The sequence below is a fragment of the uncultured Tenacibaculum sp. genome, from assembly GCF_947494125.1.
GTDB lineage: Bacteria > Bacteroidota > Bacteroidia > Flavobacteriales > Flavobacteriaceae > Polaribacter.
This window is the reverse complement of the sequence record NZ_CANLTU010000002.1, coordinates 115,344-173,014: the sequence shown is the minus strand read 5'-3', so window position 1 is coordinate 173,014 and position 57,671 is coordinate 115,344. Positions and strand designations below refer to the sequence as shown.

Sequence of the window (57,671 nt, the reverse complement as noted above, 5' to 3'; positions counted from 1 at the left end):
ATTTCTTCTGGTGCTAGTTTAGGAGTTGCCTTACTTATTTTAGGCTCTGGATTATTTGGTAGTTTTTTTACTACAATAGCTTTTTCTAATTGGGGAGCAGCAATTGCTGCTAGCTTAGGTTCTTTTTTAATTTTAACTGCTGTGATTATTGCTGCTAATAAAGTTAGAAATACAATGTCTATTTTAATAATTGGTTTAATGTTTGGTTCATTAACGTCTGCAGTAATAAGTGTATTATCCTATTTTAGTGAAGCAGAGCAAATTCAACAATATATGTTTTGGAGTTTTGGAAGTTTAGGTAATTTATCTTGGACAGAGCTTATGGTTTTTGGTATTATTTACAGTATTGGAATCCTTGGAACATTTACTATAATAAAGCCTTTAAATAGCTTTTTACTAGGTGAAAACTATGCTAAAAGTTTAGGAATAAACATAAAAAAAAGTAGAACTATAATTCTAGTAATTACAAGTTTATTAACTGGTGTTATAACTGCATTTTCTGGACCTATAGCTTTTATTGGATTAGCTGTACCTCATATTGCTAAAATAGTATTCTCTACTTCCAATCATAAAACACTATTGCCAGCATCAGCCTTTATAGGAGCAATTATATTATTAATTTGTGATAGCATTGCTCAGTTACCAACAAGTGAATTTACATTACCAATTAATGCTATTACTTCCCTATTTGGTGCTCCAGTAGTAATTTGGCTTTTAATAAGAAAAAAGAAAATATACGTTTAAGTTTGACTACCCAAAAAAAACATATCGTTCTTAAAACTGAAAACCTTTCTATAGGTTATCAAACTAAAAAGAAGCAAACTATTATAGCTTCTAATATTAACCTTTCAGTTAATAAAGGAAAGTTTATTGCTTTATTAGGTAAAAATGGTATTGGTAAATCTACTTTACTACGTACGCTATCAAAAGTTCAAAAACCACTTAGTGGAACTATAGAAATAAATCAAAAAAATATTGTTGATTTTTCTTATCAAGAACTAGCAACCTCTTTAAGTTTAGTTTTAACTGAACGTTTACCTCAGAGTCAATTAACTGTTTTTGAATTAATCGCCTTAGGGAGGCAACCTTATACTAATTGGATAGACAAACTTGCCAAAAATGATTTAAAAAAAATTCTTTGGGCTATTGAACAAACAGAAATAAATCATTTAAAAGATAAACTCTTTCATGAATTAAGTGATGGTCAATTACAGCGAGTACTTATAGCTAGAGCTTTAGCTCAAGATACAGAAATCATTATTTTAGATGAACCAACTGCACATTTAGACATTCATCATACTTTTAAAGTGTTTTCTTTATTAAAAAAATTAGTTAAAAACACGGAGAAAACAATTGTTATATCTACCCATGAAGTAAACTTAGCAATTCAATTAGCTGATGAATTTATTTTACTATCTGAACAACAACTTTACAACGGAACATCGCAAGAGTTAATCAATCAAAATGCTTTTGAACAATTGTTTCCTAAAGAACTAATAAGTTTTAACAAAACATTAGAACAATTCGTTATAAAGAAAAGTTAAATTTGACTGAATGTAACATTTTGTTATTTTTGAAAAAACTAATCAACCAAAAATTTTAATTAAATATTAATGAGAAAAATACTTTATATCGCAAGTGCTGTAGCTCTTGTAGCTTGTGGAGCTAGTAAAGATACTACAAGCGTAGATAGTGATCTAAATATAGATTATTCTGAAAAATTTGCACAAACAATTACAGCAAAAGACTTAGGTAAGCATTTATTTATATATGCTTCTGATGAATTTGAAGGTCGTAATACAGGAGAACCTGGGCAAAAGAAAGCTGTAAAATATTTAAAAGATTTTTATAAAAGTCAAAGTATTGTTTCTCCTTTAGGTGGTGATGATTATTTTCAAGAAGTACCTTCTGAATACTTAAGCAACAACCGTCGTGGAATGAAATTAAAAGATTCAGAAAACGTAGTTGCTTTTATTAAAGGAAGTGAAAAGCCTGATGAAATTGTAGTAATTTCTGCACATTTAGATCACGAAGGTATTAAAAATGGGGAGATTTATAATGGAGCTGATGATGACGGTTCTGGTACTGTTGCTATTTTAGAAATTGCTGAGGCTTTTAAAAAAGCAACTGATGCAGGCAAAGGACCAAAACGTTCTATTTTATTTTTACATGTAACAGGTGAAGAAAAAGGATTATTAGGTTCTAAATATTATACTGAAAACCCTATTTTCCCTTTAGCAAATACAGTTACCAATTTAAATATAGACATGGTTGGTAGAGTTGATGAGCGTCACAAAGGAAACCCTAATTATGTCTATTTAATTGGAGCTGATAAATTAAGTAGTGAATTACACAACATATCTGAAGCAATGAATAAAAAATATACAAACATTGATTTAGATTATAAATACAACGATGAAAACGACCCTAATCGTTTTTACTATCGTTCTGACCATTATAACTTTGCAAAACACAACATTCCTATTATATTTTATTTTAATGGGACGCATGCCGATTATCACCAACCAACGGATACCCCTGACAAAATTAATTATGAAATGTTAGAGAACAGAGCTCGTTTAGTTTTCCATACTGCTTGGGAAGTTGCGAACCGTGAGAACCGTATTGTTGTTGACAAAGCTGAAGCAACAAAATAATTAATTTTATTATTTATATAAAAAAGGCTTACCAATTGGTGAGTCTTTTTTATATAAATAACTATTCAACTTTAACAATCCCTTTTAACATTCCTTGGTTTTTCTTTTTGGTATATTTGTTAGCAATCAAAAAACAAAATCATGAAGAAAATCTTCTTAGCAATAGTAACTATTACTACATTATTAACTTCTTGTAAGCAAGAAAAAAAAGAAGTAATAAAAAAAACTATATCTGAAAATATTGAATTTAACCAACTTCTAAAAGATTATAATGAAGGGAAGTTAATGTTAAACCCCATTAATGCAACCTTTGCTGGAGACAATCGTTTTAACGATCAATTTCCAAATACATTATCAAATGAGTATCAAGTAAAAAACAATGCATTTTACAATACTTATAAAACTAAACTTAACAATTTTAACGATGCTGATTTAACTAAAAGTCAGCAAATGAGTAAAGCTGTTCTAGCTTGGGATTGCGATATGGCACTAGCTCAAAATAGTTTTAAAAATGATTTATTAATGCCAATTAACCAAATGTGGACAGTTAATTTAACTATGGGAACATTAGGTAGTGGTAGTGGAGCACAACCTTTTAAAACAGTTAAAGATTACCAAAATTGGCTAAGTAGATTAAATCAATATAATACTTGGTTAAATTCTGCTGAAGAAAGAATGAAACAAGGAATTAAAGAAGGGTATGTATTACCAGCTTCTTTAATAAAAAAAGTAATTCCTCAGTTTAAGATATTAGCAAATACTTCATTTGAAAATCATCTATTCAATACTCCTTTTAAAAATTTACCTAAGGATTTTGAACCTGTAGATGTTAAAATTATTTCAGCACAAGCTTATAATATTTTAGAAAGCAAGTTGATCCCATCATTTAAGTCAATATATAATTTCTTAAAAACAGATTATTTAGAAGCTGGAAGAGAAAGTAGCGGTATATCTGCTATTCCTAATGGAAAAGCTTATTATGATCATTCAATTAAAAACTACACAACTACCAATATGACTGCTGATGAAATTCATGAGTTAGGATTAAAAGAAGTTGCCCGTATTTTAACTGAAATGGAGAAAGTTAAAGAACAAGTTGGTTTTAAAGGTACTTTAAAAGAATTTTTCAATTTTGTTCGTGAAAATAAAGAGTTAATGCCATATACAACTCCAAAGCAAATTATTGATAATTTTAATGCTATTCATGAAAAAATGAAACCTCAATTAGAGAAATTATTTGGTAACAAACCAAAAACTCCATTTGTGGTAAAGCAAACAGAAAAATTTAGAGAAGCTTCAGCTAGTGCTGAATACAATCCAGGTTCTTTAGATGGTACACGTCCAGGTGTTTTTTATACACCAATTCCTGATGCAACTAAATATAATGTGTTTTCAGATGAAGCTTTATTTTTACATGAAGCAATCCCTGGGCATCATTATCAAATTTCATTAACTCAAGAAAATAAAGATTTACCGGATTTTAGAAAAACATTATGGTATAGTGCTTATGGTGAAGGTTGGGCTTTATATACTGAAAACTTAGGTAAAGAATTAGGTTTATATACAGATCCATATCAATATTTTGGAATGTTAGGAATGGAAATGCATCGTGCTATTCGTTTAGTTGTTGATACAGGAATGCACGCTAAAGGATGGTCTCGTGAAAAAGCTATTCAATATTCTTTAGATAATGAAGCAGAAGGTGAAGCTAGCATTATCTCTGAAATTGAACGTTATATGGCTAATCCAGGACAAGCTTTATCTTATAAAATTGGTCAATTAAAAATTAGAGAGTTACGTGCTAAAGCTAAAAAAGAATTAGGTGATAAATTTGATATTAGAGAATTCCACAATCAAGTTTTAGAAACTGGTTGTATTCCTTTAGCTTTATTAGAAGATAAAATTGATAATTGGATTGCTTCTGAAAAGTAAAACAAGTACTTAAAAATATTCTTCACAAAATCCAGAGTTTAAAAATTCTGGATTTTGTATTTTTAGAATTCTAATTTTATATAAAATGAAAAAGCTATTCGTATCACTTTTTATTACAACTTTTACTTTTGCACAAACCAACACAGAAATTCATTTATTTGATATAAAATCTGAGAATGGTAAATGGGTCGTGTTCAATGGTAAAAACATTTCTAATAACGATGGGTATGACAGTCAGCCTAATTTTTATGATGAGAATACTATTTTATTTGCTTCTAACAAAAATGGACAAACTGACATCTTAAAATACACGATTGATTCTGATCAAAAGAACTTTATAAACAATACCCCTAACGGAAGTGAATATTCTCCACAGCGTATTCCAAATTCTAAAAATGTTTCAGCAGTAAGGTTAGATAAAAATGGTTTACAACGTTTTTATCAATACGATTTTAAATCTGGAAAACACGAAGAGCTTATAAAAGATTTAGTAGTCGCTTACCCTGTGTGGTATAATGAAAATACAATCATTTCTTCAGTTATTGTAAATGATAGTCTTCAGCTTTTTATTAGTGACTTAAAAAAGAAAACAAACACTCCTATAGTAAAACAGACTGGTCGTTCATTTCATAAAATCCCTAACAGTAAGCTTGTTAGTTTTATGAAAAAGAACGGTGAGATTTGGGAAGTTTGGTCATTAGATCCGATAACTCAGATAACCAAAAAAATTTTCAATACAGGTGCTAATCAAGACATGTGTTGGTTACCCAACGGAACAATGTTAGTTTCTTATAAAAACATGATTTTAAAACTTGATCCAAAAACAGATAAAAAGTGGTCAATTTTTCACACATTTAAAGATGAAAACATAAATAATATTTCAAGAATAATAATCAATAAAAATGGCACAAAATTAGCCTTAGTTACTGAAGTTTCTCCAAGAGTCTTAGCCCAAGAACAATTAGATGGTTATAATAAAAGAGATATTGAGGCCTTTTTAAAACCTTATGCTAAAAACGTAAAAGTATATACATACCCTAATAAATTAAACTATGAAGGTATAGATGAAATGAGAAAACGGTATGCTCCAGTGTTTGTAAAAACAAAAGACTTACACTGTAAAATTCTTAACAGAATTGTAAAAGGCAACGTTGTTATTGACGAAGAACTGGTAACTGCAAATGGCAATAAATTTAAGGCAGTTGCTATATATGAAATTACTAATGGTAAAATTAGTACCGTTAAGTTTGTTAGATAATTATAAATTTAAATTTTTTGTAAAATGATTTTTAAGATAATGAATCTGTACAAAAATCATTATCGTAAAAAAGAAACTTGCATATAGCATTGTATTTGACACAGTAATTCCATCAAATAAATTTGAAATTTGAATTTTAGAAAAATACCCATCTAAATTTAATTTAGGCATTTTAACCCAAGTTAAAGATGTACCTCTTGATACATATAAAATACTTGTTACTAAGATTCCAATAAGAATAAACCATCCTTTTTTAGATATTAAAGGAGTTGCTTTATATATTTCACTTTTCTCTTCTTTTAATAATACATCCATTAAATTAGCTGTAAAATCTACCGAAGGAGTTTCTTCGCTAATTTCTTTTATATACTTTTTTGCAAAAGCATCTAATACTTCTATGTGTTTATTTTCTCCCATAATGATTAATTAATTCGGGTTCTACTTTTTTTTCTACAATAGTTAACAATCTTTTTCTGGCTCTATGCAATTTTACTTTAACATTAGCTTCAGAAAATTCTGTTAACTCAATAATCTCTTTTAAACTTAACTCCTCAAAATAAAACATCCATAAGATAGCACGCTCATCTTCTGGCAAACTCAACATACAAGTATTAATAACTTCTGCTCGTTCTTTTCTTTCTATTCCATCTAAAATACCTTCAGTAGATTTTATTTTATTTATTGTTATTTCGTCTATAGTATCTGTATTATATTTTTCTTTATTCTTTTTTAAGCTATCTAAACAAGTCCTATATCCTATTTTGTACAACCAAGTAGAAAACTTTGAATCTCCTTTAAACTTATTTAAGTTCTTAAATGCTTTGATAAAAGTATCTTGAGAAATTTCTTCAGCCTCTTCTCTACTCTTTACCATTTTTAAAGCCAAAGTAAATACCATAGTCTTATACTTTTCTACCAAAATAGAAAACGCATTAGTATCTCCTTTTAATACTTTATCAATATATGTTTGGTCGTTTTTAGTAGTCATTTTATTCTTTGACTGTTTATTCTTTTAAAAGGTTACAATAAATTCAAAAAAAGTTTTTTATTTTTTTTGTAACCTTTTTTTAAACATATATGTCATACTTGCAAACACATTAAAAATAATCATTTAAAATTAAAAATATGGAAGTAGCAATTGTATTTATGTTCTTATTCGCAGTAATATTCGGAGTTTTTTATTTATTTTATTCAACTCGAAACAAAGAACGTTTGGCCTTAATTGAAAAAGGAGTAGATGCAAAAATATTTATGCAAGGAGAAAGAAAAAAATCAACTTTAACTGGTAGAATTATAATCTTAAACTTAGCATTGTTAGCAATGGGAATTGGAGTTGGTGTCTTATTAGGAGCCATATTAAGTTCTATATTTGGCTATAGTGGTGATTGGGCAAATAGACCAAGTAACGCTATAGATTCTGAAGTTTTCTTTACTTCTGCAATTTTTCTTTGTGCTGGTGCTGCTTTATTTATTGGTTTTAATCTTACCAAAAAAATAGACAATGAATAATATTTACTATTAATAGTAAATAATACTAAAAACCACTTCTAATAGAAGTGGTTTTTTTGTTTTTAAAAAGTCAGTATCTTTAAACGAAATAAAAATTACATATGAGTAACGATTACAAAAACAAAAGCTTTAAACAATTATTAGACAAATTACAACAAGAGAGTTGGCAATTAGAACTTATTATTTCTGGTTTTGCCATTTTTGGTTTGTTTACTGCTTTTCCTCAAGTAAAAGTAGCTTTAGAGGTAGCCCAAAATGACAAACATATATATGCTTTTGTAATACTTCTTGTTGCATTAGTAGCTTGTTATATTCTTATTTTTAATTTATTAGTTCATGTAATATTACGTGGTTTATGGATTGGTGCTTTAGGCTTACGGTACATATCTGGAGATATTGAATTTGAAGAATTAAATTACCATAACCGTTTTACAAAATATTTAAAGAAGAAAATTATTTCTTTTGACAGATATGTAGCTTCTTTAGAAAATTATTGTAGTGTATTATTTGCTACTTCTTTTTTATTAATTTTTTACGTTGTTTCTATTACCATAATTATTGTTTCTTTTATTTTAATAGCTACCTATATTCTTTCTAATGATAATTTACCAGAAGGTTTCAGAACTTTTTTGGGAGTACTATTAATGATTTTTCTAAGCATAGGATCAATATTTATGTTTATTGATTTTATTACACAGGGGTATTTAAAAAAGAAAAAATGGTTATCAAAAATTTACTTTCCTTTTTATTGGGTGTTTAGCTTTTTAACACTTTCATTTTTATACAGGCCTTTAGTTTATAATTTTTTAGACAATAAATTTACCCGAAGATTAAGCTTTTTTTTAATACCTATATATATATTAATATCTGTATTTAATTCAGTTAAATATCAAAAATCGAATTATATAGATAGCACAAAATTTAATTCTAACTTATACATTGATAATAGAGAATATGAGGATTTAAGAGTTAAAGAAAGTGATTTTGTTAGCAATGCTACTATCCAATCAAAAGTAATAACACAACCCTATGTCAAATTTTTTAAAGTTTTTAATGAAAATATAGAAGATCGAATTTATAACTACGCTCCTACCTTAAAGCCTAAACAAGACAATAGAGGTTTTAAAACTGGAATTAAATTTTCTAACGGGCAATCTATTTCTCGTAAAAAAAGAGATAGCTTAGCTATTAAATATGTTGAAACTTTAAATAAAATGTATAGAATCAGAATTGATACTACTGAATATAAAACTGATTTTTTAATCAGCAGGAATAAACAGAAACAAATTGGTTTTGAAACTTATATCTCTACAAAAAAGCTTACTGAAGGAAAACATATTTTAAGATTAAGACGAAAAAAAATAAGAAAAAAAGATACCATACAAGTTACAGATATTACAATTCCATTTTGGTTTTTCAATAAATAATCTAAATATTGATGCCTTTAAAACTATTATAAATTAGAGCATAAAAAAACTCATTTTAAATTTAAAATGAGTTTTTTTAGTTTTAAATAAAGTTTATTTTTTTGCGGTTACCACTCCTTTTTTCTTTTTAAAAAACTCTACACTATCGTAATTAGGAGGTACAACTTCTCTACCATTTTCGTTTATAAAACCATACTTTTTATTATCAATACATACTTTAGCCCATCCTTTTCTGTATTTTCCAAACTCTCCAATTTTTGTATATTTCGGTATTACTATCAAATCTCCTTTATTATCAATAAAACCATATTTGTCTTTAATTTTTACTAAAGCCCAATTCTTTTTGTATTTATCAAAACCTTGTATTTCGTCAAATTTAGTATCTACAATTTTATCTCCATTTCCATCAATAAAACCATAAAATGAGTTTTCTTTTACCAATGCCCAATCTTTATGATCTGTTCCAAAATCACTTATAAAATCATAAACTACTTCTACAACTTCTTTACCAGATTTATCTATAAAACCTACTTTTCCTTCAAGTTCTACTTTTGCCCAATTCTTTTTTATCTCATCAAAATTTTCAATTTTTTGATATTTTGGTGAAACAATCTCCATTCCTTTATCGTTTACAATACCATAAAGTTCTCTATTCTTAACTATAAAAAATTCTTGTGAAGTTGCGTATAAACTTGTTAAAACGACAAACGCTAGTGTTAATTTAAATTTCATTACTCTATTTTAAGGGATTAAAAAGCGAAAGTAACAAAAAAAAAAACCACAAAACCTAAAAATCAATAACTTAACATTTCAACTAAAATTTAACATTTACTTCAAAAATGTTAAAGAAAATAGGTTACCGTTTTAGTCTTTTTATTGTTTCGTATTTTAGATGTCTAAATTCACCTTAAAATGAAAAATTTAATTACGCTTATACTTTGCCTACTCTTAACATCAAACTTTTATGCTCAAACGGATCAGAATATTTACGATATAATAGATGCTATTTCTTCAAAAAGAATAAAAACAGATATAGCTAAGCTTGCAAATTTTGGAACTCGTCATACATTAAGTGATACAATTTCTAATACTAGAGGAATTGGCGCGGCTCGTCGTTGGATTAAATCAGAGTTTGAAGATATCTCAAAAAATTGTAGTAACTGTTTGAATGTTTTTTATCAGAAAGATTTAGTAAAAAAAGGAGCTAACAGAAGAATTACCAAAGATGTTTGGGTAATTAATGTCGTAGCAATTCAAAAAGGTATAAAAAACCCTAATAATTATATTATTATGAGCGGTGATATTGATTCACGAATATCTGACCCAAATAACTTTACTGATGATGCTCCTGGCGCAAATGACAATGCTTCGGGTATAGCAGGAACACTTGAAGCTGCACGTGCTTTAAGTAAATATAAATTTGATAATAGTATAATTTACATTGGATTATCAGGTGAAGAACAAGGTTTATTTGGAGGAAAAGGCTTTGCTAACTATGCAAAAAATAATAATTTAAATATTGTAGGTATTATAAATAATGATATGATTGGTAATATAAAAGGAGTTGATGGAGTTATTGACAACAGAACTTTTAGAATTTTTTCTGAGCCTACTCCTCCTACCGAAACCGAACGCCAACGTAAGTCAAGACGCTTTTATGGTGGAGAAGTCGATGGAATTTCTCGTCAATTAGCTAGATATATATATAAAACTACCAAAACTTATATGCCAGAGATGAATCCTAAAATGATATATCGTTTAGATAGGTTTGGTCGTGGAGGGCATCATCGCCCCTTTAATGATGCTGGTTTTGCTGGTGTAAGAATAATGGAAGCGCATGAAAATTACACGCAACAACATCAAGATATTAGAACTGAAAACAACATTGAATATGGTGATAAATTAAAATTTGTAAATTTTGATTATACTAAAAAATTAACTGCTGTAAATGCTATTAATTTAGCTAGTATTGCTTCTGCTCCAGCAGCTCCAAAGAATGTTGGTATAGGTGGAATTGTTGAAGCTTCTGCTAGATTAAAATGGGATAAAGTTAAAGGTGCAAAAGGATATAAAATTTATTGGCGTGATACAACATCTCCAACTTGGGATCATAGCAGATATGTTGGTGATTTAAATGAATTTACTTTAGAAGGAATTGTTATAGATAATTATTTTTTTGGTGTTGCTGCTGTAGGCAAAAATGGACATGAAAGTTTAGTCTCTTTTCCTTCAAAAATTATTAGAAAATAATGGCTACTAAAATACTACATCACTATTTTAAAACAACTACTGAGTGGCGTGATTGGTTATTAAAAAATCATGATACAAATGCTGGTATTTATTTAATATTATATAAAATTGATACAGGTATACAAAGCATGCGTTGGGAAGAAGCTGTAAAAGTTGCTTTGTGTTTTGGTTGGATAGATTCTACAGTTAAAAGTTTAGGAGATGGAAAACGACAACAGTACTTTTGTCCTAGAAAAGATAAAAGTATCTGGAGTGCTTTGAATAAAAAATATATCAAAGAACTAACTGAGCAAAAATTAATGCATCCATCAGGAGAAAAGAAAATTGAAACAGCTAAAAAAAACGGTTCTTGGACTGCTTTGGACGATGTTGAAAACTTAATTATACCAAACGACTTGCAAATTCGGTTTAATCAAAATTTAATTGCTCATACTAACTATCAAAATTTTGCTAAATCCTATAAAAAAGGATACTTGTACTGGCTATATCAAGCTAAAAGAGAAGCTACTAGATTAAAAAGGATTGAAATAATAATTCAATTGTGCCAAGCAAATAAAAAGGAGAAGTAATTTTTTAAGAATTTTCCTTCCTTTTTTATCAAAAAATTAACATCAAAAAAAATAACAAATATTAAATTACGGGTTCAAAAATCATAACTTAAATAATTTAAACATGCTTAATAAAAAATTAAGGTTAGTATGTTCGCTTTTCTTAGCTATTGCTATTTTGGGAGTTAACGATATAAATGCCCAAAAAAGAAGAAAAAAGAAAGGAAAAGACAAAACCGAAATCCCTTCAAAAAAGAAAAAAAAGAAGAAAAAGAAAACAATTGCTGAGTTAACAAAAAGTAGTAAAAAAATAGATGGTTTATTCCCTATTTACCAAGATACTGTTACTGGTGATATTAAATTACTTCTAAAAAAAGATCAACTTAATAAAGATTTCATTTACTTTTCTCAAATCGCTGATGGTGTTACAGAAGCAAGAGCTTTTAGAGGTGCTTACCGTGGATCAAGCATTTTCAATATTAAAAAATACTTTAATAAAATTGAATTTGTAGCTCCTAATACTTCTTTTTATTTTGATAAAAATAACGCATTATCAAAATCTGCTGCTGCAAACATAAGTAATGCAGTAGTAGCAAGTACTAAAATTTTAGCTTCAGATGATAAAAAAGGTGAGTATCTAATTGATGCGAATGCTCTTTTCTTATCAGAAGCTCTTACAAGAGTTAAAATGCCTCGTTTCCCTAAAAGCTCACCATTTGCTTTTAAATTAGGAAGATTTGATAAAAAGAAATCAAAAATAAATAGCATTAAAAACTATCCAGAAAACACAAATATTAAAACAGAATATACTTATAATAATCCATCTGTTTTAAATGGAGGTTCAAATGCTGTAACTGATGGTAGATATGTTTCTATAAAAGTATTCCATACTTTTATGAGCATGCCTAAAGACGATTATAAGGTAAGAATGGACGATCCTAGAGTTGGTTATTTCTTAACAAATACCAATGACATGACTTCCACTCAAGCTGTTAACTACAGAGATTTCATTCACCGTTGGAAATTAATTAAAAAAAATCCAGAATTAGCAGTTTCAGAACCTGTTGAACCAATTACTTGGTGGATAGAAAATTCTACTCCAGTTGAATTTATTGAAACAATTAAAGAAGGAGTATTAGCTTGGAATGAAGCTTTTGAAAAAGCAGGTTTTAAAAATGCTATGGCTGTTAAAGTACAACCAGAGGATGCAGATTGGGATGCTGGTGATGTACGTTATAATGTATTACGTTGGACTTCTTCTCCTAACCCTCCTTTTGGTGGTTACGGACCTAGTTTTGTTAATCCTAGAACTGGAGAAATATTAGGTGCAGATGTTATGTTAGAATATGTTCATTTCACAAATAGAGTTCAGTATGATAAAATATTTGGAGAAGTATCAAAAGCCTCTACAGAAGAAGAAGCATATAATATTTTATCTAAAAAAGATAATCACATGTTTTGTTCTGCTGGTCATTTAATGCACGAAAACACCATGTTTGGTAAAACAGTTTTAGCTGCAACAGGTGCTTCTGATTTAGAAATGGAAGGTATGAAGAAAGAAGCGATGAAATCTTTAATAATGCACGAAGTTGGTCATACGTTAGGGTTAAATCATAACATGAAAGCAAGTCAATTGTTTTCTCCTGCACAATTAGCCGATGCTAATTTTATAAAAGGTAAATGTTTAACGGGTTCTGTAATGGATTACGCTGCTATTAATTTAACTTTAGATAGAACAAAGCAAGGTCAATATTACGATACTGCGGTTGGACCTTACGACATTTGGGCTATTCAATATGGATATACTCCATTTAAAAATAATTCAGAAATGAATACATTATTAGCTAAATCTACAAAACCAGAATTAATTTTTGGAAACGATGCTGATGATATGCGTTCTGCTGGAAAAGCTATTGACCCAAGAGTTATGACTGGTGATTTATCTAATGACCAGATTACATATTCTATTGATAGAATTAAGTTGGCTAATAAAATGATGCTAAACATTAAAAATCGTTTTTCTAAAAAAGGAGAAACATATCAAGAATTAAGAAATGCATATTATATTTTAAATGGTCAAGCTGCAAGAGCTGGAGATGTAATATCTCGTTTCATTGGGGGTGTTTATGTAGATAGAGCTATGGCTGGACAAGAAGGAGGTACTCAACCTTATACTCCTGTAAGTTTAATAGATCAAAAAAGAGCAATGAGTGCTTTAAAAACCTACGTTTTTGCTCCAAATGCATTTAAAGCTCCTTCTGATTTATATAACTATTTAGCAAGACAAAGACGTGGTTATAATTTCTTTGGTGGTCCAGAAGATCCAAAAATACATGCACAAGTTTTAAATTATCAAAAGAGAGTATTAAACCATATTTTACATAGAAATACTTTACAAAGAATTTCTGATTCTGAATTATATGGTAATAAATACAAATTATCATCTTTTATGACAGATTTAAACAATGCTATTTTTAAAGCAGATTTATACACTAATGTAAACTCATTCCGTCAAAATCTTCAAACTGAATATACTAAAATGTTATTGAAGATGGTAGTTGGTAAAAGTAGTAGTAGATATACTAATGCTTCAAAAGCAATGGCTTTATATAACTTAAAAAAGATTAAGACTTGGTCTGGAAACGGTTTAGGAAATATTGCTACTAAAGCACATAAAAATCAATTAAAATTACTAATTAACAACTCATTAAAAGAAGTTAAATAGAAAATTTTAATAAATTCTATAGTAAAACCATAATGTGAAAACATTATGGTTTTCTTATTTTTACTCTATGGCTAAAATTCTTATAACTGGAGGAACTGGACTTATTGGTAGTTATTTACAAACTATTTTAAAAGAAAATAATTATACAATAAATGTTCTTAGTAGGAATCCTCAAAATAAAAATGAATTTTATTGGAATATTTCTGAAAACTACATTGATGAAAAAGCTTTTAATGGTATAACTCATATTATACACTTAGCTGGTGCTGGAATTGCTGACAAGAGATGGACTAATAAAAGAAAAAAAGAATTAATTGATAGTAGAGTTCAATCTGCAAATTTGTTATTTAAAAAAGTAAAAGAATACCAAATACCGCTGAAAGGTTTTATTTCTGCTTCTGGTATAGGCTATTATGGTGCAGTAACTTCTGATAAAATATTCACTGAAGAAGATAACCCTGATAATGATTTTATTTCTACTATTTGTGTTAAATGGGAGAAAGCTGCTAACCAATTTCTAAATTTAAATATCCCTGTAACTATTTTACGTACCGGTGTAGTACTTACTAAGGAAAGAGGTGCTTTAAATAAAATGAATACTCCTATATTTTTATCTGCTTTAGGAAATGGAAATCAATATTTACCATGGATCCATGTTACAGACTTATGTTACTTGTATATCGAAGCTATAAAAAATATTGAGTTCTATGGTATTTTCAATGCTGTAGCTCCTGAACATCAAACAAATGAAGCTTTTACTAAAGTCTTAGGAAAAGCTTTAAAAAAACCAATACTTCCTATGAATGCTCCTTCATTTATTTTGAAAACTGCTTTAGGAGAAATGGCTTATATATTATTAAATGGTAGCAGAATTTCTTTTCAAAAAACAATTGAATTTTATAATTTTAAATTTCCTAATCTAAAATCAGCTTTAAATAATATTTATAATAATGATTAATAAGCTTAAAAATCCTGTTTGGCATTCATTAAATGAAACACATAAAAAGTTTGCTCTAAACTTTGAAGGTGTACAGTTTTACGATCCTAAAATTTGTCCTTTTGGAGCTTTTATAGATACGAATAAAACTGCCAATGCTTTAAATGAATATGCAAAACTCTCTGATAGTTTTTTTTTAGTATCTGAAGATAAAACACCACTATTTGACAATCGATTTATTTCTTTGGATAAAAAAATTGAAGGTTGTCAAATGGTATTAGACAACTTAGTTGACATTGATTTTACTGAAAATATAATTCCTTTATCTGAGGAACATATTAATGATATTTATAAACTTATTTGGTTAGTAATGCCTGGGTATTACCAAAAAAGAACTTTTGATATGGGGAAGTATTTTGGCATATTTAAAGATAATCAGTTAGTCTCTATTACTGGCCAACGAATGCAAACTAATGATTTTATAGAAATAAGTGCAGTTGTTACACATCCTGATTATACTCGTAGAGGTTTTGCTAAACAGTTAACTGCTCACGTAACAAAAGACATTTTAAATGATAATAAACATCCGATTTTACATACAACAAAAGGCAATTCTGCAATACCTCTCTATGAAAAGTTAGGATATCAACTTACTAGAGATATGAATTGGTGGTATTATCACAAAAAGTAAAAGTCCAGACAATGTCTGGACTTTTTTACAATTATTTAGATAATTCGGGCACAGAAGTATAAATAAAATCTCCATGAACAGGAGTAAAATATTTCATTACTTTCTTATTGAAGTCTTTTCTTTTTATTTCATCTGGCATATAAGCTTTAAAAATTTCGTTATTTTTTTCACCTATTTTATCAAGATCCGTCATATTATCAACAGCAAAAACCCTTGTAAACTCTGTTTTATCACTTCCCCAAGCATGTCCGTGTTGAAAATATCCTTTAATAAGATCATTCTTGTTTATTACATTATCAATATATTCATTCGTTAGACTTTCAAATTCTTCTTTCGATCCATCTTCTGGAAATGCAAAATGTCCTTTAATTGCTAACCAAACTAGTTCTTTTTTAGCATCTTCAGGTTTTAATAATTTAGCATTACCTATTGGTGCATAAATTTCATCTGAATGTTCTACTGAATAATATGCATCCTTATTTTTAAAATATGCTTTTCGTTTAGCTTCATCCTTCCAAGCCTCTTTAATTAATTCCTGACTACGTTCATTTGCTTTTTCTATATCAGCCCAAGATCCATAAGAATTTACAAATACAATTTCTGAATTATCAGGAGTATATCTATGTAAATAAATAGAAGATCCTTGTATAAATTCATTTTTCTTAACTACTTTATCTAAAAATTCTTTCTCTATGGCTATCCATTTCTCTTTATCAAAATTTTCATAGTCCATGTTCCAATGCCCAGTTGTTACTGTTATATACTTTGGTCTTTTATTTTCATCTTGTGAAAAAATAGTTAATGGTAATGCCATTAATAGTAGAAGTACTATTAATAATTTAGTTTTTACTGTCTTCATAATAGTTGATATTAATTAATAAAAAATGAAATTTGAGTATCAGCTATTTATAAAGTACATTTAACTAACCTCAAGAAGAGAAGTATAAAGAGGCATTACAAAGTTAGTAAAACATAACCACCTAAACATAAGGGTTTTAACTAATTTTAAACCATAAAAAAACTCAGAATAAATTCTGAGTTTTTATTTATTAAAAAGGAAGTACTTATTAGATTTTCATCATAGTTACCTCTGCTTTGTTTTTAATTACTTTTCCCATCATATCCATTTCAATATTCATTATAGATTTAGATGGTATACCTGTATTTTTATTTATTTCAGTAACTCCTGTTATTTTTGCTGATGGCATTACTGACATTTTTCCTGATACTTTAGTTATTACTTTACTTTTAGTGATCTCTGTAACAGTATAAGTTAATTCCATATCTACTCCTCCATTACTTTGTGTATTTGTCCAAGTTGAGCCTACTCCTACTTTTTCTTTTGGATATACTACTGTTTTGTTTGATTGATTTGATAATTTATCAACACCTGGAACATTTGGTTCAATTTTTAAAAGTTTAGATTCTCCTAATTTATTTACACTCGAATAAATTATTGCATCAAGCATAGGTTGCATTTGAGTTTTAAACTTTTTTCCTTCTTCATTTAATTCATCATCTTTCATATTTGAATTATAATTTACTTTTTCTTCTGCTCCTTGTAAAACTTTTGTAGCCATATAAGTAAATTTTGTCTCGGTCAAATAATTTCCATCTTTAATATCTGTTATTTTTAGGCTCATATCCATAGCCATATCCATTAAAGCTACTCCCATATCTTGATTCATTTTCATAGACATTTTATAAATATCTCCTTTCTTATAATTAAGACGTAACAATACTTTTTCTTGAGACATAGCTACTGCTGTTATTCCTAATAACAGTACAATTAAAATTTTCTTCATTTTTATTTTTTAGTTTAAGTTACGAATATACATAAAACAAAAAAGCTCAGAAAATTCTGAGCTTTTGTATTTAATACTATTTATTAATAGTATATTTTTAAAAATCTTGGTTTACATCCCAAGATTCTAAAATATCTTTTAATGTTTTAATAAACATACCTCCTAAAGCTCCATTTACAACTCTATGATCATACGAATGAGATACAATCATTCTATGGCGAATTCCTATAAAATCTCCTTCTGGTGTTTCTATAACCGCTGGTTTTTTAACTATAGCACCTAATGCTAAAATAGCTACCTGTGGTTGATTTATAATTGGTGTTCCAGTAATACTTCCAAAGCTACCTACGTTTGTTACTGTGTAAGTTCCTCCTTGTATATCATCTGGTTTTAACTTATTTGCTCTAGCACGTCCTGCTAAACCATTTACTTGTTTAGTCATACCAACTAAACTTAACTGATCTGCATTTTTAATTACTGGTACTATTAAATTACCATCTGGTAATGCTGCTGCCATTCCTAAATTAACATTTCCCCTTTTTATGATTTTATCTCCATCTAGAGAAATATTAATCATTGGGTGTTTTTTTATTGTCTGTGCAACTGCCTGCATAAAGATTGGAGTAAATGTTAGCTTCTCTCCTTCTCTCTTTTGATATGCATTTTTTACTTTATTTCTCCAATTAACAATATTTGTTACATCTATTTCAATAAATGACTGTACATGTGCAGATGTTTGTATTGAATCTACCATATGCTTAGAAATTAATTTCCCCATACGGCTCATTTCTATAATCTCGTCTTCTCCACTTAGCGTAACTGGAGCTGTTTGAACTTTTGCTTTTGGCTTTTCTTCTTTAGTTCTTACAACTGCTGTTTGTGGTTGATTTCCTCTATCTTTTATGTAAGATAAAATATCTGTTTTAGTAACTCTTCCTTCTTTTCCTGTTCCTTTTAGAGTTTCTAATTCTTCTAAAGAAATTCCTTCAGTTTGAGCTATACTTTTTACTAATGGAGAGTAAAAACGCTCACTAGATGATGTATCTATAGAACTTGAGATTGTTTCTTTTACTCCTTCAATTGTTTTTTCTACTTCAACAACTGCTGCTTTTACCTCTGATTTTTTAGTAGTTACATCAGAAGATATTGTTTCTCCTCCTTCTGTTTCTATAATAGCAATTGTTTGCCCAACCTGAACTACTGTATCTTTATCAAATAATATTTCTATTAAAGTCCCATCCACTTCACTAGGCACCTCACTATCTACTTTATCTGTAGCTACTTCAACTACGGTATCATCTATATCAATCGTTTCTCCAACTTCTTTAACCCAAGAAGTAATAGTTGCTTCTGCAACACTCTCGCCCATTTTAGGCAACTTCAATTCGTATCTAGCCATAGTGTATGTTTTTAATGTTTGCGAAGTTACTAAAAACCTATGATTTTTTTATCTTTTTTTATGTAAAAAAAATCTAACACATGCTTATTATTTGAATTATTCGCAAAAAGACATCGTTTAAATATTTTTTTTTGAATTAAAACAAGTTAAATCAATTTTATATTGCGTTTTCAATAATCTAACTGATTTTCAATACTTAGGAGTCTTTTAGTTTATATACATCTAAAAAATCAACATCAATATTTTTTATTTTAAATAGATATGTTTCTTTATCCTTTAAACCCAATTTTTTGGTTTTGCTAATACCTTTAAAAGTTTGTCTTCTCTACTTCCTTTTTCTGGTTGGTGATTATATTTCCATTGGACTGTTGGTGGTAAACTCATTAAAATACTTTCAATACGTCCATTTGTTTTTAAACCAAATAATGTACCTCTATCGTGAACTAAATTAAACTCTACATAACGCCCTCTTCTTACTTCTTGCCAATCTTTATGCTCTTGATTGTATTCAAAATCTTTTCTTTTTTCTACAATTGGCACATAAGAGTTTAAGAAACTATCTCCTACCTCAGTAACAAAATCATATCTATCTTGCATTGAAAACTTATCTGTTTTCTTTAAATAATCAAAAAACAACCCTCCAATACCTCTAGCTTCGTTTCTATGTGCATTCCAAAAATAATTATCGCAAGTTTCCTTGAATTTTGGATAAAACTCTGCATCATGTTTATCACAAGCTTCTTTACATACAGAATGAAAATGTGTTGCATCTTCATCAAATAAATAATATGGTGTTAAATCTTGGCCTCCACCGAACCATTGTGTAACAATATCTCCTTTTTCATCATACATTTCAAAATAACGCCAGTTTGCATGTACTGTTGGCACAAATGGATTCTTTGGATGTATTACTAAACTTAAACCACAAGCAAAAAAATCTCCACTTTCTACTCCAAATTGTTTTCTTAAAGCTTCTGGAAGTTCTCCAAAAACTTTAGAAATATTCACTCCTCCTTTTTCAAAAATATTCCCATTCTCAATAACGCGGGTTCTACCCCCTCCTCCTTCTTGTCTTTCCCATAGATCTTCTTGGAATTTAACTCCACCGTCTATCGCTTCTAACTTTGAAGTAATTGTGTCTTGTAATTCCTGAATATATGTGTAAAATTGGTCTTTCATTTGTAAAATTCTTGATAAACAAAAATACTTATTCTAACAATTCTTTCGGTTGAATTTTCTTAATAGTTTCTGTAGTTGCTGCTGTTACCGATAATGGTAAAACTAATAATACACCAATAACTGGTATTAATAAAAATAACATAAAAACAATTCCGTTTCCAATAGCCAATCCTTTATTTTTCTTTACAAAAAGAACACTTTCTTTATATTTAAAATGACGTTCTAATGTATAATCCATATTACCAAAACCAGCGTAATAAGCTTGAACTAAAAACAATAAGATTGTAGAAAGAACTCCTATAATTGGTATAAACCCAAATAATATTATTAGAATTGTTAATAATATTTCTCTTATTAAATTTCTAACATTAATTCGTACTCCTCTTACTAATTGTTCTTGAAAACTAGTATTTCTATATTGATGACTTTCTCCTTTTATATGATTTTCAATTTTCTCAGAAACTGGGCTCATAAATGGTGCTGATAATGCCATCACAATATGCTTATATAAAACTAAGCCTATAACTATTATTAAAAGACCACTTAAAAAGGTACTGAGTATTTCAAATGTTTCTTTTCCAAATTCCCATTTCCAAAAATCAGCAAAATAATGCCCAATATTATCAGACAGACTATAAGCTAAGCTTGCTACAGTTAAAGCTGTTAGTAAACTAATTATTATAGGAATGGTAAAATACCTCCATAACTTTAGCTTGGAAATTAATTGAAAAGCACCAAAATATGCTTTAATTCCTTTGATTATGTTTTGAATCATTTTTTTGCAAAAAAAACCGAAACTAATCAGTTTCGGTTTTTATCTTTTTTAAAGATTATTTTATTTCATTGATTTATATAAATCTCTAAATTCTTTTGCTTTTGCTTCTTGCTCTAGAACTTCGTATAAATTCATTAAAGTTTTAACAGTATCAATACTTCTATTTAAACTATCAGCTTTTTCTAAAAATGGCAAAGCTTCTTTATATACTTCCTTTTGCTTTAGTGCTAATTTATCGTACTTTTTAAAGTTTGATAAGTTATTATTCATTTCTTCAACTATTGCTTTATCTTTATCTAAAACAACAACAGCCAAATTCATATATGCATCTGCATAATCTGGTTTTAAATCAATTGCTTTTTGATAATACTTCTTAGCATCTTCCATTCTACCTTGATTAAAATTTACAACACCTAAATTATAATATAAGGTTGGGTTTTTAGGATCTAAAGCTATAGCTTCACTCATTAACTCACCAAATTTATCCATTTTTTCAAGCTTGATATACATATCAGCTTCATTTAATAATAAATTTATATCATTTGGATTTGCTTTTCTAGCTTCAGCTAATGCTTCCATAGCTTCTTCCGTTTTTCCTTGTTCTTTATATATTAAAGCAATATTTTTTACAACAGCAGCTTCTTTAGATTCTGATGATTTTTCTTCAGGTTTAATGTATTGTTTTGATTTTACCATTAAATCTCTCTGTCTCTTAGACCCTAAATTTTCTACTTTACCAGTTTCTTTATTTGTTGCAAGATATTGAATTTCTACACCTGTATAACCTACTCTTCTTAATTCTTTGTAATACTTAATAGCAGTATCATATTCTTTTGCTTGTGTTGCTGAAACTGCTGCATTATACACAAATGAAGTATCTGTTGGGCTTAAAACATAAGTTAAATAGAAGTTTTCAGCAGCATTTTTATAATCTTTCTTGTTATTATATTGATCAATTGCTTTTTTAGATACTTCTTGAATCATTTGATTTAAAATAGGCTTCGCTTCTTCTGAGTATTTATTTTTACTCATAGATAATAATGCATTAAGAGCTTCTGCCGCATTTTTATAATCCTTTTTGGTTGCTAAAGCTTTTCCTTTTAAAAAGTAAAATTTAGATTTATACTTATCTTCTCCATTTATCATTAATTCTCCTTCAATAGAGTTTAATATTGAAATGGCATTTGTAAAATCTTGTTTTTTTATAGCTTTCTCAGCGGCTTTTAACTCAGATTTCTGTGCCATTAATCCTAATGACAATAATCCTAATGAAAGAGTTAATATTTGTTTTCTCATTTTATTCTAATTTATTTATTGTTGTTCTTGACTTTCGTTTGATTCTTCATTTTCAATTTCCATGCCATTTTCATCTTCTTCATTTTCATGCATAACTTTCGCTACTGCTGCAATACTATCATTTCCCTTAATATTTATTAAACGAACACCTTGCGTTGCTCTCCCCATAACACGTAAATCTTCAACTGCCATACGAATAGTAAGTCCAGATTTATTAATAATCATTAAATCATTAGAATCATCAACATTTTTAATTGCTACTAATTCCCCTGTTTTTTCTGATATATTTAAAGTTTTAACTCCTTTACCTCCACGATTTGTAACACGATAATCTTCTAATTTAGAACGTTTTCCATACCCCTTCTCAGAAACCACTAAAATATTACTATCCATATCATTTACAGCAACCATACCTATAACTTCATCATTTTCATGAACTAAAGTTATACCTCTTACTCCTGATGCAGTTCTTCCCATTGGTCGAGTTTTCGCTTCTTCAAATCGTATTGATTTACCCGATTTTAACGCTAACATTACTTGACTATCACCAGTAGTTAATTTCGCTTCTAATAATTCATCTCCTTCTTTAATAGTAATAGCATTTATACCATTTGTTCTTGGGCGTGAATATTGCTCTAAAGGAGTCTTTTTAACTTGACCTCTCTTAGTTGCCATGATTACGTAATGACTATTTATGTAATCTTCATCTTTTAAATCACCAGTAACCAAAAATGCTTTTACTTTATCATCTTGCTCAATATTGATAAGATTTTGAATTGCCCTACCTTTTGTATTTTTACCTCCTTCTGGTATTTCATACACTCGCATCCAAAATACTTTTCCTTTTTGAGTAAAGAACAACATGTATTGATGGTTTGTACCTACAAATAAATGTTCTAAGAAATCTTCATTACGAGTTGTTGCTCCTTTTTGTCCTCGTCCCCCTCTATTTTGAACCTTATATTCATCAAGATTTGTACGTTTTACATATCCTGCATGAGAAATAGTTACTACAACTTTAGAGTTAGGAATCATGTCTTCGATACGCATATCTCCACCTGCATATTCTATTACTGAACGACGATCATCTCCATATTTATCTCTAATATGAATTAATTCATCTGTTATAATCTGATAACGTCTAGATTCGTTTGATAAAATATCTTTTAAATCTGCAATTGTTAACATGATATCATCATACTCAGCACGTAATTTATCTTGTTCCAGACCAGTTAACTGGCGCAACCTCATTTCAACAATAGCTTTTGCTTGTATTTCTGATAACTCAAAACGTTCGATTAATTTCTCACGAGCTTCATCACCATTTTTAGAGCCACGGATAATCTTAATTACTTCATCAATATTATCAGAAGCTATAATTAAACCTTCTAAAATATGTGCTCTAGCTTCTGCTTTCTTTAATTCAAATTCAGTTCTACGAACAACAACTTCATGTCTGTGTTCTACAAAATAATGTATTAATTGTTTTAAATTTAATTGCTCTGGGCGTCCTTTTACTAAAGCAATATTATTTACACTAAAAGACGTTTGTAATTGCGTGTATTTATATAATTTATTTAATACAATATTAGGAATAGCATCACGTTTTAAAATGTAAACAACACGCATACCATTTCTATCCGATTCATCACGAATATTTGCAATTCCTTCTAGTTTTTTATCATTTACTAACTCTGCAGTTTTTTTAATCATTTCTGCTTTGTTAACCTGATAAGGAATTTCAGTAACAATAATACATTCACGTCCTTTTACTTCTTCAATAACTGCTTTTGCGCGCATTACAATACGCCCACGACCAGTATGAAAAGCATCACGCACTCCATCATAACCATAAATGGTTCCTCCTGTAGGAAAATCGGGTGCTTTGATGTGTTGCATTAACTCATCAATTTCTATATCTCTATTTTCAATATAAGCAAGAGTCCCATTAACAACTTCTGTTAAGTTGTGTGGAGCCATATTTGTTGCCATACCTACAGCAATACCTGATGCTCCGTTTACTAATAAGTTAGGAATACGAGTTGGTAAAACTGTTGGTTCATGTAATGTATCATCAAAATTTAATCTGTGATCTACAGTCTCTTTTTCAATATCAGCTAACATATCTTCTGATATTTTCTGCATTCTCACCTCCGTATAACGCATTGCCGCAGGACTATCTCCATCTACCGATCCAAAGTTACCTTGTCCATCAACCATCATATAACGTTGACTCCAATTTTGTGCCATACGTACCATAGAGTCATATACAGATGTATCTCCATGTGGGTGATACTTACCTAATACCTCTCCTACGATTCTTGCTGATTTCTTATAGGCTCCTGTAGCTTTAATTCCTAATTCATGCATTCCAAACAAAACTCTTCGATGAACAGGTTTTAAACCGTCCCGAACATCTGGTAATGCTCTTGATACAATAACCGACATTGAATAATCAATGTAAGCTGATTTCATTTGTTCTTCAATATTGATAGGAATCAACTTTTCGCCATCTGCCATATATTTTCTTTTAAAATATTAGTACTCATTTTCGTCAAAAAAGTGAATTTTACACTTGATAAAACCCACTTTTAAAATACTGTTAAAAAAACCGTATTTTCTAAAACATTGCAAGATACTATAATACCTATTTATACACAAAAAATATCTTTATTCTTTTAATGATACTTATTAACAATTCTTACACCTTTTTTTTAAAAAAAACAGCTAGAATAACTTTTTAAAACTATTGGCATCTTTTTTGTATTTTTAAAGAAAAAAACTTACTAACTTTACACATATACAAATTAAATTTATGGACGATAATTTTTCACCACAAGTTAGAGATGTAATTACTTTCAGTAAAGAAGAAGCCTTACGATTAGGTCATGACTTTATTGGAACCGAACATCTATTGTTAGGTTTGATAAGAAAAGGAGATGGTAAAGCAATCGAAATATTAACAACTTTCGATGTAGATTTAGATTTAGTGCGAAATAAATTAGAAAAATTAAATCCCACAACTCCTTCTATAGCTAACGTAGAAAAAAAGAGTTTACACCTTACTAGACAAGCAGAGAAAGCTATTAAAACAACGTTTTTAGAAGCAAAACTATATCAAAGTAATTCTATAGATACAGCACATTTATTATTATGTATTTTACGTAATGAAAATGATCCTACAACAAAATTACTTCAAAAATACGATGTAGATTACGAACAAGCTAAAGCGTTATATAAAGAACTTCATGTTGAAGATAATTATTTATCTCCAATGGCAGAAACCCCTTCAGAAGATGAATTTTCTGATGAAAAATCAAATCCCTATGGACAACAATCTCCTAAAGGAAAGCAACCTAAAAAATCTAAAACACCTGTTTTAGATAATTTTGGACGTGATTTAACTGCCTTAGCCATAGGCGGAAAATTAGACCCTGTTGTTGGACGTATTAAAGAAATTGAACGTGTTTCTCAAATCTTAAGTAGAAGAAAGAAAAACAACCCAATGTTAATTGGTGAACCTGGTGTAGGTAAATCTGCAATTGCAGAAGGTTTAGCTCTTAGAATTGTAAACCGAAAAGTTTCAAGAATTTTATTCGACAAACGTATTGTTTCTCTTGACTTAGCTAGTTTGGTAGCAGGAACAAAATATAGAGGTCAATTTGAAGAGCGAATGAAAGCCCTTATGAATGAGCTTGAAAAAAATGAAGATATTATTTTATTCATTGATGAAATTCATACAATAGTTGGAGCTGGTGGTGCAACTGGGTCTTTAGATGCATCGAATATGTTAAAACCTGCTTTAGCTAGAGGTGAAATTCAATGTATTGGTGCAACTACTTTAGATGAATACAGAACAAATATTGAAAAAGATGGAGCCTTAGAACGTCGTTTTCAAAAAGTAATTGTCGACCCTACTACTGTTGAGGAAACTATACAAATTCTACATAATATAAAAGGTAAATATGAAGCACATCATCATGTATCTTTTACTGATGAAGCTATAGAAGCTTGTGTCAAATTAACAAATCGTTATATGACAGATCGCTTTTTACCAGACAAAGCTATTGACGCTTTAGATGAAGCTGGTTCTCGAATTCATATTACTAATATTGTAGTTCCTCAACAAATTTTAGAGTTAGAATCTAAATTAGAAGAAATTCGCGAGCGCAAAACTAAAGCTGTAAGCGGTCAAAAATATGAAGAAGCAGCTAAGCTTCGTGATGATGAGAAAAACATTGAAACAGCCTTAGAATCAGCTCAGAACCAATGGGAAGAAGACTCTAAACTACATAGAGAAATTGTAACTGAAGATAATGTTGCTGAAGTAGTATCTATGATGACAGGAATTCCTGTAAATCGTGTTGCTGAGGCTGAAAGTAATCGTTTAGCCGATCTTCCTAATTTAATTAAAGGAAAAGTAATCGGTCAAAATGAGGCTGTAACTAAGGTTGTAAAGGCTATACAACGTAATCGTGTCGGTTTAAAAGACCCTAACAAACCTATTGGTTCGTTTATTTTCTTAGGATCTACTGGTGTTGGAAAAACACAGCTTGCAAAAGTATTAGCTCGAGAATTATTTGACTCTGATGACTCTTTAATTAGAATTGACATGAGTGAGTATATGGAAAAGTTTGCCATATCTCGTCTTATTGGAGCACCTCCAGGTTATGTTGGTTATGAAGAAGGTGGGCAATTAACTGAAAAAGTTCGTCGCAAACCTTATTCTGTGATTCTTTTAGATGAAATTGAAAAAGCACATCCAGATGTTTTCAATATGCTTTTACAAGTTTTAGACGATGGACATATAACGGATAGTCTTGGTAGAAAAATTGATTTTAGAAACAGTATTATTATTATGACATCTAATATCGGGGCTCGTAAGGTAAAAGAATTTGGTGCTGGTGTTGGTTTTGGGACTTCTTCTAAAAAAGACCAAGAAGATGCACATACAAAAAGTATTATTGAAGGTGCTTTAAAAAAATCATTTGCTCCAGAATTTTTAAACCGTATTGATGATGTTATCGTTTTTAATTCTTTAGAACGTAAAGACATCCATAGTATTATTGATATAGAATTAGATAAACTCTTAAATCGTATTGCTGATTTAGGATACAACCTAACTTTAAGTGAAAAAGCTAAAGACTATATTGCTGACAAAGGTTTTGACAAACAATATGGTGCGAGACCTTTAAAAAGAGCTATTCAAAAGTATATTGAAGACTCTTTAGCTGAAGAAATAGTAAATTCTAAACTAGATGAAGGTGATTCTATTTTTATGGATTTAAATGAAAAGGATAATAAACTTGTCATTAAAATTGAAAAAGGTGATAAACCTGAAGAATCAAGAACTGAAATAGACGAATAACAAACCATAAAAACCTAAGCAAAAAGCTTAGGTTTTTTTTTAGCTTTTACTTTTCATTTTTTATATAGTTTCCTCATTTTTTAACTTAAAAATATTCACTACTCCTTTTAATGCAAAAATAAAGTTATAAAACTTCAATTCTTTTTTAAAAATTAACTACTTAAGTTATAAAAAACATTAAAATTCAACCTCTTAATCCATAAAATATTTGATTAAATTTATTTTTTTTGTTAAAATCTTTGATTAAAAAAGTAAAAAAACTAACTTCGACGCCTTATTCACCTTAAAAAACTAAACAATGAAAAGAATAGTACTTTTAGCCCTCATAGGAGTTACCATAGTTTCATGTAAAAAAGAAAAGCCGGTAAAAGATTACTTAATTTTATCTGGTAAAATTGAAAATTATAAGAAACGAGACGTTACTATAGAGGGATTTCGTTTTAGTAAAAAAATAAAATTCGATAAAAAAACTGGTACTTTCTCAGACACCTTAAGAGTTAATAGAGATGGTTACTACACTCTAAGAACTAATAAAAAATACTTTAATTTATACCTAAACGATACTGTAGATACAGAAATTGTTTTTGATTATAAAAAAGGAGATCCAAGTAATTTTACTGGTAAATTTGAAGGAACAAATGCAAATATCAATAACTATTTTCTAAAAAAGAGAAATAAGTTTCCTGAAATTCTAGTAAATGCAAATGAGTTATTCTCTCTTGAAGAAGAAGATTTTTTAGATCGTATGGATCAATACAAAGATGCTTTGACAGATTTATCTATTTCTAGTAATTTACCTGCAGAATTCCTTAAAAGTGAAGTGAAAAATATTGACTATGAATATTTAAGAAACTTAAGTAATTACCAAGATTTTCACATTACTTTAAGTGGAGATGAAGATTTTGTTGTTTCTGAAGATTTTCCAGACCCAACAGAAGACTTTAACTTTAGCAGTGGAGATGATTATGCTAATTCATATTCTTACAGAAAAATGGTTTTTAAGTTATTGAATAGCAAAGCAAAAGAAAAAAACAAAGAAGGAGAAGATTTTTATTTGACCTACTTAGAAACTGTACAAACTGAAGTTAATGATACTATTGCTAAAAATGATTTATTATTCGAAAGCGCAAAGAACAGTATAACTTATACTGATAATCTTAAAGAATTCTATAATAAATTCATGGCATATTCAACGAATAAAGACCATAAAGAAGAAGTTTCTAAAAGTTATAATATTTTAAAAACTACAGCTAAAGGACAACCTGCTCCTAAGTTCAATGACTTTGAAAACTATAATGGAGGTACTACTTCTTTAGATGATTTATTAGGTAAAGGAAAATATTTATATATTGATGTTTGGGCAACTTGGTGTGCTTTTTGTAAAAAAGAAATTCCTTTATTAAAAAGATTGGAAGAAGAATACCACGGAAAAAACATTGAATTTGTTAGTATTAGTGTTGATGATAAAAAACAACATGACAAATGGAGACAAACAATTGTAGATAGAGAAATGACTGGAGTGCAGTTATTTAGCGGTAAAAAACAAGATGATTTAGAATGGGCTCAAAAATTCTTAATTAAAGGATTACCTAAATTTATTTTAATTGATCCTGACGGAAATATTGTAAACCCAAATGCTCCTGCTCCTTCACAAGGAGAAAAATTAATCGGAATATTTGATGATTTAGGAATTTAATATTAATTCCATAAAATAAAAAAAACCGCTAATTAGCGGTTTTTTTTATTTTATGGATCTATACTAGAATCTATTATCTCCATCAAGAATATCACCTATCCCACCTAGAATACTTCCTTCTCCTTTACCACCTTTACCAGTTTGTGGAGCCATAGCAAGTACTCTCCCTGCTAATCTACTAAATGGTAATGATTGAATATAGACAGTTCCTGGTCCTTGAAGCTTTGCAAAGAATAAACCTTCACCTCCAAAAACGGTATTTTTAATTCCACCTACAAATTCAATATCATAATCAATATCTTGAGTAAAACCTACAATACAACCTGTATCTACCTTTAAAACTTCACCTTCTTGTAATACTTTCTTTGCCATAGTACCACCGGCATGTACAAACGCCATTCCATCTCCTTCTAATTTCTCCATAATAAAACCTTCCCCTCCAAACAAACCTCTTCCTAAACGTTTTGAAAATTCTATACCAATAGACACTCCTTTAGCCGCACATAAGAATGCATCTTTTTGGCAGATAAATTTACCTTTAAACTCCGTCAAATCAATTGGAATGATTTTTCCTGGATATGGTGATGCAAATGAAACTTGTTTTTTTCCTTGCCCATCATTTGTAAATACAGTCATAAACAGACTCTCTCCTGTAAGAATTCTTTTTCCAGCTGAAAATATCTTTCCTAACAATCCTTTTTCTTGATTTGACCCATCTCCAAAAATAGTATTCATTTTCACTTCCGAATCCATCATCATAAAACTTCCAGACTCAGCCACTACTCCCTCTTGTGGATCTAATTCAATTTCAACATACTGCATTTCTTCTCCAAAAATGCGATAATCTATTTCATGTGCATTCATAAGTATCTTATTTCGTTAATTTATTTATTAGAAGAACATTCTATTATTTTGTTACAATTAATTCTTTAATTCCAAGAATATTAAGAGCTTTAAACCTTATTTGTTTTTATATTTCTCTCCGTTTTACTTAACAAAAACAAAGCTATAATTCATCCTATCTCTATTTGCTCTTAACTTTTAAACTCCATTCAAATTCAAATTTAGACACAGAGATACCTTCTTTATTAATTCCTTCTGAAGTTACAAGAACAGTTTGTCCTTCTCCAGTATCTACAGATCTTTGAATTGCTTCTTTAATAGCTATACCATCATTACATTCAAATCGGATTCTTCCTGTTGCTTTTTTAGTAAAAATAGCATTCATATTAGTTACTAACATGGATACTTTCTTTCCCGAAACATCTATAGATTGCATCACCAAAATACCTGTAGATAATTCTGCAGCCATTCCTTGCACAGCCCAAAACATACTATTAAAAGGATTTTGATTTATCCATTTATGCTTGACATTTACCTGTGATTTTTCATTAGAAATTGATTTCACTCTAATTCCGCATAAATATGCAGATGGTAATTTGAATAATGTAAAAAAATTAATTTTTCGAGGTGTAAACTTCATTTTATCAGTATTTACGGGCAATTTACAGCTTTTTTATTAAAAATATTAATCAAATCAAATGTTAAAGTTTGTTAAATTTTAGTACTATGTATTGCATAATACCTTTTAAAAGATATATATTTGCATAGTCAAGTATTATACAATTTATATTATTATGCAACAAAACAAAGAAAACACCAATGCTTTTTTAATACATATATCGGCTTTCGCTGGATACTTTTTTCCATTAGGAAGTATTATAACTCCATTAATTTTATGGCAAACTTTAAAAGATAGAAGCCCCTTTCTAGATAAACATGGAAAAGAAGCTGTAAATTTTAACATAAGCTTTGGCTTATATATATTTATACTAAGTGCTTCATTTTTCTCTTTCTTTTTTGGGAATTTTTTAGATCTCTTTAATGGAATTGATGTTGATTTTGGTGGACATCACTCTTACAATGGTTTGTTTGGTTTCATCGGTATAGCTTCGTTAGTAAGTGTTATATCACTTATTAAAATAGCTTTAATAATTATTGCAGCAATGAAAGCAAATAAAGGAGAAGAGTATAAATATCCTTTTACAATTAATTTTATAAAATAACCTATAAACCGCATTACATGAAGATAGAAAATACAAAAGCTCAAATGCGCAAAGGTGTTTTAGAATACTGCATCTTATCTATTTTACAAAATGGAGACGCGTATACTTCTGAAATACTTTCAACTCTAAAGAGTGCAGAAATGATTGTGGTTGAAGGAACTATTTATCCGCTTTTAACTCGCTTAAAAAACGCAGGGTTATTAACTTATAGATGGGAAGAATCAACCTCTGGACCACCAAGAAAATATTATGTTTTAACAGAAAACGGTGGGATGTTCTTAAAAGAATTAGACAAAACATGGAATAATTTAGTAAACGCAGTTAACCAAGTAACAAGTACAAAATCAACTAAAGATGAATAAGACAATAAATATAAACTTAGGCGGATTTTTCTTCCATATAGATGAAATTGCTTATCAAAAACTAAGACGTTATTTAGACGCCATATCGCGTTCCTTAAGCGATGATCCACAAGGAAAGAATGAAATCATTTCAGATATTGAAGCTCGTATTAGCGAATTATTATCTGAAAGAATTACCGATGCTCGTCAAGTAGTAAATGAAAACGATATTGATGAAGTTATAACTATCATGGGGCAACCTGAAGATTATGCAGAAGCTGAAGAAATCTATAACGAAGGTACATCGTATACTCAAAGAAGAAATAGAAATTCTAAAAAACTTTTTAGAGATGGTGACGATAAATTTTTAGGTGGTGTTTGTGCTGGTTTAGCTCATTACGCTGGTATAGATGTAATTTGGGTTAGATTATTATCTTTAGTTTTAATGTTTGGTGCTGGATTTGGTTTTATAGCTTACTTTATTCTTTGGATATTATTACCAGAAGCTAAAACCACTACAGAGAAATTACAGATGGAAGGTGAAGCTGTAAATATTGATAACATTGAAAAAAAAATTCGTAACGAGTTTGGAAATCTATCATCAAAATTAAAAGATGGTGCCAGTGAATTAACTGACAAAATATCTAGTGCTGATTACGAAAAACTAAAAGCTAAAACTTCATCAGGTTTTCAGGATTTTATAGATACTATGGGTAAAATATTACTTGCTGTATTTAAAGTTTTTGGTAAATTCATGGGAGTAATTTTAATTGTTATTGCCGGTATAACAATAATATCTTTATTATTAGGAATATTCTCAATAGGTAGTTTAGAGTTTTTAAATTTTGATAATGATATGGTTCATTATCCTCCTTTTTTCTATGAATCTACTTTACCTAGATGGTTATTATCTATCTTCTTATTTATTTTAATAGGAATACCTTTTATAGTATTATTCATTTTAGGTTTAAGAATATTATCACCTAATGTAAAGAAACTTAGTACAACAGCTATTTTAAGTTTACTTGGAGTTTGGTTAGTTTCGTTATTGGCAGTTGCTTTTTCAGGTATAGAGTATGCTACTACACACGCATACAATGGTGCTAGTATAACAAAACATAGCATTACATACACTAAAGAAGAACCTTTAAAACTTAGAGTTGTTAATGATGATAATATACACTACAATCATAATTTACGTAATAGAAATAATGCTATAAGTGTTGATATTAACGATAAAGAAATGAAATACTCTAACGACATAAATATTGATGTTCGTAAAAGTGAAACAGGGAATGCTTTTGTAGAAATTAAAAAGACTTCTGAAGGAAGAAGAAGAAGTAATGCTAATGATAATGCAGAAACAATTCAATACAACTTCAAATCGGCTAATAATACAATTGTTTTTGACGCTTTCTTTTTAAGTGAATATAAAAACATGTGGAAAGATGAAGAAATTAGAGTTACCTTATTTATTCCTGAAGGAACTACCATTTATTTTGAAGGATCAACTCGTAGGTTTTTAAACGATGTTAGAAATATTGAGGACATATATGATAGAGACATGGCTAATCATCATTTTAAAATGACTTCAAAAGGTTTTGAGTGTGTTGATTGTGATAATAATGGAGACAATAATGATGAAGATAACGATAGCAATTCTAATAATGATGAAGATGTTAGCTTCTTATTTGATAGCACTATTAATGATTTAAAAGCTGAATTTATTATTAGCAGACAAACTACTAAAAATGAATTAGAAAAATTAGTTGATTGGTTTAAAAATAAAAGAAATATCGACATTGAAATTATCAATCCAAAATACGACGTACATGATAAGATTAATAAAGTTTTACTAAAAATAAACTGTAATGATGGTTATGATGGAGAGTTAATAATTTCAAACAACACGCTAGAAAGTATTTCTAAAGGATTTAGAAGAATTTATAATGAAGACGGTCAACTAGCTTTTAAAACTTGGTAATAAAAATATAAACTATGGATGCTATTTTTGACTTCTTTTTTAAAGGAAACTTTTTTCTAAAAATCTTAACCTTCATATATACATTTTTGATATCGTTATTTATGAATGGCCAGGTTAAAGAAATTCCTAAGTATCAACCTAGCAATATTGATTTGTATAATCAAATTGTAAAAATGGATAGTATTTATTTTAATGCATACAACACATGTGATATTAAAACGCAAGCAGATATTTATCATGAGGATATCGAGTTTTTTCATGACAAAGGTGGACTTACTACTTCTAAAGAAGGTTTATTAAAATCTTTAAAAGAAAATATTTGTGGTAAAGTTACGCGTACTTTAATAAAGGGAAGCATAGAAGTATATCCCATAAATAATTATGGAGCAGTTGAAATAGGATATCATAAATTCTTTAATAAACAAGAACCAAATCAAAAATCAATTCCAAGCAAATTCATTGCTATTTGGAAAAAAGAAAATAACCTCTGGAAAATAACAAAAGTTATTAGCCTACATTAAAATATAGTTAACACTAAAAACATTAGGTTCATTAGTTAGCTAACTCTAATGACACTAATACTTGGTTTTATTAGTTTACTAGCCAAAGCTTAATTGCTTTGGCTTTTTTTATGAATTAAATTTAAGCTTAAAACATTTACAGAAACTAACTAATTTTACTCCAAAGACCACTAGTTTTTTGTAGCTGTGTGTATACTTTTAATAAACCTTCATGCTTAGGTTTAGATAAACCAGCATCTTCTTGTAATACAGTAATTGCAGTTTGACGCGCTTTATGCAAAATAGCTGTATCTTTAACTACATCAGCAATTTTAAGATTTAATACGCCGCTTTGCTGAGTTCCCATTATATTTCCTGGTCCACGAAGTTTTAAGTCTACTTCAGCAATTTTAAAACCATCTGTTGTTTCAACCATCGTTTGTAAACGAGTTTTACCATCAGAAGATAATTTATAACTCGATAATAAAATACAATAACTCTGTTCAGCTCCACGTCCTACCCTACCACGTAATTGATGTAATTGACTTAAACCAAAACGTTCAGCACTTTCAATCACCATTACAGAAGCGTTTGGTACGTTTACTCCAACTTCAATAACCGTAGTAGCAACCATTATTTGAGTTTCTCCATTTACAAAACGATTCATTTCATATTCCTTATCGGCAGGTTTCATTTGCCCATGCACAATACTAATTTGATATTTTGGAGAAGGAAAATCTCGTACAATACTTTCATAACCATCCATTAAATCTTTATAATCCATTGCTTCAGATTCTTGGATTAAAGGATATACTACATAAGCTTGACGTCCCTTAGCTATTTCATCTTTTAAAAATTTAAAAACACCCAAACGATTGCTATCATATCTATGAACTGTTTTAATTTCTTTACGTCCAGGTGGTAATTCATCAATAACAGAAATATCCAAATCTCCATATACTGACATTGCTAACGTTCTTGGAATAGGAGTTGCCGTCATTACCAAAACATGCGGAGGCAATTCATTTTTATGCCACATTTTTGAACGCTGTGCAACACCAAAGCGATGTTGCTCATCAATAATTGAAATACCTAGATTCTTAAATTGAACTTTGTCTTCTAAAATAGCATGAGTCCCTATTAAAATATGCAACGATCCATCTTCTAATCCTTGATGAATTTCTCTTCGTTTTTTCGTTCTACTAGATCCAGTTAATAACTCAACTTTTATAGTTGTTTCAGACAATAACTCTACAATTCCATTATAATGCTGAATTGCTAAAATTTCGGTTGGAGCCATAATAGTAGCTTGATAACCATTATCAATAGCTATTAACATTGATAATAAAGCTACAATAGTTTTTCCAGAACCTACATCTCCTTGTAACAAACGGTTCATATGGGCGCCTGAACCTATATCTTTTCGTATTTCCTTTAAAACTCTTTTTTGAGCATTCGTTAAATTAAAAGGTAAATGATTATTATAAAAATTAGTAAACTGCTCACCTACATGTTCAAAGACATATCCTTTAATTTTCGATTTTCTAATAAGTTTCTTTTGTAACAACTGTATTTGAATAAAAAACAGTTCTTCAAACTTTAATCGATATTGAGCTTTCGCTAATAACTCTTGACTCTTAGGAAAATGAATATTCAATAAAGAGTCTTTTTTTCCTAAGAGTTGATTCTCATTTAATAAATATGCAGGAAGCACTTCTTCAATATTACTATAAACTTGTTGTAGCAAATTTTGAATCATTACCCGCATCATTTTATTACTAACACCTTTATTCGTTAGCTTTTCTGTTGAAGGATATACAGGTTGCATAGACATTTGCAACTTACTTTTATATTCTTTTACCGTTTCCATTTCAGGATGTGGCATATTTGCAGATCCATTATACCAGTTTAGTTTTCCATAAACTACATACGGTATGTCTACTTTTAAACTATCCTTTATCCATTTTGCACCTTTAAACCAAACCAAATCTATAGAACCTGTTGCATCAGAAAATGTAGCTACTAATCTACTTCCTCTTTTTTGTTTTACAGTTTTTACTCCAGTTATCTTACCAACAATTTGAACTTCTGATGAATTTTGCTGTAATTGATTTATTGTATAAAACTGAGTTTTATCAATATATCTAAACGGAAAAAGGTGTAATAAATCGTTGCAAGTTCTTATACCCAACTCAGAAAACAGTAATTCTGCTCTGGCTACACTTACACCTTTTATATATGTTATAGGATGATTTAAATTCATTAAAAACGAAAATACAAAAAGCCATTAAAATCAACTATCTTTGCACTCTTAAATTCATCAAATGAGATTACATAGAAATTTAGTTTATGCAGTAATTGATAGTTTACGTGACGTCTTTAATGAAGATGTGTATGCGGATAAAGCTGTAGAAAAGGCATTAAAGAGAGATAAAAGGTGGGGAGCACGTGATAGAAAATTTGTTGCTGAAACAATTTATGATATTGTACGATGGAAACGTTTGTATGGAGAAATTGCCAATGTAAAAACTCCATATTCTAGACCTGACTTATGGCGTTTGTTAGTAGTTTGGTGTGTGTTAAGAGGTATTAAATTACCTGATTGGAACCAAATTGAGGAAACTCCTACAAGAAGAATTAAGGGTAAATTCGATGAACTTTCTCAAATTAGAAAATTTAGAGAATCTATTCCTGATTGGATTGATGAACTTGGTGTTCAAGAATTAGGTGAAGCTGTTTGGACTAAAGAAATAACTGCTTTAAATAAAAAGGCTGATGTTATTCTACGTACAAACACTTTAAATATTTCTAAAGAAGATTTACAAAAGGAATTAAAGTCTGAAAATATAGAAACTGAATTCGTTAAAGGATGTGATGATGCTTTACGTTTAGTTGAACGTGCTAATGTTTTTAAAACAGAATCTTTCCATAAAGGTTTTTTTGAAGTACAAGATGCTTCTTCTCAATTAGTAGCGGCATATTTAGATGTTAAGCCTGGTATGAAAGTAATTGATACTTGTGCTGGTGCAGGTGGTAAAACATTACATTTAGCTGCTTTAATGAAAAATAAGGGGCAAATTGTAGCGATGGATATTTATGAAAGTAAATTGAAAAAGTTAAAAGTTAGAGCTCGTAGAAATGGAATAAGTAATATTGATTTAAAAGTTATCGATTCTACTAAAGTAATTAAAAAATTACATGGTAAAGCCGATAGAGTTTTAATAGATGCTCCTTGTTCTGGTTTAGGTGTTCTTCGTAGAAACCCTGATAGTAAATGGAAATTACAACCTGAATTTATAGACAACATTAAAGAAGTACAACAAAACGTTTTACAACAATATTCTAAAATGGTTAAGCCTGGAGGGAAATTAGTGTACGCAACTTGTTCTGTTTTACCTTCTGAAAATCAACAACAAGTAGAGTTCTTTTTAGCTTCTGATGAAGGAAAAGATTTCACTTTTGTAAAAGACCACAAAGTACTAGCACATGAATTTGGTTTTGATGGCTTTTATATGGCTCAATTAGAAAGGAAATAATTTATATAATTATATTTTTTTATAAATAATAAAAAGGCTCGAGATTTTTAAATCTCGAGCCTTTTTTCAATCAACTATTAAAAACTAACTAATCACTCAAACTAACTGTTAAGTAATTACATATATATGACGATAATTTTCTTAAATCGTTACAGTTAATATTTAGTTTAACACTATTTTAAGATTGATTATTTAATTCTTAATTTTTGACCTACAAAAATAGTAGCTTTCTTTAAATCATTTAGTTTTTTCAATTTATTTACTGATAACTTATAAGTTAACGCTACTCTATATAATGTTTCTCCTGATAATACTGTGTGATATTTAAAAATGGCTCTTTTTTCTTCTTTTTGTGTATTATTTTCATACATACCTTCTCCATGATCATGATCATGGTTTAGAGCATTTATATCTCCATTCAAAAAAGCATTTTTTTCTAGCTCATTATGTGCATAACCAATTATAATTTCTTTTCCTATTTCTATTGTTTCAATATTAGAAATACTATTCAATTGATTTAACTTTACTAAATCTAAACTATATTTTTTTGCAATTATACTTAACGTTTCCCCTTCTTTAACTATATGTACTATTGTAGGATCAAAATCTGTTTCATCTAAAGGGTTTAATGCTGGTTTTTTAGGATATCTTTTCGAAACATCACCAGTAACTAAGTTTTTATAAACCATTTTACCTTTTATCAAAACTCTTCCCCATCCATCTGGTAACTTTTTATTTTGTGCGCAACAATTAACCCCTATTATTAATAATAGTATTATACATAATTTTATTTTCATTCCCCTTTTTTTATAATCCCCTTAAAGTAGTTTTTCAAATATATAATTTTTAAATTTTGATTTATAGTCCTTTATAAGTATTTTTAGATTCAACTAACTTAAATTTTAACTTATGACAAATTCAAATAAACCAAACGTATGGTTTTGGGTTATTGCTATTATCGCTTTATTATGGAATGGTATGGGAGTTAATCAATACATCCAACAAGCATATAATACAGACGCCTTTAAAGCCATGTATCCTGATGAGAAAGTTATGGAAATGATACAAAATACTCCTTCTTGGGTAATGGGTGCTTTTGCTATAGCCGTTTTTAGTGGATTTATAGGTTGTATCTTTTTATTACTTCGTAAAAAAATTGCTAAGCCTATGTTTTTAATCTCATTAGTGGCTATTATTATACAAATGTTTTACAATGTTTTTATGAGTGGTTCTATGGACGTTTATGGACCAGGAGCTATAATAATGCCAATTATGGTTATTGGTTTTGCTTTATTTATACTTTGGTATACTAAAAAATCTGAAGCTAAGGGTTGGCTTTCTTAAAAAGATTGTAAAATATAAAAGCTATCTTTAAAAGATAGCTTTTTTTATTCCAATAAAACAAAAATAAACTCTGCTACACAAGCTGGTTTCTCTTGCCCTTTTATTTCTATTAAACAATCAAAAGTTAATTTCTTCCCATTATTAAAATCTTCAATTTCTTTTAAAGAGCTAATCAATCGTAATTGGCTATTCACAGGTACTGAGTTAGGAAATCGAACTTTATTCAATCCATAGTTTAAGCCCATTTTTACGCTTTTAACCTCTATCAAATCCGAAATTAATTCAGATAACATAGAAACAGACATAAATCCATGAGCTATTGTAGTTCCTGTTGGAGAATATTTAGCTGCCTTTTCTTCATCTACATGAATCCATTGTTTATCTAAAGTAGCGTTGGCAAAATCATTTATCATTTGCTGAGTTACAGTAAACCATTCCCCTTTTGGTAAAGAGTTTCCTACTAAACTTTCTAACTCTTCTAAGTTTGAAAAAACAAGTTTACTCATATGATTAATTTTTAAGTTATAAAGACTATTTTAAGATTACTCTTTAAAATTATACTATCTTTTGAATAAAACTTTCTAATTCATCACCAGATGAAATTTCTAATTTTTTTCTAATACGGTAACGTGTCGATTTTACTGAATCTATCGAAGTATTTTTTATTGTCATAATTTCTTTAATAGACAGGTTAAGCCTTAATAAGGCACACATTTCTCTCTCTGATTTAGTAAGTGTAGGGTATAATTCTCTTAACTTATGGTCAAAACCAACATTTACTTCTTCAATTTTAGTTTGTAATTCTGAAAATTTCCCTTCAGTTGAGATTTGCATTTGTAACTCAGAAATTAGTGAATTAGTCACTTGTTTTGTTTTATTAGAAGCAATTGGGATAACTTCATTCTTCAATCGTTCTAATAACTCCTCTTTAAACTTTAATCTCATTGTATTGTCAGCAACTAACCGTTTTGTTTCCTCTTCTTTAGCAAGCATTTTTTCATTTAACAACGCTTTTTGTACTTTCACTTTTTCAAATTTAGTTTGTATAATTTGCTCTTTGTTTTTATAATTATTCCGTAATAGAATTCCAATAAACATTGCACCTATTATTGTTATAATAAATAAAACAAGGTATAATATTTTTTTAGAAGCCTCATTTTCAGTTAACAAATTAATTTCTTTTTGCTGTTGCACAAACGTTAAACTATCAGCTAACTTTTCTTGCTTAAAAGCAAAACTTAACTCTAAAACTTGTATTTTTTTTATATTTTCAATATTAAATATTGAATCTGAATATCGGTTAAAAATTCTATAATCAAAATAAGCTTTTTTGTAGTCACCAAGTAAATTATATAAAAAACTCTTTCTTAAGTATCTTTTAGCTATAAGATCCTTAAATTTATTTTCTTTTGCTATTATCAGTGATGAATCAACATATAATAATGATTTATTATAATCTTTTTTCTTTTTATAAATAGTAGATATATTATAGTAAGCAGCACATAATGAATGTTGTTTTTGATTTTGTTTTGAATAGATTAAATTTTGAGTTGCCAATTCAAGAGCTTTATCATATTCCTTTAAATCTCTATATACCAAAACCATATTAGCATTTACTCGTTGAATATCCTCTGTACTTCTAATTGAAGAAAATAAATCTTTCGCTTTTGTATAACAAATCAAAGCTGAATCTATTCTTTTAGTTTGACGGTATGAAACTCCCATCATATTATATCCGGCAGCAATACCATGAATATCTCCTAATTTTTCTTTTATTCTTATTGATTTTTTATAAAATTCAAAAGCTTTATTGTGAGACCTTTGATGCCTATATAGCATTGCCATATTATGATATACATCAGATAAATGTAAAATATCGTTCTCTTTTAAGTAAATTTCTTTAGCTTTTAAATAATAATCTAATGCTTTTGTAAAGTTAGCAGTCCTTCTATTAACCACCCCTTTTATAACATAAGCTTTTGCTAATTGTTGCAGATTTATGTTTGATTTATTTTTGTTTATAAGTTTTAAAGCTTCATCAACTTTCATAGCAGATGCATTAAAATCACGATCGTATAAAAACTCCGCAAACTCTAATAATGCATTTATTCTAATCGTATTTGTTTTTGCTGTTACTACTCCTTTTTCCAGTTTAATAAAAGTAGTATCTTTTTCTTGTGAAAAATTTGACAATGAGATTAAAAAAGGTATAAAAAATATAAGTAGCCTCATAATAATAAGTTATTTACCAAATAAATCATCTTTAATTTTTGGTAACTCTAATTCGTATTTAACCACAATAGTTCTTATCAAAATAATTGCTGATGCTGCTATTATAAATCGAGCATCCTCGTTAAGATTGAATTTTAATAATACTAAATAAATTACCCCGCCTGCTAAACATGCTGAAGCATAAATTTCTTTCTTGAAGATTAAAGGAACTTTTCTAGTAAGTACATCCCTAATAACACCTCCAAAAACGGCCGACACCATTCCCATTACTAATGCTATAAACGGGTGTAAATTATATGCTAACCCTTTTTGTAAACCTAATAAAGTAAATACACTTATACCAATAGTATCAAATAAAAACATTGTTTTTCGAAGCGGTGCTATTTTACTTTTAAACAAAAAGGTAATCCCGACTGCGGCTAAAATTGTCCATATATAATTAATGTCACCAATCCAGTTTATTGGATGTGCATTAATTAAAACATCTCGTATCATTCCACCCCCTACTGCTGTTACAAAAGCAATAATAATAACTCCAAATACATCAAAGTCTTTTTTTATTGCAACTAAAGCTCCACTAATAGCAAAAGCAAAAGTACCTGCGATATCTATGGCATAAATGATATTCATTTATATATTTATTTCAGAAAATTGTATTTTCAATGTTCTTTCAGCCTCTTTAATATTATTTCTTTCATTATTAAGAATAAGCACTAATGAAACTCCTTTTTTACCTGCTCTGGCAGTTCTTCCACTTCTATGTGTATAATATTCTAATTTTTCTGGCAATTGATGATGAACTACAAAACCTAAATTTTGTACATCTATTCCCCTTGCTGCTACATCTGTAGATACTAATATTTGTAAGTTTTCTTTTTTAAAGGCACGCATTACTTTATCGCGTTCTTTCTGTTGCATATCTCCTTCTAAAGCTTCTACTGAAAAACCTTCCTCTTTCAACTCTCTAGTTAATTTTTGAGCTCCTGCTTTAGTTCTTGAAAAAATAATACCTCTTTCTGCATTTCTTTTTTCTAAAAATTTAACAATAATATTTACTTTTTCAGGAATCGTTGTTTGCACAAATTGATGCGTAATATTTGCATTTACCAACGAATTCTTATTTACTTCAACTTGTTTAGCAGAAGCATTCATATATTTTTTTACAATACTTCTTATTTCTTCTGGCATTGTAGCAGAAAACAACCATGTTTTTCTGGTTCCTGAAGTGTATTTTAAAATGCGATTTAATTCTAATTTGAATCCCATACTCAGCATTTCATCAGCTTCATCTAAAACTAAAGTTTCGATATCTTTTAAATCAACATCTCCACGTTCTATTAAATCAATCAAACGGCCAGGAGTTGCTACTATTATATGCGTAGTTCTTTTTAAGTTATTTATTTGGCGTTCTATTTTTTCACCACCATAAACAGCTTCTACAAAAATTTTATCGTCTACGTATTTCGTAAACTTAAATAGTTGTTTTTTTATTTGCTGTACTAATTCTCTCGTGGGTGACAATATTAACGCTTGAGTTGTGTCTTTTGAAGCATTAATTTTACGTAAAATTGGCAAACCATAAGCAGCAGTTTTCCCTGTTCCTGTTTGAGCTAACCCAATAAAATCAGCATTATTTTCAAGCAAATATGGTATCGCTTCTTTTTGTACTTCAGTAGGAGTTGTTATTCCTAACTCCTTCAATCCTTTTACATATTCTTTTCGTACTCCTAGTGCTGTGAATGTTGTCATTTTCTTTATTTATAAATGCAAAGATATTGCTTATTTTTTACCTAAAAGTAAGTCTGTTACTTCTTTAGTTATTCTTTTCGGTTTTAACGTTTTTACATCTAACAAACAAAATGTAGTTTGTGATTTTACCAAAAGTATTTCTCCTTTATATATTTCAAAATGACGTACTGATTTTATTCCTTCGGTTTTACCAACCCATGTTTTAATAATTATTTCGTCTCCTAATATTGCTTGATTTTTATAATCAACTTCATGTCTAATTACAAACCATACATAATCGGGTGTTGGAATATCTTTTATAAGCAAAGCCCAATGTGCATTTGATGCATCTTGCATCCATTGTACGTAAACTACATTATTTACATGATTATACTCATCTATTTCACTAGAAGTTACAATGAGTTTTTTTTTATAAAGATTCATTTAACAAACTTACAAGAATGATGTTAATTATTACTTAAATCTTTACTCGATTTCATTTCAGTAAGAGAATATTCATGATATTCGAATGCTAGAAATTAATTTATGAATAAAATAACCAGCAAATTTGGTACAGAAAAGATTAGTAAACTTCTTTTAAAGCAAGCAATACCTGCTTCTATTGGAATTTTAGTAATGTCTTTAAATATGATTGTCGATACCATTTTTGTTGGTAGGTGGATTAGCGTTATGGCTATAGCTGCTATTACTGTTGTGTTACCTATAGCTTTTTTTATCTCTTCAATTGGTATGGGAATTGGTATTGGAGGAAGCTCTATAATATCAAGGGCACTTGGTAAAAAAGACTCCTCTAAAGCCTTTGAGGTTTTCGGTAATCAAATAAGTTTGACTGTCGTTTTATCTTTTTTGTTTGTCTTATTAGGAACCTTTTTCTGTTTTCCTATATTACAATTATTTGGAGCTAATGGTAATATAGTTGCTCCAGCTACCGAGTATTTTCACGTTATTATTTGGGGAGTTCCTTTTTTAGCATTTGCTATGATGGGAAATCCAGTAATTAGAGCCGTAGGAAAGCCTAACTATGCTATGTTTACTTTAATATTTCCTGCTATTTCAAATATTATTTTAGATATTCTTTTTATAAAAGTTCTTAATCTAGGAATGTATGGAGCTGGACTTGCTACCTCTATTTCTTATGGGGTAAGTGGAATATTTGTTTTATGGTTTTTCATATCAAAAAACACCGAATTAAAAATTATTCCTAAGTATTTTATTATTAATGTTTCAATATTAAAAGAGATTATCGCTTTAGGCGGTATTACTATTATACGCCAAGGAACAATTAGTATTCTTATAATAATTTTAAACTACACACTATTTAAATACGGAGGTGAAATTGCAATAGCTGTTTACGGTATTATTAATAGAGTAATGATGTTTGCTTTATTCCCTGTTTTAGGTGTTACCCAAGGTTTTTTGCCTATTGCTGGTTATAATTATGGAGCTAATGACTCAAAAAGAGTTAAAGAGTCTATTAAGACTTCCATAGTATTTGGTACAGTAATAGCAACAGTAATTTTTATTTTAATAATGTTATTTCCTTCGCAATTAGTACGGCTATTTACTGATGATAAAGAATTATTAAACAGTACTCCAAATGCATTAATTATTGCTTTTTTAGCAACTCCGGTAATTACAACTCAATTAATTGGGTCAGCTTATTTTCAAGCAGCTGGTAAGGCTTTACCTGCATTACTATTAACCTTATTAAAACAAGGTATTTTCTTAATTCCTTTAGTTTACATACTACCAAAGTTCTATGGAGTAAATGGTGTATGGATGTCTTTTCCTATAGCTGACATTTTATCAACATTAGTTACTTACTTTTTTCTTCAAAGAGAAATACGATTAAATTTACAAAGTAAAAATTAACACTTCTTTTTAATTTAGTATTAAAAAAACACATACCTTTGAAACGTTCATTTCAAATAGATGCCAAAAACTGAAACATTTAATAAAGAAACTGTTATAAAACAGGCAACTGAAGTTTTTCATAACAAAAGCTACAGTTTAACTTCTATGCAAGATTTAGTAGATGCTACGGGATTAAACCGTTCTAGTATTTACAATTCTTTTGGTAGTAAGTTAGATCTTTATATGGAATGTTTAAAAAGTTATAGATCTAATTTTAAGTGTAAAGTTGAAGAACTAACAACCACAGCTAAAACACCAATAAAAGCTATAGAATCAATTTTTTTATTGAATATTAAAACTAATGTAACAAATAATTTAGGTTGCCTTATTAATAATTGCACTTCTGAAATGGCCAATCAAGAAGCTGCAATTAAAAATTTTTTAAATAATAATCATGAAAACATGATTCAATTATTTAAAGATCTCATAGAGAAAGGGCAATTTGAAGGTTCTATTAATACAAATAAATCTTCTAATCAATATGCTTTGTATTTACTCAATTCTTTGCAAGGACTAAGTATTTCTGGTATTATAATGAACGATTATAAACATTTAGAAAGTATTGTAAAAACAACTCTTTCTATATTAAATTAATTTTTTTTAACCTAATTTGAAACGATCATTTCAAATAAAAAACAACTAAAAATGAACAAATTACAAAACAAAGTAGCAGTAATAACAGGAGCAAATAGTGGAATTGGTTTAGCAACAGCTAAATTATTCTTAAAAAACGGAGCTAAGGTAGTATTAGCTGGTAGAAGAGAAAATGCCCTAAAGGAAGCTGCTAAAGATTTAACTGGCGATTTTATAACGGTAGTAGCTGATGTCTCAAAAGATGAAGATAATGTGCTTTTAATAAAGAAAACTGTTGAAAAATACGGAAGCATAGATATATTATTTCTAAATGCAGGTGTTGCCCCAGTTACACCAACTACAGATATTACTGCCGAACATTATAATGAAGTTTTTGATATTAATGTTAAGGGGCCAATACTAGCTACAAAAGAAGCTCTACCATATATTAATGATAAAGGATCTATCTTATTTACCAACTCAATTGTACATCAGAAAGGCTTTGATGGCTTGGCTGTTTACTCTGCAAGTAAAGGTGCGTTAAGGGCTTATGCAAGAGTACTTACTTCAGAAGTAAAATCTAGAGGGATACGAGTAAACTCTATTGCTCCTGGACCAATAGAAACTCCAATTTATGGAAAAATGGGATTACCTCAAGATGTTGTTGAGGAAATGGGTAAAGGTTTTGCTACTCAAGTGCCATTAGGCAGATTTGGAACTTCTGATGAAATTGCAAACACCGCCTTGTTTTTAGCCTCAGAAGATGCCTCATTTATTAACGGAGTTGAATTAGAAGTTGATGGAGGTTTAAGTCAAATATAATTTTAAATTAAAAAGCTGAGATTAATTCTCAGCTTTTTTTTATAACATAGATTCACCATTTAAATTGGTAGTGAGTATATCGCTCATTAAATTAAAATACGGACGTAATGCTTTAAATGAATTGTCAATTTCTTTTATAAAATCGTTTGACAATACTTCTTCATCAGTAAACTTACGAATAGCTATAAAACCTTTCTTTTTAATTAGGTCTATAGCTTTATGCTCTTTATCAAATCCTTTAGGTGCTGTTTTTAATTCATCACCTTCTAAATTTCCATTAAAATATTTAACAAATTTCTCTTCAGATAAAATTTCACGTATTTCACTATCATCTAACTCAAATTCTTTCCTTATACGAAATAGATCTTCCTTTTCTGGTTGCCAAAATCCACCTCCTAAAACTGTATCACCTGGTTTAATTTGTAAAAAATATCCTCCTCTTAGTTCTTTTCCATTTCTAGAAAAAGAAACTGCAAAACGAGAGTTATAAGGTGTTTTATCTTTTGAAAAACGTACATCTCTATAAATTCGATATACTTTTTGCTTACCAATATCATCATGCTTTTCTAAGTTTTCATGAATTTTTGAAAACAAATCTTTTGCATTACTTAAAGAAGCGTCGTATAACTTTTTATTCTCTGTAAACCAATCTCGGTTATTATTAGCTTCTAAATTTTTTAAAAATTGAAACGTCTTTTTTTCGAACTCCATTACTATTTTAATATTTTCTTTAAATGTACAAAAAACATCGTTTTTCTAATCTATTTAATCATTAAGTTCTACCAATTTACGTTTTGCCACTTATTGCCACTTCCTAAATACTTCGTTTTATAAGGGTTCTTCTAATTTCGTTATTTTTAAACAACCAACTAACACCTTTTAAGTTAAATCCCTTTTTTATGCACAAAAAATTACAACTTCAATTAATTCTGTTACTCTTTATTACTTCAATTAGTTTTGCTCAAAACACAAACCAATGGTCTGGAGACTATACAAGTCAAGGTGAAGCATACAACACTTTTTATGGAGATTCTATTGCTGTTAATGCACCAGGGTCAGGTAGTAAATACAATACTTTTATGGGGTATGGAGCTGGAAGTCAAATATTAAAATCATCACTATATAATACCTATATAGGGTACAAATCAGGTTTTAATAGTACCACTGGTGATTATAATACTTTTTTAGGATATAAATCTGGTTACAGCAATACTAGTGCTATCGGGAATATTTTTTTAGGCTATGAAGCGGGTTATAGTAATACAACTGGAATAGATAATATTTTTATAGGTTTTAGAGCTGGGTATGCTAATACAAATAGTTATGACAATACATTTATTGGGGATGCTGCTGGATTTTCTAATTTTGAAGGGGATGATAATACCTTTATAGGTGAAATAGCTGGAGCTCAAAATTATTCAGGAGATGATAATACCTATATAGGCCATAAAGCTGGGGCTGGAGGAATCTATGATGTTTCTTCAACTAGAGCACCTAATACAGATACTGAACACTCAGGATCAGATAATACATTTGTAGGTTCAGAAGCTGGTTATCATATATCTAGTGGTGAACGGAATACAGCGATTGGTAATCAAGCTGGTTGGGATTTAAATAATCGCTCAGGTGTTACTACAATTCTTAGAAAAGAAGCTAGTTATAATACCTTTGTAGGAGATTCTTCTGGTGTTGATGTTGGTAGTGGTTCTTATAACACTTTTTTGGGTCAGGCAGCTGGTGCAGCTACTGAATATGGTAGTTACAATACTTTTGTTGGTGCGAGAGCTGGTTGGGATAATAACAGAACAAATGCTACAGGAGGAGCTAATCACAATACCTATTTAGGTTTTGAAGCTGGATTTACCAATAGAGTTGGGCACGACAATATAGGAATTGGCTCTAAAGCAGATTTTCTTGTTACTGGTGGTAATTCAACAAATGTTAATAGAGCTATATTTATTGGTACCAATGCTAAAATTAGACGAGATGATGTAATTTTAATTGGTCATGAAGCTAAATCAGAACACTATAGAAATATGACTATTGGTAACTACGGTTATAATAATGGGCAGGAAACTATAAGTATTGGTCATAAAAATTATGCGCCAAATGGATCACATTATTCCGTTTTAATAGGTGCTAATGATACCATTACCAAGGCTAACTCCGTCGGTTTAGGATATAAAGTAAGTGTTAAAGGAGATTTTTCTACCGCTATTGGTAACAATGTTCATATTAATGATGGTTTAAGTTATGCCTCCGCCATTGGTGCTGGTGCAAACGCAACATTGAGTAATACCATGATTTTAGGAGGTATTACAGCTGCCGATAGAGTTACTGTGGGAATTGGAATCAATGCTCCTAATATAAAAGCGAGTATTGATTTAGGAGATACGGATAAGGGGATTTTAATAAATAGAGTTACAAATGCCCAAAGGACAAGTTTAACCAGAAACTTAGATGCTACTGATATTGGTATGTTATTATACGATACTGAAGATAAATCGCTCTTAGCATGGAATGGAACAGCTTGGGAATCTGCTATTAATACAGACAACCAAGACTTAACGATTAATACAACTTCTAATGTATTAAGCTTAACTAACGACGCTACAACTATTGATTTATCTGCATATAAAGATAATACGGATAGTCAAAATTTAAGTTTATCTGGAGATGATATTGCTATTTCAGGAGGAAATTCGTTAGACTTATCTGATTTTAAAGACAATACAGATAACCAAGACTTAACTTTGAATACATTATCAAACACGTTAAGTCTAACAAACGATGCTACATCTATTGATTTATCTCCTTATAAGGACAATACGGATAGTCAAAATTTAAGTCTATCTGGAAATAATGTGGTGATTTCTGGCGGAAACTCTTTAGATCTTTCTAGTTTTAAAGATAATACGGATAATCAAAGTCTTACCTTAACTGGAACTTCGCTTAGTATCGCAAATGGAAACTCTGTAGATTTAGCTACTTTAAAAGATGGGACTGGAACGGATAACCAAGACTTAACGCTGAATACAACTTCTAATATTTTAAGTTTAACAAACGATGCTACATCTATTGATTTATCGGCTTATAAAGATAATACGGATAGTCAAAATTTAAGTCTATCTGGAAATAACGTGGTGATTTCTGGCGGAAACTCTTTAGATCTTTCTAGTTTTAAAGATAATACTGATAATCAAAGCCTTACCTTAACTGGAACTTCGCTTAGTATCGCAAATGGAAACTCTGTAGATTTAGCTACTTTAAAAGATGGAACTGGAACGGATAATCAGGATTTAACACTGAACGCAACTTCTAATATTTTAAGTTTAACAAACGACGCTACAACAATTGATTTATCTGCTTATAAAGACAATACGGATAGTCAAAATTTAAGCCTTTCTGGAAATAATGTGGTAATTTCTGGTGGAAACTCTTTAGACTTATCTGAATTTAAAGATAATACAGATAATCAAAACCTTGCTCTTTCTGGAACCACATTAAACATAGCTAACGGAAATTCTGTTGATTTATCCGATTTACAAGATGGAACAGGGACGGATAATCAAGATTTAACGCTAAACGCAACTTCTAATGTCTTAAGTCTAACAAACGATGCTACAACTATTGATTTATCTGCTTATAAAGATAATACGGACAATCAAAATCTAAGTCTTTCTGGAAATAACGTTGTGATTTCTGGAGGAAATTCATTGGATTTATCAGATTTTAAAGACAATACAGATAGTCAAAATCTTATGCTGTCTGGAACTTCATTGAGTATCACAAATGGAAACTCTGTAGATTTAACTGCTTTAAAAGATGGTACAGGAACTGATAATCAAGATTTAACGCTGAATACAACATCTAATGTATTGAGTTTAACAAACGACACTACAACTATTGATTTATCTGCTTATAAAGACAATACGGATAGCCAAAACTTAAGTTTATCGGGAGATGATATTGTTATTTCGGGAGGAAATTCGTTAGACTTATCTAGTTTTAAAGACAATACAGATAGTCAAAATCTTACGCTGTCAGGAACTTCATTGAGTATCGCAAATGGAAACTCGGTTGATTTAACTTCTTTAAAAGACGGTACTGGAACGGATAATCAGGATTTAACCCTGAATACAACTTCTAATGTTTTGAGTTTAACAAACGACGCTACAACTATTGATTTGTCTGCTTATAAAGACAATACGGATAGCCAAAACTTAAGTTTATCGGGAGATGATATTGTTATTTCGGGAGGAAATTCGTTAGACTTATCTGATTTTAAAGATAATACAGATAACCAAAATCTTACTTTAACTGGAACTTCATTAAGTATAGCAAATGGGAACTCTGTAGATTTAGCTACTTTAAAAGATGGGACTGGAACGGATAACCAAGACTTAACGCTGAATACAACCTCAAATATTTTAAGTTTAACAAACGACGCTACAACAATTGATTTATCGACTTATAAAGATAATACGGATAATCAAAACCTTACCTTAACAGGAACTTCGCTTAGTATCGCAAATGGGAACTCTGTAGATTTAGCTACTTTAAAAGATGGGACTGGAACGGATAACCAAGACTTAACGCTGAATACAACCTCAAATATTTTAAGTTTAACAAACGACGCTACAACAATTGATTTATCGACTTATAAAGATAATACGGATAATCAAAACTTAAGCTTATCAGGAAATAGTGTGGTGATTTCTGGAGGAAACTCTTTAGATCTTTCTAGTTTTAAAGATAATACAGATAATCAAAGTCTTACCTTAACAGGAACTTCACTTAGTATCGCAAATGGGAACTCTGTAGATTTAGCAGCTTTAAAAGATGGAACAGGAACAGATAATCAAAACTTAGTTTTATCAGGTAGTACTCTTAGTATTTCTAACGGAAATACAGTTGACTTAGCTGATTTAAAAGACGGTGTTGGAGCTGACAATCAAGATTTAACTTTAGATACTACAACCAATACTTTAAGCTTAACAAACGATGCTACATCTATTGATTTATCTGCTTATAAAGACAATACAGATAATCAAAATTTAAGCTTATCTGGAAATAACGTGGTAATCTCTGGAGGTAATTCTTTAGACTTGTCAGACTTCAAAGATAATACAGATAGCCAAAACCTTACCTTAACAGGAACTTCACTTAGTATCGCAAATGGGAACTCTGTAGATTTAGCGGCTTTAAAAGATGGAACAGGAACGGATAATCAAAACTTAGTTTTATCAGGTAGTACTCTTAGTATTTCTAACGGAAATACTGTTGATGTTTCTTCTTTAGTTAATTCAGATTCCCAAAATTTAACAAGTGCCTTTTTAACAGATACAACTTTACAAATCGAAATTCAAAATGGAAATTCTGTTTCAGTAGACCTATCTCCTATTTTAGCTTCTCATGAATCAAAAATAAACGATTTAATAAAAAGGATAGAAAAAATAGAAAGCTGTGCTTGTGACGGAAGTATACCCGATAATAAAACCCCAGAAGCAGTTCTTTTTCAAAATGTTCCTAATCCGTCATCATCAGAAACTGAAATATCATTTTACATACCAGAAAACGTAACTACTGCATACCTAAAACTACATAACAATATTGGTCAATTCATCCAAAAAATAATTATTTCTGATAGAGGCGAAAATAGCATTGTCTATGATAATGAATTTTTATCTTCAGGTGTTTATCTGTATACATTGTATACAGATGGAATAAAAATTGATTCTAAAAGAATGATCGTTAAATAATTAAAAAGCTCCATTGGATAGATTTCAATGGAGCTTTTTAATTTAATTATTTATATAAACAGATTACACATTAAATCTAAAGTTCATAATATCTCCATCCTGAACAATGTATTCTTTACCTTCTACTCCTAACTTCCCAGCCTCTTTTACTTTTTGCTCACCACCTAAAGATTTATAATCCTCATACTTAATAACTTCTGCTCGGATAAATCCTTTTTCAAAATCAGTATGAATTACACCTGCAGCCTGTGGTGCAGTATCACCAATATTTATAGTCCATGCTCTAACTTCTTTTACTCCTACTGTGAAATATGTTTGTAGGTTTAATAATTTATAAGCTGCTTTTATTAAAACAGAAGCACCAGCTTCTTCTAATCCTATATCAGCTAAGAACATTTGACGTTCTTCATAATCATCTAATTCTGTAATATCTGCCTCAGTTCCTACTGCTAAAACAATAACTTCAGCATTTTCATTCGCTACAGCTTCTTTTACCTTATCTACATAAGCATTACCAGAAACCGCTGAATTTTCATCTACATTACAAACATACAATACTGGTTTAGCTGTAATAAACTGTAATGACTTTACAAGTTCTACTTCTTTTTCTGAAAACTCAATAGCTCTTACAGAAACACCACTTAATAACGTTTCTTCTATTCTTAATAAAATCTCTAATTCTACTTGAGCTTCTTTATTTCCAGTTTTAGCTGTTCTTTTTACACGCTCTAAACGTTTTTGAACAGTTTCTAAATCTTTCAATTGTAACTCTATATCAATCGTTTCTTTATCTCTAACTGGATCAACAGAAGCATCAACATGAATAATGTTTTCATTATCAAAACAACGCAATACATGAATAATTGCATCCGTTTCTCTAATATTAGCTAAAAATTGATTTCCTAAACCTTCTCCTTTACTTGCCCCTTTTACCAATCCAGCTATATCTACAATCTCAACAGTTGCTGGCATCACTCTTTCTGGACTTACCATTCCTTCTAATATTTCAATTCTAGCATCAGGTACATTTACTACACCTATGTTTGGCTCAATAGTACAAAAAGGAAAATTAGCACTTTGTGCTTTTGCATTTGATAAACAGTTAAACAGTGTTGATTTTCCTACGTTTGGTAATCCTACAATTCCAGCTTTCATTCTATATCTTTTATTGAAAATTTTGCGATTGCAAATATACATATTTGGTTTTTATTTCCATCTATTTATCAATCTTGAATTCCACCTATTTTACATTTAAATAGGCACTTACTAAGAGTTTTTTTTATTTTTTACTTACTTTTAACAAAAAACTAACATTTCTTAATGAAGAATTTATCGGATGAAATCTTATGGAAATCTTTAAAAGAAGGAGATTTAAAAGCTTTTGAAGCACTCTTCAAAAGTTACTATAGCGCTCTATATTCATATGGTTTAAAGATATCTAAAGATACCGTTTTAACCGAAGATTCTTTACAAGATTTCTTTATTTACATATATGAACATCGACAAAACTTAAGTGATTTAAACACCATAGCTCCTTATTTATTTGCATCTTATAGAAGACTTATAATCAAAAAACTACAAAAAAATCAAAAAAGAAAATTTGTTAGAGACATTGATGAAAAAATGGTAGACATCCAATTTACTGCAGAGGAAATTTTAATACATCAAGAATCTGAATCTTTCAAAAACAAAAACTTAGAAGTATTACTTAATAAGTTACCTAAAAGACAAAGAGAGGTTATTTTTTTAAAATTTCATTGTAATCTTAAAACTACTGAAATTGCAGATACCATGGAGATCAATTATCAAAGTGTTGTAAACACACTTCATAAAGCTTTAAAAACCTTAAGACAAGACATTAAAATTTCACAATTATTTAATTCGTAAATTCGCCCTCTGAAAAAAGAGTATATAATTTATTTTTAGTGCTTATTATATAATACAAGGAAACTTGTTAAATAAGATATGACAAAAAAAACATTCAATATTGTAACAGATTTTATAGAAGACGCTTCTTTTATAAACTGGGTTAAAAAAGAAAAGCTTTCTGATGAATCTTTTTGGGAATATTGGTTAGAAAACAATCCCGATAAAAAAGAAATAGTTGAGGAAGCTAAAGATATTGTTTTAGGAATTCAATTTAACAAAACTGTTGTTTCAGAAGGTAAAATTGATTTTGAATGGAATAAATTCAAAACAACAATCGAACAAAAACAAGCAAAACCAGTTCAACAAAAAGTTAAATCTAAAATTAATTATAAATGGGTAGGTATTGCTGCTAGTCTTCTTTTACTTGTTTCTATTGCCTTATTTAAGTTTTCTACTACAGATACAATAACACATAAAACTGGATATGGTGAAATTTTAGATCTAAAACTAAAAGATGGTAGCTTAGTAAAATTAAATGCAAACTCGTCTCTTTCTTATAAAAAAGATAATAGCAGAAAAATTTGGCTTACAGGTGAAGCTTATTTTCAAGTAGATAAAAAACAAAATACTAATGCTAAATTTTGGGTAATTACTAATGATTTAGAAGTTGAAGTATATGGAACTATTTTTAATGTAAACTCAAAACAAGAAAAAACGCAAGTATACTTAGAAGAAGGAAGTATATGGCTAGCTTTAAAGAATGGTGACTCAAAGAAAATGTTACCTGGAAATTTTATCTCTTACTCTTCTAAACAGAATAAAATTTTAGCAGAAAAGAAAAATGCCATAGCCGAAGAGCAAACTTCATGGAAAAATGGTACACTAACCTTTAATAATCTATCATTAGAAGACGCATTAAAAAAAGTTACGGAAACTTATGGCTATAAGGTTGTCTTTAAAGATGATGAAAGTAAACACAGTTTAATTACAGGAACAGTACCAACAACTAATATTGATATTTGTTTACAAGCTATAAAAAAATCTGTAAATGTTGAAATAACTAAAGAAAACAGTAAATTAGTCGTTACAAGAAAATAATATGTAACCTATTTAATGTCGTTCAAAAAACATTTTTCTTTTTTATTACTATTTATAAGCATAAATGCTACACAAGTTTTTTCGCAAAAAAAGACATTATTAATTACTCAATTATTAGATACTTTAAGTAAAAAACATAAGGTCTATTTTACATACAAATCTAACTTACTAAAAGATAAGACTGTTGATATAAAACCTTTTAGTAAACTATCTTTAAATAAATCTATAGATTTATTTAAAAAAACAACTTCATTAAATTTAGACTATTTAGGTAATAACTATTATGTTATTTATGCTGAAAAAGCGACAAACTCGTTTAATCCTTCTATTTTAAAAGACTCACTTGCGTTAAAAAAAATAACTTCTGATTCTATTCAAGACCAGAATAAAAAATTTATTATCAAAGGTATTGTATTGAATAAAAAATTAGAACCAATACAAGGAGCTAGTATTATTGAAAATACCACACAAAACGGAACAATTAGTTTTTTAGATGGAACATTTACACTTGCATTAACTACAAATAATTCTATAAAAATTAGTCATGTTGGTTATACTACACAAACAATTACATCAAAAAACAAATGGATAAGAATTATACTAAAAGATGATTTACTTTTAGAAGAGGTTCATATAGTAGGATCAAGAAATAAGAATAGAACAAAAAAAGATGCTCCAGTTGCAACCGATGTAATCAATATGAATAAAGCTATAGGTAATAGCGGATTAACAGAAGTTAATGAACTATTAGAGTATGCTGTACCTTCATTTAATGCAACAAAACAATCTGGAGCAGATGGAGCTGACCATATAGTTCCTGCTACATATAGAGGCTTAGGACCAGATCAAACCTTAGTATTAATTAATGGAAAAAGACGGCATCAAGCCTCCTTAATAAACTTATACGGTACAAGAGGAAGAGGGAATTCTGGTACAGATTTAAATGCAATTCCTAGTTCAGCGATTAAACGTATAGAAATTTTAAAAGATGGTGCTTCTGCTCAATACGGATCAGATGCTATTGCTGGAGTTATAAATGTAGTTTTAAAAGAAGCAACCAATATCTTATCTACCAATACAACCTTTGGTTTTCATAATTCCCATCCAAATATTCAAGATATAAAACCTATAAAAAGCATTGATGGATTTACCTATAAAGTAGATTTAAATTATGGTAAAAAAATAAATGAAAAAGGATTTATTAATTTTAGTACAGAATACTTATCAAAAGGGCATACGTTTAGAGCACCTACAGCTTTAAGAAAGAAATACGGCGAAGCTGCTTCAAAAAATGTAAATCTATTTTTTAATACAGAAATCCCTATACAAAAAAACACTTCTTTTTATGCTTTTGGAGGTTATAATTATAGAAATACCGAAGCCTATGCTTTTACAAGAAACCCAGACAGCGAAAGAAATGTTTTAACAATTTATCCAAAAGGATTTAACCCTTTAATTACATCAGATATATCAGACAATTCTTTATCAGTAGGAATAAGAACAAAATTTAGAAATTGGAATGTTGATTTTAATAATACCTACGGAAATAATAATTTTAAATATATTATAAAAAAAACATTAAATGCTACATTATTAAATAGTTCTCCTACAGAATTTGATGCAGGGGGACATCAGTTAATGCAAAATACAACAAGTATCGATTTTTCGAAACATTTTACCCAGTCTTTAAAAGGGATAAATGTTGCTTTTGGTTTTGAACATAGAATTGAAAATTATCAAATATTTTCAGGAGAAGAAAGTTCTTACAGCTCATATGATATTAATGGAAACCTTGTAAATGCGCAAACTCCAAATTCGGATTTAATAACTTATAACGGAATTGTAAGACCCGGTGGTTCTCAAGGATTCCCAGGATATTCTCCAGCAAACGAAGTTGATCGAAATCGAACCAATTTTAGCTTTTATACTGATACTGAATTTGATTTTACAAAAAAATGGATGCTAGCTACTGCTATTCGATATGAATATTATAATGATTTTGGAAGTACCTTAAATACTAAACTTGCAACCCGAGTAAAACTCTCTCCTAATACTAATTTACGAAGTTCATTTAGTACAGGATTTAGAGCTCCTTCCCTAGCTCAAATTTACTATAATTTAACATTTACAAATTATATAGGAAATGTACCAGTTGAATCTTTATTAATAGCTAATAATAATCCTATTGCACAAAAATTAGGTATTGATAAATTAAAAGAAGAAAAAGCTATGAATGCTAGCTTTGGCTTTAGTGCAAACGTTAAAAACATTAGTTTTTCTTTAGATTCTTATTATGTTTCCATTAAAGACAGGATTATTTTAAGTGGAAATTTCGATGCAACCAACTTAGGTTTTGGAAATGTTGATAAAATTCAGTTTTTTGCAAACGGAGTAGATACAAAAACTGTTGGACTAGATATAAAAATAAA

The 57,671-nt window shown here is 29.2% G+C and carries 48 protein-coding genes (2 of these 48 cut by a window edge); 27 read left to right on the top strand and 21 right to left on the bottom strand.

Annotated elements, in window-relative coordinates:
* From Q0881_RS04200 to Q0881_RS04180, 5 genes are all read left to right on the top strand, one after another.
* Positions 1–744, top strand: partial view of an iron ABC transporter permease gene (locus Q0881_RS04200; protein WP_299157215.1) — the 3' portion only. Its footprint begins 291 nt before the window's first position; the window shows 744 of its 1,035 coding nt (coding positions 292–1,035); its start codon lies off the left edge, out of view; the stop codon is at positions 742–744.
* A gap of 2 nt (positions 745–746) precedes the next feature.
* A complete protein-coding gene (locus Q0881_RS04195; RefSeq protein ID WP_299157214.1) occupies positions 747–1,544 on the top strand; it encodes an ABC transporter ATP-binding protein in 798 nt (265 codons plus the stop codon).
* A gap of 69 nt (positions 1,545–1,613) precedes the next feature.
* Positions 1,614–2,657: a M28 family metallopeptidase gene (locus Q0881_RS04190; RefSeq protein WP_299157213.1), complete on the top strand. Its 1,044-nt coding sequence runs from the start codon at positions 1,614–1,616 to the stop codon at positions 2,655–2,657.
* Positions 2,658–2,798: 141 nt separating this feature from the next.
* Positions 2,799–4,589 (top strand): DUF885 family protein, encoded by a 1,791-nt coding sequence (locus Q0881_RS04185; RefSeq protein WP_299157212.1) that lies wholly within the window; start codon positions 2,799–2,801, stop codon positions 4,587–4,589.
* Positions 4,590–4,674: 85 nt separating this feature from the next.
* A complete protein-coding gene (locus tag Q0881_RS04180) occupies positions 4,675–5,847 on the top strand; it encodes a nuclear transport factor 2 family protein (protein WP_299157211.1) in 1,173 nt (390 codons plus the stop codon).
* Here Q0881_RS04180 and Q0881_RS04175 read toward each other — a convergent pair whose 3' ends face one another.
* Both Q0881_RS04175 and Q0881_RS04170 read right to left on the bottom strand, forming a co-directional pair.
* Positions 5,848–6,264, bottom strand: a complete 417-nt coding sequence (locus tag Q0881_RS04175; protein WP_299157210.1) for a hypothetical protein — start codon at positions 6,262–6,264, stop codon at positions 5,848–5,850.
* Positions 6,251–6,835, bottom strand: coding sequence for a sigma-70 family RNA polymerase sigma factor (locus Q0881_RS04170; RefSeq protein WP_299157209.1), 585 nt, complete (start codon positions 6,833–6,835; stop codon positions 6,251–6,253). Before Q0881_RS04170 ends, Q0881_RS04175 begins: the two co-directional genes overlap by 14 nt.
* Positions 6,836–6,972: 137 nt before the next feature.
* Between Q0881_RS04170 and Q0881_RS04165 the strand changes: the two genes are divergently transcribed.
* Entirely contained in the window at positions 6,973–7,356 is a 384-nt protein-coding gene (locus Q0881_RS04165) for a DUF6249 domain-containing protein (protein ID WP_299157208.1), read from the top strand.
* A 101-nt stretch (positions 7,357–7,457) separates the two neighbouring features.
* Entirely contained in the window at positions 7,458–8,783 is a 1,326-nt protein-coding gene (locus tag Q0881_RS04160; protein ID WP_299157207.1) for a hypothetical protein, read from the top strand.
* Between the two features lie 93 nt (positions 8,784–8,876).
* Here the strand turns inward: Q0881_RS04160 and Q0881_RS04155 are convergent, their stop codons facing one another.
* Positions 8,877–9,515 (bottom strand): WG repeat-containing protein, encoded by a 639-nt coding sequence (locus Q0881_RS04155; RefSeq protein WP_299157206.1) that lies wholly within the window; start codon positions 9,513–9,515, stop codon positions 8,877–8,879.
* A 180-nt stretch (positions 9,516–9,695) separates the two neighbouring features.
* On the opposite strand from Q0881_RS04155, the gene Q0881_RS04150 reads away from it, so the two are divergent.
* From Q0881_RS04150 to Q0881_RS04130, 5 genes are all read left to right on the top strand, one after another.
* The gene (locus Q0881_RS04150; RefSeq protein ID WP_299157205.1) at positions 9,696–11,033 is read left to right on the top strand and encodes a M28 family metallopeptidase; all 1,338 of its coding nucleotides are present in this window, start codon (positions 9,696–9,698) and stop codon (positions 11,031–11,033) included.
* The gene (locus Q0881_RS04145; protein WP_299157204.1) at positions 11,033–11,602 is read left to right on the top strand and encodes a YdeI/OmpD-associated family protein; all 570 of its coding nucleotides are present in this window, start codon (positions 11,033–11,035) and stop codon (positions 11,600–11,602) included. Before Q0881_RS04150 ends, Q0881_RS04145 begins: the two co-directional genes overlap by 1 nt.
* Positions 11,603–11,705: 103 nt before the next feature.
* The gene (locus Q0881_RS04140; RefSeq protein ID WP_299157203.1) at positions 11,706–14,306 is read left to right on the top strand and encodes a zinc-dependent metalloprotease; all 2,601 of its coding nucleotides are present in this window, start codon (positions 11,706–11,708) and stop codon (positions 14,304–14,306) included.
* A 67-nt stretch (positions 14,307–14,373) separates the two neighbouring features.
* The gene (locus tag Q0881_RS04135; protein ID WP_299157202.1) at positions 14,374–15,264 is read left to right on the top strand and encodes a TIGR01777 family oxidoreductase; all 891 of its coding nucleotides are present in this window, start codon (positions 14,374–14,376) and stop codon (positions 15,262–15,264) included.
* Positions 15,257–15,934, top strand: coding sequence for a GNAT family N-acetyltransferase (locus Q0881_RS04130; protein WP_299157201.1), 678 nt, complete (start codon positions 15,257–15,259; stop codon positions 15,932–15,934). The genes Q0881_RS04135 and Q0881_RS04130 overlap by 8 nt, the downstream gene beginning before the upstream one ends.
* Before the next feature lie 31 nt (positions 15,935–15,965).
* On the opposite strand, the gene Q0881_RS04125 is transcribed toward Q0881_RS04130, so the two are convergent.
* From Q0881_RS04125 to gyrA, 7 genes are all read right to left on the bottom strand, one after another.
* A complete protein-coding gene (locus Q0881_RS04125; protein ID WP_299157200.1) occupies positions 15,966–16,793 on the bottom strand; it encodes a hypothetical protein in 828 nt (275 codons plus the stop codon).
* A 208-nt stretch (positions 16,794–17,001) separates the two neighbouring features.
* Entirely contained in the window at positions 17,002–17,739 is a 738-nt protein-coding gene (locus tag Q0881_RS04120; protein ID WP_299157199.1) for a hypothetical protein, read from the bottom strand.
* Between the two features lie 97 nt (positions 17,740–17,836).
* Positions 17,837–19,138: a dihydrolipoamide acetyltransferase family protein gene (locus tag Q0881_RS04115; protein WP_299157198.1), complete on the bottom strand. Its 1,302-nt coding sequence runs from the start codon at positions 19,136–19,138 to the stop codon at positions 17,837–17,839.
* Positions 19,139–19,414: 276 nt separating this feature from the next.
* Positions 19,415–20,317: an oxygen-dependent coproporphyrinogen oxidase gene (hemF, locus tag Q0881_RS04110; RefSeq protein WP_299157197.1), complete on the bottom strand. Its 903-nt coding sequence runs from the start codon at positions 20,315–20,317 to the stop codon at positions 19,415–19,417.
* Positions 20,318–20,345: 28 nt separating this feature from the next.
* A complete protein-coding gene (locus Q0881_RS04105; RefSeq protein WP_299157196.1) occupies positions 20,346–21,092 on the bottom strand; it encodes an EI24 domain-containing protein in 747 nt (248 codons plus the stop codon).
* 60 nt (positions 21,093–21,152) lie between these two features.
* Positions 21,153–22,388: a tetratricopeptide repeat protein gene (locus tag Q0881_RS04100; RefSeq protein ID WP_299157195.1), complete on the bottom strand. Its 1,236-nt coding sequence runs from the start codon at positions 22,386–22,388 to the stop codon at positions 21,153–21,155.
* 15 nt (positions 22,389–22,403) lie between these two features.
* Positions 22,404–24,908, bottom strand: coding sequence for a DNA gyrase subunit A (gene gyrA / locus Q0881_RS04095; protein WP_299157194.1), 2,505 nt, complete (start codon positions 24,906–24,908; stop codon positions 22,404–22,406).
* 295 nt (positions 24,909–25,203) lie between these two features.
* Between gyrA and Q0881_RS04090 the strand changes: the two genes are divergently transcribed.
* Positions 25,204–27,756 carry an ATP-dependent Clp protease ATP-binding subunit gene (locus Q0881_RS04090; protein WP_299157193.1) on the top strand — a complete coding sequence of 851 codons (2,553 nt, stop codon included), beginning with the start codon at positions 25,204–25,206 and terminating at the stop codon, positions 27,754–27,756.
* Positions 27,757–28,054: 298 nt separating this feature from the next.
* Positions 28,055–29,452 carry a TlpA disulfide reductase family protein gene (locus Q0881_RS04085; protein WP_299157192.1) on the top strand — a complete coding sequence of 466 codons (1,398 nt, stop codon included), beginning with the start codon at positions 28,055–28,057 and terminating at the stop codon, positions 29,450–29,452.
* 63 nt (positions 29,453–29,515) lie between these two features.
* Here the strand turns inward: Q0881_RS04085 and Q0881_RS04080 are convergent, their stop codons facing one another.
* Together Q0881_RS04080 and Q0881_RS04075 are read right to left on the bottom strand one after the other, a co-directional pair.
* Positions 29,516–30,316, bottom strand: coding sequence for a TIGR00266 family protein (locus Q0881_RS04080; RefSeq protein ID WP_299157191.1), 801 nt, complete (start codon positions 30,314–30,316; stop codon positions 29,516–29,518).
* Positions 30,317–30,476: 160 nt separating this feature from the next.
* Positions 30,477–30,935, bottom strand: coding sequence for a DUF4442 domain-containing protein (locus Q0881_RS04075; RefSeq protein ID WP_299157190.1), 459 nt, complete (start codon positions 30,933–30,935; stop codon positions 30,477–30,479).
* Between the two features lie 154 nt (positions 30,936–31,089).
* On the opposite strand from Q0881_RS04075, the gene Q0881_RS04070 reads away from it, so the two are divergent.
* From Q0881_RS04070 to Q0881_RS04055, 4 genes are all read left to right on the top strand, one after another.
* Positions 31,090–31,518, top strand: a complete 429-nt coding sequence (locus Q0881_RS04070; protein ID WP_299157189.1) for a DUF4870 domain-containing protein — start codon at positions 31,090–31,092, stop codon at positions 31,516–31,518.
* 17 nt (positions 31,519–31,535) lie between these two features.
* Entirely contained in the window at positions 31,536–31,880 is a 345-nt protein-coding gene (locus tag Q0881_RS04065) for a PadR family transcriptional regulator (protein WP_182123973.1), read from the top strand.
* Positions 31,873–33,843, top strand: coding sequence for a PspC domain-containing protein (locus tag Q0881_RS04060; protein WP_299157188.1), 1,971 nt, complete (start codon positions 31,873–31,875; stop codon positions 33,841–33,843). The genes Q0881_RS04065 and Q0881_RS04060 overlap by 8 nt, the downstream gene beginning before the upstream one ends.
* A gap of 101 nt (positions 33,844–33,944) precedes the next feature.
* Positions 33,945–34,364 carry a nuclear transport factor 2 family protein gene (locus Q0881_RS04055; protein ID WP_299157187.1) on the top strand — a complete coding sequence of 140 codons (420 nt, stop codon included), beginning with the start codon at positions 33,945–33,947 and terminating at the stop codon, positions 34,362–34,364.
* Between the two features lie 145 nt (positions 34,365–34,509).
* Here the strand turns inward: Q0881_RS04055 and recG are convergent, their stop codons facing one another.
* Positions 34,510–36,606 carry an ATP-dependent DNA helicase RecG gene (gene recG, locus Q0881_RS04050; protein WP_299157186.1) on the bottom strand — a complete coding sequence of 699 codons (2,097 nt, stop codon included), beginning with the start codon at positions 36,604–36,606 and terminating at the stop codon, positions 34,510–34,512.
* Between the two features lie 61 nt (positions 36,607–36,667).
* Here recG and Q0881_RS04045 point away from each other — a divergent pair, with 61 nt between their 5' ends.
* On the top strand, positions 36,668–37,879 hold the full coding sequence (locus Q0881_RS04045; RefSeq protein ID WP_299157185.1) for a methyltransferase domain-containing protein: 1,212 nt from the start codon (positions 36,668–36,670) through the stop codon (positions 37,877–37,879).
* 188 nt (positions 37,880–38,067) lie between these two features.
* Here Q0881_RS04045 and Q0881_RS04040 read toward each other — a convergent pair whose 3' ends face one another.
* Positions 38,068–38,676, bottom strand: coding sequence for a LysM peptidoglycan-binding domain-containing protein (locus Q0881_RS04040; protein WP_299157184.1), 609 nt, complete (start codon positions 38,674–38,676; stop codon positions 38,068–38,070).
* 112 nt (positions 38,677–38,788) lie between these two features.
* Here Q0881_RS04040 and Q0881_RS04035 point away from each other — a divergent pair, with 112 nt between their 5' ends.
* Positions 38,789–39,223: a hypothetical protein gene (locus tag Q0881_RS04035; RefSeq protein WP_299157183.1), complete on the top strand. Its 435-nt coding sequence runs from the start codon at positions 38,789–38,791 to the stop codon at positions 39,221–39,223.
* 44 nt (positions 39,224–39,267) lie between these two features.
* Here Q0881_RS04035 and Q0881_RS04030 read toward each other — a convergent pair whose 3' ends face one another.
* The 5 genes from Q0881_RS04030 to Q0881_RS04010 are packed head-to-tail and all read right to left on the bottom strand — an operon-like array spanning position 39,268 to position 43,627.
* Positions 39,268–39,729, bottom strand: coding sequence for a MaoC family dehydratase (locus Q0881_RS04030; RefSeq protein WP_299157182.1), 462 nt, complete (start codon positions 39,727–39,729; stop codon positions 39,268–39,270).
* 49 nt (positions 39,730–39,778) lie between these two features.
* Positions 39,779–41,455 (bottom strand): tetratricopeptide repeat protein, encoded by a 1,677-nt coding sequence (locus Q0881_RS04025; RefSeq protein WP_299157181.1) that lies wholly within the window; start codon positions 41,453–41,455, stop codon positions 39,779–39,781.
* A gap of 9 nt (positions 41,456–41,464) precedes the next feature.
* Complete coding sequence (locus tag Q0881_RS04020) at positions 41,465–42,085, bottom strand: trimeric intracellular cation channel family protein (RefSeq protein WP_299157180.1); 621 nt, start codon at positions 42,083–42,085, stop codon at positions 41,465–41,467.
* The gene (locus Q0881_RS04015; RefSeq protein WP_299157179.1) at positions 42,086–43,204 is read right to left on the bottom strand and encodes a DEAD/DEAH box helicase; all 1,119 of its coding nucleotides are present in this window, start codon (positions 43,202–43,204) and stop codon (positions 42,086–42,088) included.
* 30 nt (positions 43,205–43,234) lie between these two features.
* Positions 43,235–43,627, bottom strand: coding sequence for a thioesterase family protein (locus Q0881_RS04010; protein WP_299157178.1), 393 nt, complete (start codon positions 43,625–43,627; stop codon positions 43,235–43,237).
* A gap of 102 nt (positions 43,628–43,729) precedes the next feature.
* Between Q0881_RS04010 and Q0881_RS04005 the strand changes: the two genes are divergently transcribed.
* The 3 genes from Q0881_RS04005 to Q0881_RS03995 are packed head-to-tail and all read left to right on the top strand — an operon-like array spanning position 43,730 to position 46,513.
* Positions 43,730–45,076 carry an MATE family efflux transporter gene (locus Q0881_RS04005; RefSeq protein ID WP_299157177.1) on the top strand — a complete coding sequence of 449 codons (1,347 nt, stop codon included), beginning with the start codon at positions 43,730–43,732 and terminating at the stop codon, positions 45,074–45,076.
* Positions 45,077–45,136: 60 nt separating this feature from the next.
* Positions 45,137–45,712 (top strand): TetR/AcrR family transcriptional regulator, encoded by a 576-nt coding sequence (locus Q0881_RS04000; RefSeq protein ID WP_299157176.1) that lies wholly within the window; start codon positions 45,137–45,139, stop codon positions 45,710–45,712.
* Positions 45,713–45,763: 51 nt separating this feature from the next.
* Positions 45,764–46,513 carry an SDR family oxidoreductase gene (locus Q0881_RS03995; RefSeq protein ID WP_299157175.1) on the top strand — a complete coding sequence of 250 codons (750 nt, stop codon included), beginning with the start codon at positions 45,764–45,766 and terminating at the stop codon, positions 46,511–46,513.
* A gap of 39 nt (positions 46,514–46,552) precedes the next feature.
* Here the strand turns inward: Q0881_RS03995 and Q0881_RS03990 are convergent, their stop codons facing one another.
* A complete protein-coding gene (locus Q0881_RS03990; protein ID WP_299157174.1) occupies positions 46,553–47,224 on the bottom strand; it encodes a DUF2461 domain-containing protein in 672 nt (223 codons plus the stop codon).
* A gap of 188 nt (positions 47,225–47,412) precedes the next feature.
* Here Q0881_RS03990 and Q0881_RS03985 point away from each other — a divergent pair, with 188 nt between their 5' ends.
* Entirely contained in the window at positions 47,413–52,275 is a 4,863-nt protein-coding gene (locus tag Q0881_RS03985; protein ID WP_299157173.1) for a T9SS type A sorting domain-containing protein, read from the top strand.
* A gap of 63 nt (positions 52,276–52,338) precedes the next feature.
* Here the strand turns inward: Q0881_RS03985 and ychF are convergent, their stop codons facing one another.
* Positions 52,339–53,430 (bottom strand): redox-regulated ATPase YchF, encoded by a 1,092-nt coding sequence (gene ychF, locus Q0881_RS03980; protein ID WP_299157172.1) that lies wholly within the window; start codon positions 53,428–53,430, stop codon positions 52,339–52,341.
* Positions 53,431–53,595: 165 nt separating this feature from the next.
* Between ychF and Q0881_RS03975 the strand changes: the two genes are divergently transcribed.
* The 3 genes from Q0881_RS03975 to Q0881_RS03965 form a co-directional block, all read left to right on the top strand.
* On the top strand, positions 53,596–54,162 hold the full coding sequence (locus Q0881_RS03975) for a sigma-70 family RNA polymerase sigma factor (RefSeq protein WP_299157171.1): 567 nt from the start codon (positions 53,596–53,598) through the stop codon (positions 54,160–54,162).
* Between the two features lie 78 nt (positions 54,163–54,240).
* Complete coding sequence (locus Q0881_RS03970; RefSeq protein ID WP_299157170.1) at positions 54,241–55,242, top strand: FecR domain-containing protein; 1,002 nt, start codon at positions 54,241–54,243, stop codon at positions 55,240–55,242.
* A gap of 15 nt (positions 55,243–55,257) precedes the next feature.
* A protein-coding gene (locus Q0881_RS03965) for a TonB-dependent receptor (RefSeq protein WP_299157169.1) crosses the window boundary here: on the top strand, positions 55,258–57,671 show its 5' portion. The gene runs 517 nt beyond the window's last position; 2,414 of the gene's 2,931 nt are visible here — the first part of the coding sequence; its start codon is at positions 55,258–55,260; its stop codon lies beyond the right edge, outside the window.

Excerpts from the sequence above, each read along its gene's own strand:
- Q0881_RS04140 (WP_299157203.1), top strand. The coding sequence starts at position 11,706 with ATGCTTAATAAAAAATTAAGGTTAGTATGTTCGCTTTTCTTAGCTATT.
- Q0881_RS04020 (WP_299157180.1), bottom strand. The coding sequence starts at position 42,085 with ATGAATATCATTTATGCCATAGATATCGCAGGTACTTTTGCTTTTGCT.
- Q0881_RS03970 (WP_299157170.1), top strand. The coding sequence starts at position 54,241 with ATGACAAAAAAAACATTCAATATTGTAACAGATTTTATAGAAGACGCT.
- Q0881_RS03975 (WP_299157171.1), top strand. The coding sequence starts at position 53,596 with ATGAAGAATTTATCGGATGAAATCTTATGGAAATCTTTAAAAGAAGGA.
- Q0881_RS04000 (WP_299157176.1), top strand. The coding sequence starts at position 45,137 with ATGCCAAAAACTGAAACATTTAATAAAGAAACTGTTATAAAACAGGCA.
- Q0881_RS04180 (WP_299157211.1), top strand. The coding sequence starts at position 4,675 with ATGAAAAAGCTATTCGTATCACTTTTTATTACAACTTTTACTTTTGCA.
- recG (WP_299157186.1), bottom strand. The coding sequence starts at position 36,606 with ATGAATTTAAATCATCCTATAACATATATAAAAGGTGTAAGTGTAGCC.
- ychF (WP_299157172.1), bottom strand. The coding sequence starts at position 53,430 with ATGAAAGCTGGAATTGTAGGATTACCAAACGTAGGAAAATCAACACTG.
- hemF (WP_299157197.1), bottom strand. The coding sequence starts at position 20,317 with ATGAAAGACCAATTTTACACATATATTCAGGAATTACAAGACACAATT.
- Q0881_RS04025 (WP_299157181.1), bottom strand. The coding sequence starts at position 41,455 with ATGAGGCTACTTATATTTTTTATACCTTTTTTAATCTCATTGTCAAAT.
- Q0881_RS04125 (WP_299157200.1), bottom strand. The coding sequence starts at position 16,793 with ATGAAGACAGTAAAAACTAAATTATTAATAGTACTTCTACTATTAATG.
- Q0881_RS04175 (WP_299157210.1), bottom strand. The coding sequence starts at position 6,264 with ATGGGAGAAAATAAACACATAGAAGTATTAGATGCTTTTGCAAAAAAG.
- Q0881_RS03995 (WP_299157175.1), top strand. The coding sequence starts at position 45,764 with ATGAACAAATTACAAAACAAAGTAGCAGTAATAACAGGAGCAAATAGT.
- Q0881_RS04090 (WP_299157193.1), top strand. The coding sequence starts at position 25,204 with ATGGACGATAATTTTTCACCACAAGTTAGAGATGTAATTACTTTCAGT.
- Q0881_RS04185 (WP_299157212.1), top strand. The coding sequence starts at position 2,799 with ATGAAGAAAATCTTCTTAGCAATAGTAACTATTACTACATTATTAACT.
- Q0881_RS04015 (WP_299157179.1), bottom strand. The coding sequence starts at position 43,204 with ATGACAACATTCACAGCACTAGGAGTACGAAAAGAATATGTAAAAGGA.
- Q0881_RS04130 (WP_299157201.1), top strand. The coding sequence starts at position 15,257 with ATGATTAATAAGCTTAAAAATCCTGTTTGGCATTCATTAAATGAAACA.
- Q0881_RS04045 (WP_299157185.1), top strand. The coding sequence starts at position 36,668 with ATGAGATTACATAGAAATTTAGTTTATGCAGTAATTGATAGTTTACGT.
- Q0881_RS04165 (WP_299157208.1), top strand. The coding sequence starts at position 6,973 with ATGGAAGTAGCAATTGTATTTATGTTCTTATTCGCAGTAATATTCGGA.
- Q0881_RS04160 (WP_299157207.1), top strand. The coding sequence starts at position 7,458 with ATGAGTAACGATTACAAAAACAAAAGCTTTAAACAATTATTAGACAAA.
- Q0881_RS04105 (WP_299157196.1), bottom strand. The coding sequence starts at position 21,092 with ATGATTCAAAACATAATCAAAGGAATTAAAGCATATTTTGGTGCTTTT.
- Q0881_RS04010 (WP_299157178.1), bottom strand. The coding sequence starts at position 43,627 with ATGAATCTTTATAAAAAAAAACTCATTGTAACTTCTAGTGAAATAGAT.
- gyrA (WP_299157194.1), bottom strand. The coding sequence starts at position 24,908 with ATGGCAGATGGCGAAAAGTTGATTCCTATCAATATTGAAGAACAAATG.
- Q0881_RS03990 (WP_299157174.1), bottom strand. The coding sequence starts at position 47,224 with ATGGAGTTCGAAAAAAAGACGTTTCAATTTTTAAAAAATTTAGAAGCT.
- Q0881_RS03985 (WP_299157173.1), top strand. The coding sequence starts at position 47,413 with ATGCACAAAAAATTACAACTTCAATTAATTCTGTTACTCTTTATTACT.
- Q0881_RS04145 (WP_299157204.1), top strand. The coding sequence starts at position 11,033 with ATGGCTACTAAAATACTACATCACTATTTTAAAACAACTACTGAGTGG.
- Q0881_RS04150 (WP_299157205.1), top strand. The coding sequence starts at position 9,696 with ATGAAAAATTTAATTACGCTTATACTTTGCCTACTCTTAACATCAAAC.
- Q0881_RS04085 (WP_299157192.1), top strand. The coding sequence starts at position 28,055 with ATGAAAAGAATAGTACTTTTAGCCCTCATAGGAGTTACCATAGTTTCA.
- Q0881_RS04190 (WP_299157213.1), top strand. The coding sequence starts at position 1,614 with ATGAGAAAAATACTTTATATCGCAAGTGCTGTAGCTCTTGTAGCTTGT.
- Q0881_RS04155 (WP_299157206.1), bottom strand. The coding sequence starts at position 9,515 with ATGAAATTTAAATTAACACTAGCGTTTGTCGTTTTAACAAGTTTATAC.
- Q0881_RS04070 (WP_299157189.1), top strand. The coding sequence starts at position 31,090 with ATGCAACAAAACAAAGAAAACACCAATGCTTTTTTAATACATATATCG.
- Q0881_RS04055 (WP_299157187.1), top strand. The coding sequence starts at position 33,945 with ATGAATGGCCAGGTTAAAGAAATTCCTAAGTATCAACCTAGCAATATT.
- Q0881_RS04135 (WP_299157202.1), top strand. The coding sequence starts at position 14,374 with ATGGCTAAAATTCTTATAACTGGAGGAACTGGACTTATTGGTAGTTAT.
- Q0881_RS04065 (WP_182123973.1), top strand. The coding sequence starts at position 31,536 with ATGAAGATAGAAAATACAAAAGCTCAAATGCGCAAAGGTGTTTTAGAA.
- Q0881_RS04115 (WP_299157198.1), bottom strand. The coding sequence starts at position 19,138 with ATGGCTAGATACGAATTGAAGTTGCCTAAAATGGGCGAGAGTGTTGCA.
- Q0881_RS04075 (WP_299157190.1), bottom strand. The coding sequence starts at position 30,935 with ATGAAGTTTACACCTCGAAAAATTAATTTTTTTACATTATTCAAATTA.
- Q0881_RS04060 (WP_299157188.1), top strand. The coding sequence starts at position 31,873 with ATGAATAAGACAATAAATATAAACTTAGGCGGATTTTTCTTCCATATA.
- Q0881_RS04035 (WP_299157183.1), top strand. The coding sequence starts at position 38,789 with ATGACAAATTCAAATAAACCAAACGTATGGTTTTGGGTTATTGCTATT.
- Q0881_RS04170 (WP_299157209.1), bottom strand. The coding sequence starts at position 6,835 with ATGACTACTAAAAACGACCAAACATATATTGATAAAGTATTAAAAGGA.
- Q0881_RS04120 (WP_299157199.1), bottom strand. The coding sequence starts at position 17,739 with ATGAAGAAAATTTTAATTGTACTGTTATTAGGAATAACAGCAGTAGCT.
- Q0881_RS04040 (WP_299157184.1), bottom strand. The coding sequence starts at position 38,676 with ATGAAAATAAAATTATGTATAATACTATTATTAATAATAGGGGTTAAT.
- Q0881_RS04080 (WP_299157191.1), bottom strand. The coding sequence starts at position 30,316 with ATGAATGCACATGAAATAGATTATCGCATTTTTGGAGAAGAAATGCAG.
- Q0881_RS04100 (WP_299157195.1), bottom strand. The coding sequence starts at position 22,388 with ATGAGAAAACAAATATTAACTCTTTCATTAGGATTATTGTCATTAGGA.
- Q0881_RS04005 (WP_299157177.1), top strand. The coding sequence starts at position 43,730 with ATGAATAAAATAACCAGCAAATTTGGTACAGAAAAGATTAGTAAACTT.
- Q0881_RS04030 (WP_299157182.1), bottom strand. The coding sequence starts at position 39,729 with ATGAGTAAACTTGTTTTTTCAAACTTAGAAGAGTTAGAAAGTTTAGTA.